Source organism: Chryseobacterium sp. c4a, assembly GCF_009900745.1.
Taxonomy (GTDB): domain Bacteria; phylum Bacteroidota; class Bacteroidia; order Flavobacteriales; family Weeksellaceae; genus Chryseobacterium.
Genome location: NZ_WXVU01000013.1, coordinates 1 through 57671 on the forward strand (window position 1 = coordinate 1; position 57671 = coordinate 57671).

55 protein-coding genes and 1 rRNA gene (1 of these 56 running past the window's edge) are annotated in these 57671 nt (G+C 35.2%); 27 read left to right on the top strand and 29 right to left on the bottom strand.

Annotation, left to right across the window (positions count from 1 at the left end; translation table 11 throughout):
- The first annotated feature begins 17 nt into the window (after positions 1–17).
- From rrf to GTR01_RS16145, 4 genes are all read left to right on the top strand, one after another.
- Positions 18–125, top strand: a 5S ribosomal RNA gene (gene rrf, locus GTR01_RS16130).
- 1141 nt (positions 126–1266) lie between these two features.
- Positions 1267–2385, top strand: a complete 1119-nt coding sequence (locus GTR01_RS16135) for a vWA domain-containing protein (RefSeq protein WP_160138833.1) — start codon at positions 1267–1269, stop codon at positions 2383–2385.
- 57 nt (positions 2386–2442) lie between these two features.
- Positions 2443–3882, top strand: a complete 1440-nt coding sequence (locus tag GTR01_RS16140) for an AAA family ATPase (RefSeq protein ID WP_160138834.1) — start codon at positions 2443–2445, stop codon at positions 3880–3882.
- Between the two features lie 91 nt (positions 3883–3973).
- Complete coding sequence (locus GTR01_RS16145) at positions 3974–4168, top strand: hypothetical protein (RefSeq protein ID WP_160138835.1); 195 nt, start codon at positions 3974–3976, stop codon at positions 4166–4168.
- 61 nt (positions 4169–4229) lie between these two features.
- Here GTR01_RS16145 and GTR01_RS16150 read toward each other — a convergent pair whose 3' ends face one another.
- A complete protein-coding gene (locus GTR01_RS16150) occupies positions 4230–5858 on the bottom strand; it encodes an acyl-CoA carboxylase subunit beta (protein ID WP_160138836.1) in 1629 nt (542 codons plus the stop codon).
- Positions 5859–6142: 284 nt separating this feature from the next.
- On the bottom strand, positions 6143–6664 hold the full coding sequence (locus GTR01_RS16155) for a GNAT family N-acetyltransferase (RefSeq protein ID WP_160138837.1): 522 nt from the start codon (positions 6662–6664) through the stop codon (positions 6143–6145).
- Positions 6665–6847: 183 nt separating this feature from the next.
- Between GTR01_RS16155 and GTR01_RS16160 the strand changes: the two genes are divergently transcribed.
- Genes GTR01_RS16160 through GTR01_RS16170 form a run of 3 tightly spaced genes read left to right on the top strand, consistent with a single transcriptional unit; the run spans position 6848 to position 9544 of the window.
- On the top strand, positions 6848–7726 hold the full coding sequence (locus tag GTR01_RS16160; protein WP_160138838.1) for a DMT family transporter: 879 nt from the start codon (positions 6848–6850) through the stop codon (positions 7724–7726).
- A gap of 12 nt (positions 7727–7738) precedes the next feature.
- A complete protein-coding gene (locus GTR01_RS16165; RefSeq protein ID WP_160138839.1) occupies positions 7739–8821 on the top strand; it encodes a PorV/PorQ family protein in 1083 nt (360 codons plus the stop codon).
- Between the two features lie 9 nt (positions 8822–8830).
- Positions 8831–9544 carry a hypothetical protein gene (locus GTR01_RS16170; RefSeq protein ID WP_160138840.1) on the top strand — a complete coding sequence of 238 codons (714 nt, stop codon included), beginning with the start codon at positions 8831–8833 and terminating at the stop codon, positions 9542–9544.
- Between the two features lie 459 nt (positions 9545–10003).
- On the opposite strand, the gene uvrC is transcribed toward GTR01_RS16170, so the two are convergent.
- On the bottom strand, positions 10004–11800 hold the full coding sequence (gene uvrC, locus GTR01_RS16175; RefSeq protein WP_160138841.1) for an excinuclease ABC subunit UvrC: 1797 nt from the start codon (positions 11798–11800) through the stop codon (positions 10004–10006).
- A 228-nt stretch (positions 11801–12028) separates the two neighbouring features.
- On the opposite strand from uvrC, the gene hutH reads away from it, so the two are divergent.
- The 3 genes from hutH to GTR01_RS16190 all read left to right on the top strand — a co-directional run bounded on the left by hutH (position 12029) and on the right by GTR01_RS16190 (position 15643).
- On the top strand, positions 12029–13516 hold the full coding sequence (gene hutH / locus GTR01_RS16180; RefSeq protein ID WP_160138842.1) for a histidine ammonia-lyase: 1488 nt from the start codon (positions 12029–12031) through the stop codon (positions 13514–13516).
- A gap of 62 nt (positions 13517–13578) precedes the next feature.
- On the top strand, positions 13579–14031 hold the full coding sequence (locus tag GTR01_RS16185; RefSeq protein WP_160138843.1) for a GNAT family N-acetyltransferase: 453 nt from the start codon (positions 13579–13581) through the stop codon (positions 14029–14031).
- A 130-nt stretch (positions 14032–14161) separates the two neighbouring features.
- On the top strand, positions 14162–15643 hold the full coding sequence (locus tag GTR01_RS16190; protein ID WP_160138844.1) for a S8 family peptidase: 1482 nt from the start codon (positions 14162–14164) through the stop codon (positions 15641–15643).
- 66 nt (positions 15644–15709) lie between these two features.
- On the opposite strand, the gene ygiD is transcribed toward GTR01_RS16190, so the two are convergent.
- Both ygiD and GTR01_RS16200 read right to left on the bottom strand, forming a co-directional pair.
- Complete coding sequence (gene ygiD / locus GTR01_RS16195; protein ID WP_160138845.1) at positions 15710–16537, bottom strand: 4,5-DOPA dioxygenase extradiol; 828 nt, start codon at positions 16535–16537, stop codon at positions 15710–15712.
- An 81-nt stretch (positions 16538–16618) separates the two neighbouring features.
- A complete protein-coding gene (locus tag GTR01_RS16200) occupies positions 16619–17131 on the bottom strand; it encodes a YceI family protein (protein WP_160138846.1) in 513 nt (170 codons plus the stop codon).
- A gap of 352 nt (positions 17132–17483) precedes the next feature.
- Between GTR01_RS16200 and GTR01_RS16205 the strand changes: the two genes are divergently transcribed.
- Positions 17484–19622, top strand: coding sequence for a S9 family peptidase (locus tag GTR01_RS16205; protein WP_160138847.1), 2139 nt, complete (start codon positions 17484–17486; stop codon positions 19620–19622).
- 468 nt (positions 19623–20090) lie between these two features.
- Entirely contained in the window at positions 20091–21116 is a 1026-nt protein-coding gene (locus GTR01_RS16210) for an LLM class flavin-dependent oxidoreductase (protein ID WP_160138848.1), read from the top strand.
- Positions 21117–21193: 77 nt separating this feature from the next.
- On the opposite strand, the gene GTR01_RS16215 is transcribed toward GTR01_RS16210, so the two are convergent.
- The 3 genes from GTR01_RS16215 to GTR01_RS24520 form a co-directional block, all read right to left on the bottom strand.
- Positions 21194–24229, bottom strand: a complete 3036-nt coding sequence (locus tag GTR01_RS16215) for an AAA family ATPase (protein ID WP_160138849.1) — start codon at positions 24227–24229, stop codon at positions 21194–21196.
- 3 nt (positions 24230–24232) lie between these two features.
- Complete coding sequence (locus tag GTR01_RS16220) at positions 24233–25438, bottom strand: exonuclease SbcCD subunit D (protein ID WP_160138850.1); 1206 nt, start codon at positions 25436–25438, stop codon at positions 24233–24235.
- 126 nt (positions 25439–25564) lie between these two features.
- Positions 25565–25717: a hypothetical protein gene (locus GTR01_RS24520; protein WP_185155139.1), complete on the bottom strand. Its 153-nt coding sequence runs from the start codon at positions 25715–25717 to the stop codon at positions 25565–25567.
- Positions 25718–25836: 119 nt separating this feature from the next.
- Here GTR01_RS24520 and GTR01_RS16225 point away from each other — a divergent pair, with 119 nt between their 5' ends.
- Both GTR01_RS16225 and GTR01_RS16230 read left to right on the top strand, forming a co-directional pair.
- On the top strand, positions 25837–26088 hold the full coding sequence (locus GTR01_RS16225) for a VF530 family DNA-binding protein (RefSeq protein ID WP_160138851.1): 252 nt from the start codon (positions 25837–25839) through the stop codon (positions 26086–26088).
- A 235-nt stretch (positions 26089–26323) separates the two neighbouring features.
- Positions 26324–26824 carry a peptidylprolyl isomerase gene (locus tag GTR01_RS16230; protein ID WP_160138852.1) on the top strand — a complete coding sequence of 167 codons (501 nt, stop codon included), beginning with the start codon at positions 26324–26326 and terminating at the stop codon, positions 26822–26824.
- A gap of 196 nt (positions 26825–27020) precedes the next feature.
- Here the strand turns inward: GTR01_RS16230 and GTR01_RS16235 are convergent, their stop codons facing one another.
- From GTR01_RS16235 to GTR01_RS16255, 5 genes are all read right to left on the bottom strand, one after another.
- Positions 27021–27614: a hypothetical protein gene (locus GTR01_RS16235; protein ID WP_160138853.1), complete on the bottom strand. Its 594-nt coding sequence runs from the start codon at positions 27612–27614 to the stop codon at positions 27021–27023.
- Positions 27615–27618: 4 nt separating this feature from the next.
- Positions 27619–27996 carry a YchJ family protein gene (locus tag GTR01_RS16240; protein ID WP_160138854.1) on the bottom strand — a complete coding sequence of 126 codons (378 nt, stop codon included), beginning with the start codon at positions 27994–27996 and terminating at the stop codon, positions 27619–27621.
- Between the two features lie 506 nt (positions 27997–28502).
- The gene (locus tag GTR01_RS16245) at positions 28503–28934 is read right to left on the bottom strand and encodes a hypothetical protein (RefSeq protein WP_160138855.1); all 432 of its coding nucleotides are present in this window, start codon (positions 28932–28934) and stop codon (positions 28503–28505) included.
- 2 nt (positions 28935–28936) lie between these two features.
- On the bottom strand, positions 28937–29710 hold the full coding sequence (locus tag GTR01_RS16250; protein WP_160138856.1) for a hypothetical protein: 774 nt from the start codon (positions 29708–29710) through the stop codon (positions 28937–28939).
- 66 nt (positions 29711–29776) lie between these two features.
- A complete protein-coding gene (locus tag GTR01_RS16255) occupies positions 29777–31918 on the bottom strand; it encodes a M3 family metallopeptidase (protein WP_160138857.1) in 2142 nt (713 codons plus the stop codon).
- Between the two features lie 253 nt (positions 31919–32171).
- Between GTR01_RS16255 and GTR01_RS16260 the strand changes: the two genes are divergently transcribed.
- On the top strand, positions 32172–32987 hold the full coding sequence (locus GTR01_RS16260; RefSeq protein ID WP_160138858.1) for a GIN domain-containing protein: 816 nt from the start codon (positions 32172–32174) through the stop codon (positions 32985–32987).
- 1 nt (position 32988) lies between these two features.
- On the opposite strand, the gene GTR01_RS16265 is transcribed toward GTR01_RS16260, so the two are convergent.
- From GTR01_RS16265 to GTR01_RS16285, 5 genes are all read right to left on the bottom strand, one after another.
- Positions 32989–34875, bottom strand: a complete 1887-nt coding sequence (locus GTR01_RS16265; protein ID WP_160138859.1) for a monovalent cation:proton antiporter-2 (CPA2) family protein — start codon at positions 34873–34875, stop codon at positions 32989–32991.
- Between the two features lie 3 nt (positions 34876–34878).
- A complete protein-coding gene (locus GTR01_RS16270) occupies positions 34879–35400 on the bottom strand; it encodes an NAD(P)H-dependent oxidoreductase (RefSeq protein ID WP_160138860.1) in 522 nt (173 codons plus the stop codon).
- A 197-nt stretch (positions 35401–35597) separates the two neighbouring features.
- A complete protein-coding gene (locus GTR01_RS16275; protein WP_160138861.1) occupies positions 35598–36416 on the bottom strand; it encodes a TPM domain-containing protein in 819 nt (272 codons plus the stop codon).
- On the bottom strand, positions 36397–36825 hold the full coding sequence (locus tag GTR01_RS16280) for a TPM domain-containing protein (protein ID WP_185155140.1): 429 nt from the start codon (positions 36823–36825) through the stop codon (positions 36397–36399). The genes GTR01_RS16275 and GTR01_RS16280 overlap by 20 nt, the downstream gene beginning before the upstream one ends.
- A gap of 2 nt (positions 36826–36827) precedes the next feature.
- Positions 36828–37433 (bottom strand): LemA family protein, encoded by a 606-nt coding sequence (locus tag GTR01_RS16285; protein ID WP_160138862.1) that lies wholly within the window; start codon positions 37431–37433, stop codon positions 36828–36830.
- A 75-nt stretch (positions 37434–37508) separates the two neighbouring features.
- On the opposite strand from GTR01_RS16285, the gene GTR01_RS16290 reads away from it, so the two are divergent.
- Together GTR01_RS16290 and GTR01_RS16295 are read left to right on the top strand one after the other, a co-directional pair.
- A complete protein-coding gene (locus tag GTR01_RS16290) occupies positions 37509–38006 on the top strand; it encodes a dihydrofolate reductase (protein ID WP_160138863.1) in 498 nt (165 codons plus the stop codon).
- 120 nt (positions 38007–38126) lie between these two features.
- On the top strand, positions 38127–38693 hold the full coding sequence (locus tag GTR01_RS16295) for a DUF2892 domain-containing protein (protein WP_160138864.1): 567 nt from the start codon (positions 38127–38129) through the stop codon (positions 38691–38693).
- A gap of 39 nt (positions 38694–38732) precedes the next feature.
- Here the strand turns inward: GTR01_RS16295 and GTR01_RS16300 are convergent, their stop codons facing one another.
- From GTR01_RS16300 to GTR01_RS16315, 4 genes are all read right to left on the bottom strand, one after another.
- Positions 38733–39269, bottom strand: a complete 537-nt coding sequence (locus GTR01_RS16300; protein WP_160138865.1) for a hypothetical protein — start codon at positions 39267–39269, stop codon at positions 38733–38735.
- A 4-nt stretch (positions 39270–39273) separates the two neighbouring features.
- Positions 39274–39906 carry a trimeric intracellular cation channel family protein gene (locus GTR01_RS16305; protein ID WP_160138866.1) on the bottom strand — a complete coding sequence of 211 codons (633 nt, stop codon included), beginning with the start codon at positions 39904–39906 and terminating at the stop codon, positions 39274–39276.
- A gap of 114 nt (positions 39907–40020) precedes the next feature.
- On the bottom strand, positions 40021–40485 hold the full coding sequence (gene coaD, locus GTR01_RS16310; RefSeq protein ID WP_045492768.1) for a pantetheine-phosphate adenylyltransferase: 465 nt from the start codon (positions 40483–40485) through the stop codon (positions 40021–40023).
- 74 nt (positions 40486–40559) lie between these two features.
- Positions 40560–41549 (bottom strand): D-alanine--D-alanine ligase, encoded by a 990-nt coding sequence (locus tag GTR01_RS16315; RefSeq protein WP_160138867.1) that lies wholly within the window; start codon positions 41547–41549, stop codon positions 40560–40562.
- Positions 41550–41705: 156 nt separating this feature from the next.
- Between GTR01_RS16315 and GTR01_RS16320 the strand changes: the two genes are divergently transcribed.
- From GTR01_RS16320 to murI, 5 genes are all read left to right on the top strand, one after another.
- Positions 41706–42797, top strand: a complete 1092-nt coding sequence (locus tag GTR01_RS16320) for a PASTA domain-containing protein (RefSeq protein WP_160138868.1) — start codon at positions 41706–41708, stop codon at positions 42795–42797.
- 73 nt (positions 42798–42870) lie between these two features.
- Positions 42871–43944, top strand: a complete 1074-nt coding sequence (locus tag GTR01_RS16325) for an RluA family pseudouridine synthase (RefSeq protein WP_185155141.1) — start codon at positions 42871–42873, stop codon at positions 43942–43944.
- Between the two features lie 51 nt (positions 43945–43995).
- Positions 43996–44946 (top strand): type IX secretion system membrane protein PorP/SprF, encoded by a 951-nt coding sequence (locus GTR01_RS16330; RefSeq protein WP_160138869.1) that lies wholly within the window; start codon positions 43996–43998, stop codon positions 44944–44946.
- A 51-nt stretch (positions 44947–44997) separates the two neighbouring features.
- Positions 44998–46122 (top strand): radical SAM family heme chaperone HemW, encoded by a 1125-nt coding sequence (gene hemW / locus GTR01_RS16335; protein WP_160138870.1) that lies wholly within the window; start codon positions 44998–45000, stop codon positions 46120–46122.
- Between the two features lie 118 nt (positions 46123–46240).
- Positions 46241–47071, top strand: a complete 831-nt coding sequence (gene murI, locus GTR01_RS16340; protein WP_160138871.1) for a glutamate racemase — start codon at positions 46241–46243, stop codon at positions 47069–47071.
- Between the two features lie 257 nt (positions 47072–47328).
- Here murI and GTR01_RS16345 read toward each other — a convergent pair whose 3' ends face one another.
- Entirely contained in the window at positions 47329–47928 is a 600-nt protein-coding gene (locus GTR01_RS16345) for a nitroreductase family protein (RefSeq protein ID WP_160138872.1), read from the bottom strand.
- Positions 47929–48012: 84 nt separating this feature from the next.
- Here GTR01_RS16345 and GTR01_RS16350 point away from each other — a divergent pair, with 84 nt between their 5' ends.
- Positions 48013–48360, top strand: coding sequence for a winged helix-turn-helix transcriptional regulator (locus GTR01_RS16350; RefSeq protein WP_160138873.1), 348 nt, complete (start codon positions 48013–48015; stop codon positions 48358–48360).
- On the opposite strand, the gene GTR01_RS16355 is transcribed toward GTR01_RS16350, so the two are convergent.
- The 6 genes from GTR01_RS16355 to GTR01_RS16380 form a co-directional block, all read right to left on the bottom strand.
- Positions 48357–48929, bottom strand: coding sequence for an RsmD family RNA methyltransferase (locus GTR01_RS16355; protein ID WP_160138874.1), 573 nt, complete (start codon positions 48927–48929; stop codon positions 48357–48359). The two genes, GTR01_RS16350 and GTR01_RS16355, sit on opposite strands and share 4 nt — an antisense overlap.
- An 88-nt stretch (positions 48930–49017) precedes the next feature.
- Positions 49018–49734: a DUF3822 family protein gene (locus tag GTR01_RS16360; RefSeq protein ID WP_160138875.1), complete on the bottom strand. Its 717-nt coding sequence runs from the start codon at positions 49732–49734 to the stop codon at positions 49018–49020.
- Positions 49735–49752: 18 nt separating this feature from the next.
- Positions 49753–50247 carry a Smr/MutS family protein gene (locus GTR01_RS16365; RefSeq protein WP_160138876.1) on the bottom strand — a complete coding sequence of 165 codons (495 nt, stop codon included), beginning with the start codon at positions 50245–50247 and terminating at the stop codon, positions 49753–49755.
- A gap of 48 nt (positions 50248–50295) precedes the next feature.
- Complete coding sequence (locus GTR01_RS16370) at positions 50296–50793, bottom strand: metallophosphoesterase family protein (protein ID WP_160138877.1); 498 nt, start codon at positions 50791–50793, stop codon at positions 50296–50298.
- Positions 50793–51242, bottom strand: a complete 450-nt coding sequence (locus GTR01_RS16375) for a hypothetical protein (RefSeq protein WP_160138878.1) — start codon at positions 51240–51242, stop codon at positions 50793–50795. Before GTR01_RS16375 ends, GTR01_RS16370 begins: the two co-directional genes overlap by 1 nt.
- An 87-nt stretch (positions 51243–51329) precedes the next feature.
- A complete protein-coding gene (locus GTR01_RS16380) occupies positions 51330–51794 on the bottom strand; it encodes a hypothetical protein (RefSeq protein ID WP_160138879.1) in 465 nt (154 codons plus the stop codon).
- Positions 51795–52178: 384 nt separating this feature from the next.
- Here GTR01_RS16380 and GTR01_RS16385 point away from each other — a divergent pair, with 384 nt between their 5' ends.
- The 4 genes in view from GTR01_RS16385 to GTR01_RS16400 are tightly spaced (at most 25 nt apart) and all read left to right on the top strand, a layout consistent with a single transcriptional unit that may run on beyond the window.
- A complete protein-coding gene (locus tag GTR01_RS16385; RefSeq protein WP_160138880.1) occupies positions 52179–53783 on the top strand; it encodes a GNAT family N-acetyltransferase in 1605 nt (534 codons plus the stop codon).
- Positions 53784–53808: 25 nt separating this feature from the next.
- Positions 53809–55098 (top strand): lysine N(6)-hydroxylase/L-ornithine N(5)-oxygenase family protein, encoded by a 1290-nt coding sequence (locus GTR01_RS16390; RefSeq protein ID WP_160138881.1) that lies wholly within the window; start codon positions 53809–53811, stop codon positions 55096–55098.
- A gap of 3 nt (positions 55099–55101) precedes the next feature.
- Positions 55102–57468 (top strand): TonB-dependent receptor, encoded by a 2367-nt coding sequence (locus tag GTR01_RS16395; RefSeq protein ID WP_160138882.1) that lies wholly within the window; start codon positions 55102–55104, stop codon positions 57466–57468.
- Between the two features lie 10 nt (positions 57469–57478).
- Positions 57479–57671: the 5' end (the start) of a hypothetical protein gene (locus GTR01_RS16400; RefSeq protein ID WP_160138883.1), read on the top strand. 1088 nt of this gene lie beyond the right edge of the window; 193 of the gene's 1281 nt are visible here — the first part of the coding sequence; the start codon lies at positions 57479–57481; its stop codon lies beyond the right edge, outside the window.

Genomic DNA, 57671 nt, shown 5'->3' on the forward strand with positions numbered 1-57671 from the left:
ATGCTATATACAACCTTTAGGGTGGTTTTAGCGGTGGGGCTCACCTGTTCCCATTCCGAACACAGAAGTTAAGCCCACCAGCGCCGATGGTACTGCTAACGCGGGAGAGTAGGCCGCCGCCAGTTTTTATTTTATTTTTAAAAATCCTTTATCGAAAGATAGAGGATTTTTTTTTGCTTTATACTTTAGGGAGAGTACACCACCAACCACCATCTATTCCTTATCATTATTCTATTATCGTTATTCCCTGTATCTTGTTATCCTGTAAGGATCTCAACAGGAGTATGGAAATCAGTGAATAGTGTTTACTAAGCTCTATTCATTCATTCTTTGTATTATAGATTTTGGCTAAAGCCATTGGATTGTTTGTAAATAATAAAGCGGGCTAAAGCCCACTTCTATTGAATGGAGTGAACACTGTAGAAATATACCAGCCAGGGCTAACGTTGTCGAGATTCCTGCGGGATAATAAAGAGAGTAGATAAGCAGGAATACTTTTTATTTTAGACAGTTCTTTTTTATATCATCAGTGAATGATGCTTACTAAGCTCTATTCTTTTCTTTCTTTCTTTCTATTATAGGTTTGGGCTAAAGCCATTGGATTGGTTGTAAATGATAAAGCGGGCTAAAGCCCACTTCTATTGAATGGAGAGAACACTGTAGAAATATACCAGCCAGGGTTAATGTTGCCGAGATTCCTGCGGGATGACAAAGAGAGTATGGAAATCTGCTAATGATGTTTATTAAGCTCTATTCTTTCTTTGTATTATAGGTTTTGGCTAAAGCCATTGGATTGTTTGTAAATGATAAAGCGGGCTAAAGCCCACTTCTATTGAATCGAGTGAACACTGTAGAAATATACCAGCCAGGGCTGACATTTATATTTTTCTAGATTATCTACGAGATGACAAATCGTGAGCAGTACTGACATTCTATAGTATCATGCAAATATTCATCATCAACTATAGACTACTTTTTGCTTATTATTAATTAATAATTTTATAATCAATTTCATAGGCCTCTATTTATTCTCATGATCTATTGTTCTTCCTAGCCCTGATAGGAACGGTTACCCCACAGCAAGAGGTGGAGAGGGGAAGGATTGAGCGTTGGAATAGAAAGGTGCGAGGAGTATGAGTGGATAGCAGGATTAAGCTCCTGAAAATTATTTTTGAATAAGTTTGAAACCAACGTTATTTCTATTCATAAAAATTGCAATAGACTAAATCTCTTAAAGTCTTTTTATTTATGTTGTAACTTTATTTTATGAAAGAGCATATTGTGAGAGGGTTCAGGTTTGAAACTTACAAAGCACCGGAACTGTCTGTATTTGATCGGTTATTGGAAATTTTTACAGATTTGTTGACCCATACCTCAGGAGATTTTGATGAAGCCATTGACTGGCTTAGAATGCTTGATGAAGAATATCAGCTTACAACTCCGGAATACACTATTGACGATTTTATTGAAGACCTTAAAAAGAAAGGATATATCCGCGAAGAAGTTGATCCTAATGGAAGAAATGGAATTCGCCTAAGCGCCAAAATGGAGCAGAATATCCGTAAACAAGCACTCAATCAAATATTCGGAAATCTTGGTAAAAGTGGTAACGGAAATCATAAAACCAATAAAAGCGGAACAGGAGAGGATACAACTGGAGAGTTCCGTAATTATAACTTTGGTGATTCGGTAGAGAAAATTTCCATTACGGAAAGTCTGAAGAATGCTCAAATTAATAACGGAATTGGAGATTTCCATCTTACTGAAAATGATTTAATTGTAGAAGACAGTATTCATCAATCACAGATGAGTACCGTTTTGATGATTGATATTAGCCACAGTATGATATTGTACGGAGAAGATCGTATCACTCCGGCCAAAAAAGTAGCAATGGCACTTGCTGAGCTGATTACCACACGTTATCCAAAAGATACTCTGGATATTATTGTTTTTGGAAATGATGCATGGCCTGTTAAAATTCAGGATCTGCCTTATCTGCAGGTTGGCCCTTATCATACAAACACCGTTGCAGGCCTTCAATTGGCAATGGATATTTTACGTAGAAAAAGAAATACTAATAAGCAGATTTTCATGATTACCGACGGAAAACCAAGTTGTATTCGTCAGGCTGATGGTACTTATTATATGAATTCTTATGGATTGGATGAATACGTAGTTCAGAAATGTTATAATATGGCATCTCAGGCACGAAGGCTGCATATTCCGATCACTACTTTTATGATTGCTCAGGATCCTTATTTACAGCGTTTCGTGAGTGAATTTACAGAAGCTAATCAAGGAAAGGCTTTTTATACGGGACTCAATGGATTAGGACATATGATTTTTGAGGATTATGAGACTAATCGTAAGAAAAGAATCCGCTAGAAAATAATTATTTATTAAAAATATATTTCAAATTTTATAAATCAGATTGTAAATAAAATGACTGAAAAGCCAAACATAAAAACACTGGGTTCATTAAGAGCGTCAGGATATATATCAAAAAATATAAAAGACGAATTAAGAGATAATTTAAAAGTTAAAATTCGTAATAAAGAATCTGTATTTGAAGGAATTTTCGGATATGAAAATACGGTCATTCCTCAATTGGAGCATGCAATTCTAAGCCGACATAATATTAATTTATTAGGATTGAGAGGTCAGGCAAAGACCAGACTGGCAAGAATGATGACCTCTTTACTGGATGAATGGATTCCTTTTATTGAAGGAAGTGAAATTAATGATGATCCATTCAATCCGATATCCCGTTATGCTAAAGAATTAATTGAGGAGGAAGGGGATAATACTCCAATAGAATGGCTTCACCGTGATGAAAGATTTTTTGAAAAATTGGCTACGCCGGATGTGACTGTTGCGGATCTGATTGGTGATGTAGATCCTATTAAAGCAGCCAATCTTAAACTTTCTTATGCAGATGACCGTGTGATTCATTTTGGGATGATTCCGCGTGCGAACCGTTGTATTTTTGTAATTAATGAATTGCCGGATCTTCAGGCGAGAATTCAGGTTTCTCTGTTTAATATTTTGCAGGAAGGTGATGTGCAGATTCGCGGATTTAAGGTGAGAATGCCTTTGGATATACAATTTGTTTTCACGGCGAATCCTGAAGATTATACAAATAGAGGAAGTATTGTAACTCCACTGAAAGATCGTATAGGATCTCAGATTTTGACCCATTATCCTGAAAATATCAATATTGCAAGAGAAATTACCAATTATGAATCCAGTTTAGACAGTCGTCAGAAAAATGGAGTATATGTACCTTCGTTAGCGAAGGATCTTTTAGAACAGATTGGTTTTGAAGCTCGTGATAGTGAATATGTAGATTCAAAAAGTGGAGTGAGTGCCCGTATGAGTATTACAGCTTTTGAAAATTTATTGAGTACGGCTGAACGTAGATCTCTATTGACTGGTGACGACGCAACTTCTGTAAGATTAAGCGATTTTGTGGGGATTATTCCTGCGATTACGGGAAAAGTGGAATTGGTGTATGAAGGTGAACAGGAAGGCGCTGAAGCGGTGGCTCAGTTATTAATTGATAATGCGATCAGAACTTTATTCACTTCCTATTTCCCGAAAGTGGAAAAACTAGAGAAAAAGAATATTGATGGGCCGTTTAGTCAGATTACGGAATGGTTCTTGGAAGACGATGGCTTTTTGGAAATTACAGATGAGTCTTCGGATGAAGCCTATGCAAAATCTCTTAACAGAATTTATCCTCTTGATCAGATTATTGAAAAATATCAGCCGGATACTCAACCGGAAGATGTTTTATTCTTAAAGGAATTTATTCTTTGGGGATTGGCAGTTAACAAAAAGCTGAATAGAGAAAGATTCAGAACGGGAGTATTCTTTTCTTAAGAAAATTCATAAATAATCTAAAAAGCCAAAAGCTACAGCTTTTGGCTTTTTAGATTATAAAGAATCATTAAATTATATTAAATTTAAGAATATGACATATAAGCAAATTCAAGATGAATATAAAAATAAGTACAATTCATCAATAAAAACTTGTTGGATCGCTGATACAAAAAGAAAAATGGGATTACCTGTTAAGATTGCCTACAACAGAATTGGCGAAACCCCCAAATATCCATGTCCAAAAGAAAAATTTGAAGAGATAAAAAAAATTATCCAAGGTGAATGAATCAGATTTACGTGAAAAAAGGCTTTAATCAATAAAGATTAAAGCCTCATTTAGTATATTATCAAACCTGGATAACCCCCAGATTAAATTTCTCTGTAATAGGAGAGTGGTTAGCTGCTTCTATTCCCATAGAAATCCATTTTCTGGTATCTGCTGGGTTGATGATAGCATCTGTCCATAATCTAGCTGCTGCGTAAGTAGATTCCGTTTGTTTTTGGTATTTCTTTGAAATGGTATCCAAGATTTCGTTGTGTTCTTCTTCGGTAATTTCCTTGCCTTGTTTTTTCAATGTTGATTCTTGAATCTGTGCCAATACTTTTGCGGCTTGTGCTCCTCCCATTACAGCAAGATCTGCCCAAGGCCATGCTACAATAAGTCGTGGGTCATAAGCTTTTCCACACATAGCATAATTTCCTGCTCCATAAGAATTTCCTGTAATGATGGTAAATTTAGGAACTACTGAGTTGGAAACAGCATTTACCATCTTAGCTCCATCTTTGATAATTCCACCATGTTCTGACTTGGATCCTACCATAAATCCGGTTACATCTTGTAAGAAGATTAAAGGGATCTTTCTTTGGTTACAGTTGGCGATGAATCGGGTTGCTTTATCTGCAGAATCAGAGTAGATGACTCCGCCAAACTGCATTTCTCCTTTTCCACTCTTTACTAATTTTCTCTGATTGGCTACAATTCCTACAGACCAGCCATCTACTCTGGCAGTAGCACAGATGATACTTTTACCATAATCTGGCTTATATTCTTCATATTCGGAGTTATCCACAATACACTTGATAATTTCATAGGTATCATATTGCTCTGCTCTGGAGACAGGCATAATTCCGAAGATATTGTCTGGACTTTCTTTTGGTGGGAAGCTTTCTATTCTGTCGAAGCCTGCTTTTTCAGTACTTCCGATAGATTTCATAATATTTTTAATCCTGTTTAGAGCGTCTTTATCATCTTTTGCTTTATAATCAGTAACTCCTGAAATAGTACAGTGTGTTGTAGCTCCTCCTAGTGTTTCATTATCGATGCTTTCTCCAATAGCTGCTTTTACAAGATAACTTCCTGCAAGGAAAATAGAGCCTGTTTTATCCACAATCATGGCCTCATCACTCATAATAGGAAGATAAGCTCCTCCTGCAACACAGCTTCCCATAACAGCCGAAATCTGGATGATTCCTGAAGCACTCATTTTAGCATTATTTCTGAATATTCTACCGAACATTTCTTTATCCGGGAAAATTTCGTCCTGCATAGGTAAGTATACGCCTGCAGAATCCACAAGGTAAATAATTGGAAGTCTGTTTTCCATTGCTATTTCCTGTGCTCTCAGGTTTTTCTTTCCAGTGATAGGGAACCAGGCTCCCGCTTTTACAGAGGCATCATTGGCTACAATAAGACATTGTCTTCCGGAAACATAGCCCATTACTACTACAACTCCTCCGCTAGGGCAGCCACCATGTTCTTCATACATTTCGTAGCCTGCAAATGCTCCAATTTCTATGGAATCAGAATCTTTATCAAGAAGATAGTCTATCCTTTCTCTTGCGGTCATTTTTCCTTCCTCACGAAGCTTTTGAAGCCTCTTTTCGCCGCCTCCTTTTTTGATCTCGGCAAGCAAGCGATTTATCTCTGATAATTTTAATCTGTTCTGATCTTCTCGTTTGTTGAATTCGATGTCCATAGAATTTTCAATTTTTTACGCTTAAAGATACTATTTTTATGAGGAATACGAATAGAAAGTAAAACAGTTGTTTAATACTTTGGTTATTAGGAAATTGTGAAATTTTTAACTAAAAAATATTTTTAAATAATTGAGATTTTTTCTAACTTTACATCAGAGTAACAGGGGGTGATATCCTCTGCAAAATACTCTGTTCCTAGTTTATTTTTTTAATAGTTTATTATTTGAAGGCCCTGAAAGTTTAACCAATTTTCAGGGTTTTTTGTGAGTGTGATCAGAATTTGTTAGTAGTATTTTCTATATTCTACTATATTAAGATCAGTGAATGTATTTTTAAATTTCTTGTATTTTTTAGCTGGAGTGAATCCTAGTTTTTCTGGAATTTTTTTGCTGGCTATATTATTTTCATCTACAGGGTATAAAATATATTTGAAAGTAAAATTCTTTTCCAGAAATTTAATAAGTGCTGTAATGATCTCAGTTCCGAATCCTTTCCCTTGAGAACTTTCTTTAAGCCATAGCCCAAGTTCAATAGACTCTTCCGTTATATCATGAATCCCACAGCATCCGATAAAAGTCTCGGTTGAATCTAGAACAACCATTACCAGGTCTGTATTTTGTGATAAGCCTCTTTCTGATTCACTAACAAAGTTGACAATATCTTTTCTATCTCCTTCTGGATTAAAAGGCATATATTGAGTAACATCTTTTGTAAAATGCTCCAGAATATCATCTATGTATAACTCTTTAACAGGTTGTAAGGTGAGATATTCTGTTTTGATCTTAATATTTGTATGGAGTATCATCTAATTATGAATTTGTTTTTTATAATCTTTTTATAAAATTAATAGAATAGATCATGTATTAGCTACAAAAACTATTAAAAACTTTATTTGTCATTTTTTTATTAATTTAAATTTAGATTTTTTGTAAGATTTGTAAAAGCCTATTTGTAAATTTGCCTGTTAAAATTTTAAAGAGGAGAGGATATGCATAAAGTAGCGCTTTTTAGATTGCACTTAATAGTATTTTTATGGGGATTCACTGCAATTTTAGGAAAACTGATTCATGCGAATGCTCAGATTCTTGTCTTTTACAGAATGCTGTTTGCTGCGATCTTTCTTTTTGCATTTATCAGAATATATAAAAAGGAAAGTATAAAAGTTTCAAAAAAAATATTTTTCCAGCTGGCAGCCATAGGTTTTGCCATGGCTCTTCACTGGTATTGCTTCTTTTTTTCGATTAAAGTTTCCAATGTATCCATTGCGTTAAGTTGTTTATCGTTATCAACACTTTTTGCATCAATTCTGGAGCCCATTATTTTTAAAAGGAAGATCGATATTTCAGAAGTAGTGATGGGAGTAGTGATTGTAGCCTGTATTCTACTGATTTTCAAAACAGAATTTCAATATAAGGAAGGGATCATATATGGGGTGCTGTGTGCTATTTTTGGGACAATATTCTCTGTCTTTAATGGCAAAATGTTTGGTAAAACGAGCTCCGGCAACATTATATTTTATGAAATATTTTGTGGCTGGTTTATTTTAATGTTATTTTATTTGTTTTCAGGCCAAATTTTTCAAATGAATGAAATAAACTATCGCGATATCGCGTTAATATGCTTGTTAGCAAGTGTTTTTACGGCTTTCCCAATGCTGGAATCAGTGAAATTAATGAAGTATATCTCACCTTTTACTCTAATTTTAACAGTTAATTTGGAACCTGTTTACGGAATTATACTAGCTTTTTTTATCTTTGGGGAATCAGAACATATGAGCCCTATATTTTATATTGCCTCAGGAGTTATGATACTGGCAATCATAGTGAATGGATTAATTAAAGCCAGAAAAACTAAAAACTTTAACTAGCATCAATTTTATATGATGAAAAAATATTTTTTACTCACATTTTCACTGCTCTATGGGCTGTCTCAATCTCAGATTATCAGGAAGTATTCCAATGAATTCTTAAATATCGGAGCAGGTGCCCGAGGACTGGCAATGGGAGGTGCTGTAATATCCAATCAGGATGACGTATATGCTCCTATGTGGAACCCGGCAGGTTTGATGTCTATAGACAAAGACTGGCAGGGAGCAGCAATGCACGCTGAATACTTTGAATCTATTGCAAAATATGACTATTTAGCATACGCCAGAGTAATGGAGGAAGGTGTGTTTGGAGTATCGGTAGTGAGACTTGGAGTAGACAATATTTTAAATACAACCCAGATGATTGATGCTGAAGGGAATATTGATTATGATAAAATCACGAAATTCTCTCAGTCTGATTATGCAGCTATTCTTTCTTATGCATTCCGTCCTGGTGGAAATCCAAACTTGGATGTAGGGGTGAATGCCAAGATCGTTTATAGAAATGTGGGTAAATTCGCCAATGGCTATGGTTTTGGTTTTGATGTAGGTGCTATTTATAAAGGTGAAAACGGATGGAAATTCGGGGGAATGGTAAGAGATATTACCACTACCGTCAACTTTTGGAGTATCAATCAGAAAGAATTATCTACTGTTGTTAACGGAGAGGAATTCAACCCGGCACCAAAAGATAAAATGGAACTTACAATGCCTAAACTTAATGTAGGGGCGAGTAAACTATTTGAAATCAATAGCAGTGTATATGTATTGCCGGAAGCAGGGATCAATGTGGATTTTGCGAAGACAGCTTCTCTTATTTCAACTGATTTTGCAAGTATCAGCCCTTATGCAGGAGCTGAGCTAGGGTATCAGAAAATGATTTTTGTAAGATTAGGGATTAACAGATTCCAATCTATTACCGATATAGAAGATTTAAAAAGAAAAGTTTCTTTCCAGCCGAGTGCAGGGATTGGAATTAGATATAGAGGACTTACTCTGGATTATGCAATTACAAATTCAGGGATTGGCGGATCTAATTTCTATTCCAACTTCTTCTCACTTAAACTGGATATGGGAGCCTTCAGAAATGATTAAAACGAGGATATGAAAAAGTTATCAATGTTGATGTTGGCTATTTGCTCAACGGCTGTTTTCGGACAGAAAGTTTCAGATTACAAATATGTATCTATTCCTGATAGGTTTACAACCTTCAAAGGAGATTACGGTTTAGAGGATGTTTTAATAAAAGCATTAAAAAGCAAGAAGTATACGGTATTGCCTACAAGTAAAGATCAATGGCCATGGGAAGCTAAAGATAACAATTGTAATGTTTTGAATGCTAATGTAGTAAGTGTTTCAAGCTTTTTTACAAATAAATTGGTTCTTGAGTTTAAAGATTGTAACAATAAAACAGTTCTTGAGTCAAAAGGAAGCTCAGACATAAAAGACTTTGAAGAAGGTTTGACAGATGCTTTAAAGATTGCCTTAAAGCCTGTTGGTATCTCTAATCCTGTTCAGAGTTCTGCACCACAAGCTCCATCAACATCAACAAATTCAGAAGGAAGTGCTAATTATTCTAATGGAAAAATAGAAGTACAAAAGATACAGATTGATGCGAATCAGTTTATTTTAGCAAAATCAGGGAGCTCTGTACCGTTTGCTATTTTTAAAACAACTTCAAAAAAGGATGTCTTTATGGTGAAACTTTCAGATAATACGAGTACAATGACAACCGGTTATTTTGAAAATGGAAATATCGTTATTGATATTCCACAAGCTGATGGAACCTATTCGAAGGAGGTCTTTACCCAAAAATAAATGATTAGATTTTATCTAGATATCAAAATAAGCTCTTGAAAAGAGCTTATTTTTTTTATTGAATATGTTGATGTGTTTTTTATGGTTTATAGAAAACATCCCGTTTTGTAACCATTTTAATTCAATGGAGAGCAGGATCATTTACATGAATACAATAAGGAAAAATAAATAATGTAGAGTGCTATTGAATGTAAATGATAAAGCCTTATCATTTACAAAATGAGAATTTTTTTCATGGTATTATTGGTTTTGATTAATAATACTAATTTATGAAAAAAATGCAAATAATGATATTATTTATTTTATATTTTAAATATATTTAATTTTTGTTGATTTTCACTTATGTTTATGGGTGTTTTTGTGTTTTTTATGTCTCTCTTTGGGAGAATAGAGGAATAGTGAAGCTTTTATAAAAAACTTCATTTATTTGTGGAAAATAAACTTATGTGGTAGATGGAATTACCCATTGTTATTGAAAAACTCCCAAATCACTTTTGCTTTGCTTTTGCCTAAAATTTCTTCAAGGGTTTCCTGATTGGCTTCTTTGATTCTTTTTACAGACTTCAGTTTAGACAATAATAATTCGATTGTTTTTTCTCCCACTCCTGGAATTTCCTCCAATTCTGATTTAATAGTGGAATTTTTTCTCCGTGTTCTGTGATGTTTAACCCCAAATCGGTGAGCTTCATCTCTTACTCTTTGCAGAATCTTTAACGTTTCAGATTTTTTGTCAAGATACAATGGAATAGGATCTTCGGGGAAGAAAATCTCCTCAAGTCTCTTGGCGATCCCTACAATAGTAATTTTTCCATACAGACCCAATAATCTAAGGCTTTTAACGGCAGAAGATAATTGTCCTTTTCCACCATCAATAAGAATTAGTTGTGGAAGGCTTTCCCCTTCGTCTAACATTCTTTTATATCGGCGGTAAATGACTTCTTCCATTGTTGCAAAATCGTTGGGGCCTTCTACCGTTTTAGGATGGAAAATTCTATAGTCGGCTTTGCTGGGTTTACCATCTTTAAAAACTACACAGGCTGAAACTGGATTGGTTCCCTGGATGTTTGAGTTGTCAAATCCTTCAATATGTCTAGGCTCTACAGGCATTCTAAGAAGTTTCTGCATTTCAGCCATGATTCTGTTGGTATGTCTTTCCGGATCAACAATCTGAACCTGTTTCAATTTTTCCAGGCGATATTCTTTTGCATTTTTTTCAGAAAGTTCTACGATTCTTTTCTTATCCCCAACTTTAGGAACAATAAGCTTCACATTCGGAATCTCTACAGACAAATGAAAAGGAAGCAGGACTTCTTTAGAATCGGAACCAAACTTCTGTCGGATTTCAATGAGTGCCTCTTCCATAATGTCTTCATCCGTTTCTTCAAGAATCTTTTTAATCTCTGTAGTGAAACTCTGAATGATATTCCCGTTTCTTATTTTAAAGAAATTGATATAAGCAGCCGTTTCATCACTGGTCATACCAAAAACATCTACATCATCGATATTCGGATTTACTACGGTATTTTTAGCCTGATAATCTTCCAGAATATCTAATCTTTCTTTAATGATTTGAGCTTCTTCAAACTGAAGATCAGCAGCTAATTTCATCATCTGATTCACAAGATATTCTTTGGCTTTTCGGAAATCTCCTTTGATGATTCCACGGATGGCATCTATCTTTTCATCATATTCTTCTTTGCTTTCAAGGTCTTCACAAGGCCCTTCACAGTTTTTAATATGATACTCCAGGCAGACTTTATACTTGCCATCTGCAATTTTAGCGGGAGCAAGATTCAGATTACAGGTTCTGAGTTTATAAATATGTTTGATGGTATCCAGTAATATCTTTGCCGGGCGTACCTTAGCGTAAGGGCCATAATATTCCGAACCATCTTTAATCACATTTCTGGTTAAAAAAATGCGAGGGAAATCTTCATTTTTAATACAGATCCAAGGATAAGTCTTGTCATCTTTCAGCATGACATTGTAAAACGGCTGATGTTCTTTGATTAAGTTATTTTCTAACAAAAGAGCATCATATTCACTGTTTACAATGGTGGTTTCAAGACGCTGGATCTTGCTGACCATAATTTTGATCCTGTATCCTGAAAGGTTTTTATTGAAGTAGGAGAGAACCCTCTTCTTTAAGTTTTTAGCTTTCCCCACATACAATAGCTGTTCGTTTTTATCATAATAACGATAAACGCCCGGTTCAGAAGGTAAAGTTTTGAGTTGTAATTCTAAAGAAGGATTCATATAACAAAATTAAGCAATCTTTCTATTTAAAAAGAAAAAACCTTCAGAATGCTCTATGAGTTTTAAAATTTATGTTTTTAATACTATTCAGTTTTATGGATGGTAATTTCTACTTTCGGGAGGTAGAAGTCATAAATTAATTCAGTTGTTTAGATAAAAAGATAGAACAGTGAAATTTAGTTTCTTCAATTATTGCTAAATGCGTAATTTTAAGAAAATTTTTTAGAAATGATATACGGAGTAGATGTTTTTACTTTCCATGATGTTCTGGAAATATGTAAAAAACCTAATAAAGCCAAGCTGAATAAAGCAGCAAAAGACCAAATTTTAAAATCTCAGAAAAACGTACAGCAAATTGTAGAGTCCGATAGATGTGTGTATGGAATTAATACAGGTTTCGGGCCATTATGCGACACCAAAATATCTGCGGATGAAACCGCTCAGTTACAGTATAACTTGATTATTTCTCATGCAGTAGGAGTAGGAAAGCCAATTGAAAAGGAACTTTCAAAGATCATGATGATTGCTAAAGTTCATGCTTTGTCAAAAGGATTTTCCGGCGTTTCTTTAGACGTTATTGAGCGAATGATTCTGATGCTTGAAAAAGATATAATTCCTGTAGTTCCTGAGCAGGGTTCTGTAGGAGCATCAGGAGATTTAGCACCTTTAGCTCACCTGGTTTTACCTTTATTGGGTCTTGGGCAGGTTTGGGATGGTGACCAAGTTTCTGAAACTATGGCAGTTTTAGAAAAACATAATCTTGAACCATTGACTTTAGGGCCAAAAGAAGGATTAGGATTAATTAATGGAACTCAGTTTATCCTGGCACACTCCATCAAAGGATTGGAAAAATTTGAGTATTTGTTGGATCTTGCTGATATGACTGCTGCAATGAGTATTGAAGCGTACAGAGGATCTGCAAGTCCATTCAAAAAGGAGCTTCACGAGATCAGACCCTTTGAAGGAAGTAAAAAAGTAGCAGCGAGAATGCTTAAATTCCTGAAAGGATCTGAGAATATGAAAGCTCATGAAGACTGTGAAAGAGTTCAGGATCCTTATTCTATGAGATGTGTACCACAGGTTCACGGGGCGAGCAGAAATGCTTTTGAACACCTTAAAAGTATGGCAGAAACAGAGTTGAATTCTGTAACAGATAACCCAATCGTATTAAGTGCTGAAGAATCTATTTCAGGAGGAAATTTCCATGGGCAGCTGATGGCTCTACCTTTAGATTATGCAACTCTTGCAGCAGCTGAGCTAGGAAATATTTCAGACAGAAGAAGCTATTTACTATTGGAAGGAAAATACGGGCTTCCAAGATTACTAACAGAGAGCTCAGGATTGAATTCAGGGTTTATGATCCCTCAATATACTTCAGCAGCTTTGGTAACAGAAAATAAAACATTGTGTTTCCCGGCATCTGCCGACTCTATTCCTACAAGCTTAGGACAGGAAGATCATGTTTCTATGGGAAGTATTTCCGGAAGAAAATTCAATCAGGTTCTAGGAAACCTTGTTAATATTCTTTCTGTTGAATTGATGTTTGCTGCTCAGGGATTAGAGTTTAGAAGACCAGCAAAATGTTCCAAAATCATTGAAGAGAACTTTACTATTCTTCGTTCAAAAGTTACAAAACTTGAAGACGACAGATTGATTGGGCAGGATATGCTGGCCATTGCTGAGCTGATCAAAGAAAGAAAGTTTGTTGTAAACTAATAAAAATGAAAAGCTTCCGAAAGGGAGCTTTTTTATTTCCACCAATCTTTTAATATAAAAATATGACTATACATAGAACCGATTCTAGTTCTTTAGATTTCCAAACTTTAGTAAAATATCTTGATGCAAACCTTGCAGAACATAATGGTAACGAAAATGGATTCTTTGCCCAGTATAATAAAATCGATAGGATTAATAATTGTATTGTTGTTTACATTGATGAAGTTCCGGCAGCATGTGGAGCTTTTAAAGAATTTTCAGAAGGTACTGTTGAAATCAAAAGAATGTTTACCCATCCCGAATACAGAAAACGTGGATTAGCTTCTACCATTGTTAAAGAACTGGAAAGCTGGGCCAAAGATTTAGGGTATAACAAAGCAATTCTTGAAACTTCCCAGGATTTAACGAATGCAATTTCCGTTTATGAAAAAAGCGGATTTCAAAGGATACCTAATTATGGACAGTACATAGGGGTTGAGAGTAGTGTATGCTATGAAAAAGATTTAATATTTTAAAATGCATTTATTTGATTATATTATGATGTAATCCGTAAAATTAATATTCATATAATGCTAAATTCATTTTTTTTAAGCTTTTAATTCTCGTTAAAGTGTTATATTGTGATTCCAATCAAAATTATAATATATGAAAAAAAGTGTATTCTTCTTAGCATTATTTTTTGCTTTAAATTCCTGTACGCAGGAAGAGCTTCGTAATGAAAATCCAACCATTGGAACGGTTCAGAAAGATCCTCTGACAGCCAAACAGGTTAATGAAAGAATCAATGAAGCTATTAAAAAAGATGGTACTTTCAATTGGAAGAATGAATCTGATCACTTCCTTTGGAGTGCTATTTTTCGTGGAAACAGAATGGTATCTATTGGATTTGGATCATCCAAAGATGATTTTGACAGAAGTAAATCTCCGGATAACAAAGAAATGGAGAATGAGATTTTAAATGTCATTGAAAAATCTGAAGGAAAAGGTTCAGCAAGATTTCTTCTGAATTCGGATAAATATCTTAATCAGATGGATGTTACCATCGAAAAAGAAGAAACACTTGTAGCTCTTCGTCAAATGAAATCTATCCGATATGTAGAACCTGCAGACTATCATTATTTTGAAAATGAAGCAAACTACAATACTACCGCGAAATCTTCAGGAAGTGGTTCGTCAGGATGTGGCTTTTCTACTGCTACTTTAAGTGCTGTAGATTATACGTCTACTACACCTAGTGCAAAAATTCCATGGGCATTTGCCAAACATAATATCCCTGATGCCTGGAATTATAGTACAGGAGCAGGCGTAACGATCGGCCTTATTGATACAGGAGTTTCTCCGGATCAGTCATTATTGGGATCTAGTTTTAATAATGGAGCTTCATCTGGAAGAACAATTACTAAGTTTGGCGTTTACAACTCAGATGGTTCAGCAGATCAGTGTGGACACGGAACTAAAATGGCTTCTGTAATGACCGCACCTAGAAATAATGCAGGACTTCCTGTAGGAGTCGCTTATAATGCTAATCTTATAGCTTATCGTGCTGCTGAAAACGTTGTATTGGAAACTTCAAGTGAGCAAAATGGAGTAAAAACTGCATTTACAGAATTAGGAAACAATACCAATGTAAAGATCATATCGATGTCTATGGGACATATTTTTTCAGTAGGAAAAATTGAGGATGGAGTAAAGTATGCCTATGCCAGAGGAAAACTGATTTTCTGTGCAGGAGGAACCTCTACCAGCTTCACCAATTTTGTAGGTGTTATTTTCCCTGCTTCAATGTCGGAAACTCAGGCTATAACAGGAGTGAAGGAAGGAACTTCTGACCAAAAATGTAATGTTTGCCATTCAGGAAGTCAGATTGATTTTACTTTCCAGATGGAAAGAGCATCAGGAAATACAGTTCCGGTTTTAAGCTATTATAATGGGCAGGCCGATTATGTAGGAGGTTCTTCAGTGGCAACGGCAGCTACTGCAGGAATCGCAGCTTTGGTTTGGGCTAAAAATCCATCATGGACAAGAGATCAAGTGCTTAATAAAATGAGACAATCGGCAACTTACTATCCGAATGTTAATTCAAGCTATGGCTACGGAAACATCAATGTTTTAAAAGCTGTACAATAAATAATACGATGATAAAAAGAAAAGGAAGCATCTCATTTGAGGTGTTTCCTTTTTTGTTATATTATGTTATCCGATTCTTACACTCGTCATACTTAATGAACCGCCAATCAGCTCGTCATTAAATAGTTTTAGCTCTTCAGACTGATCTTTCAAACCTAAGGTATAGAGTAAAGGCAGGTAATGATCAGGAGTAGGAACAGCATACTGTAAAGAAGTTCCCTGTTTATGATAATCAATAATATTCTGGAAGTTGCCATCCAGAAGCCAATTATTGGTTTTCTCCCGAGCTTCTATTGCCCAATCCCAGCCGGCACCTACGGTATTGATGTTTTTCCAGTCAATCATGCGCAAGTTATGAACAATATTTCCGCTGCCTATGATCAGAATTCCTTTTTCACGAAGTTTATTCAGCCTTTTGGCAAGGTCATAATGATATTGTGGAGGTTTTGTATAATCAATACTTAATTGAATCACGGGAATATCTGCATCAGGATATAAATGTCTGATAACTGACCATGTTCCATGATCAAGCCCCCAGTTGTGATCTTCTTCCACTTCTACAGGAAGTAAAAGTTCAGCGGTTTCTTTAGCCAGTTCAGGACTTCCTGGAGCAGGATATTGTACATCAAACAATTCTTTAGGAAACCCGGAAAAGTCATGGATGGTTTTAGGCATTTCCATCGCGGTAACAAAAGTTCCCGGAGTGTACCAATGCGCAGAAATACATAAAATAGCATTAGGCCTTGGAATCTCCGTGGCTATTTTTCGGAATCCTTGTACAAATTGGTTTTCTTCAATAGCATTCATAGGAGAACCGTGTCCAAGGAATAAAACAGGCATTCTTTGTGTATTCTTGAAATTTTCGCTTATATTTTGAAGATCGTTGAGGTTCATAATTCTTGAATATTAATAAAAAAGAAAAGGTTCAAGGTTTTTTAGTAAAATCCCTGAACCCTTTATAAAGTATGTTTTCAATTAAGCTTGTTTTACAAACTGTAATTCTCCAGCGATTTTTACATCATCACTTACCATTACACCTCCTGCTTCAAGAGCTGCATTCCAGTTCAATCCGAAATCTTTTCTGCTGATTTTTCCTTCAAAAGAGAAACCTGCTTTTGTATTTCCCCATGGGTCAACATTGATTCCACCAAAGTCTACATCCAATGTTACTGGTTTTGTAATTCCGTTGATCGTAAGATTCCCCACAACTTCATTGTTTAGGTTCTGAGATTCAAAAGTAATGGTTGGATGAGCTCCAGCATTGAAGAACTCTTCAGACTTTAAGTGATTGTCTCTGTCAGTATTATTAGTGAATACAGAATCAGTCTGAATAGTAGCTGTAGTTTTAGCATTTGCAAAGAATTCATCTTCAGATTCAATTTCAGCTGTGAAAGTTCTGAAGCTTCCTTTTACGTTAGAAATCATCATGTGTTTTACTTTGAAAGTAATTTCACTATGTGTTGGGTCTAATGTCCATTTTGTTGCCATTGTAATGTTGTATTTTTTGTTATTATTAATGATGCAAATTTAGAACAGAGGACATATACGAGTCATTGATATAGGATAAGAAATGAAATGAGCTCATTTGAATAACGGATTTATTTTTCATTTTAAAATTCCCAATTCATATTCTCGCAAATACAATCCTTACGTTTAAAAATGTATTCTTTTAAACAAACTTTGTGTCTTTACGTTTCCCCAACCAACACCACAAAATTCTACTATTAAGATAAGAAATAATTTCTATCAATTGATTAATTCCATTTTATGAATGTTTTATTTTAACATTTCTTAACGGATGGTTTTTATTTCTTATTTTTGATGGATTCAATTTTATACAATGAAATTACATAAATTTTCTTTATTGATGCTTGTTTTGGGTAGCTCAGCATTTGCCCAGACACAGAAGTTTACGATGGCGGAGGCTGTAAATGGAATGAGAACCAACCTGGCAGTGAAAAATATTTCACAATTTTCATGGTCTGCAGATGGAAAATCCTATATCCAATCTGTAAAAGGTGGGTATTTGACTACAGATTTAAAAACAAATAAGCAAGATACGCTGGTATCTCTTACAAAGCTGAACAAACAGTTTACGGATGGTAAACTTACGGCTGTTCCTGCTATTAAGTTTACAGGAATATCAAACGGGTATTTCAATACAAATGGTAAAATGTTCTGGATTGAAAAGTCAGGAAACGATTGGAAAGTAAAGAACTCAGCAAAAATAGATCTTGATGCTGCCAACGTAAAAATGTTTGGTGATGGACAGACTTTTGCTTTCACCGCAAAGAATAATTTATTTGTCAATAAAAATGGGAAAACCATCGCTGTAACCAATGAAGCTAATGAGAATATCATCAGTGGCCAGACAGTTCACAGAAATGAATTCGGAATTGATACCGGAATTTTCCCGGCACCCAACTCTGAAAGCGTTGCATTCTACAAAATGGATCAGAGTATGGTAGCAGATTACCCGATTATTGATTGGTCGGTAACGCCAGCTGTTAACCATAACATCAAATATCCAATGGCTGGACAAACGTCTCACCAGGTAACATTAGGTGTTTTCAATATTAAAACTCAGACAACAACCTTCCTGAAAGTTGATGGTGAAAAAGATCAGTATTTGACTGCTGTTACATGGAGCCCGGATTCAAAATATATTTTTGTAGCTGTATTGAATAGAGGACAGAATCATATGAAGATGAACCAATATGATGCTGCTACAGGAACATTAGTGAAAACTTTATTTGAAGAAACAGACAGTAAATATGTTGAACCACAACATCCGCTTACTTTTTTCCCAAATTCAAATACAGATTTTATCTGGCAAAGCCAGAGAACAGGATACAATCACTTGTTCCATTACAATCTTGAAAAAGGATTGGTGGCACAGATTACAAAAGGAGACTGGTTGGTTACCGATATTTTAGGATTTAATGAGAAGAAAAAAGAAATTTTCTTTACTTCTACTAAAGAAACTCCTTTAGAAAGACATTTATATAAAATCAATTGGATGAATTTCAAAATGGAGAGACTAGACTCTGAAGCAGGAATGCACTTTGGACTTCTGAGCAATGACGGGAATCACTTATATGATGCTTACAGTAATGCGAACACTCCAAGAGTAGGAAATATTATCAATACATCCAGTTTAAAATCTACCAATATTTTTACTTCTGAAAATACATTAAAGAATTATCAGAGACCTGAAATTAAAAATGTAGAATTAAAAGCTGATGATGGAACACCGTTATATGGTAAAATTATCTTGCCAACAAATTTTGATCCTAACAAAAAATATCCAACGATTGTTTATTTATACAATGGGCCGCATCTGCAGCTGATTACAAATAGCTTCCCGGCTTCCGGAAATCTTTGGTACGAATACATGGCTCAGAACGGATATATTATCTTCACTATGGATGGAAGAGGTTCTTCCAATCGTGGAATGAAATTCGAACAGGCTGTTTTCAGAAACCTGGGGACAACAGAAATGAACGACCAGATGAAAGGCGTTGAATATCTAAAATCACTTCCATACGTAGATGGTGATAAAATGGGTATCCATGGATGGAGCTTTGGAGGATTTATGACAACAAGTTTTATGCTTCGTAAGCCAGATGTTTTCAAAGTAGGAGTAGCTGGAGGACCAGTAATTGATTGGAGTATGTATGAGATCATGTATGGAGAAAGATATATGGATACACCTCAGGAAAACCCACAAGGATATGCCACAGCTAATCTTCTGGATAAAGTTCAGAATCTGAAAGGAAAACTATTAATGATCCATGGAGCGCAAGATGATGTAGTGGTATGGCAACATTCTATTAAGTTCATCAAATCAGCAGTAGATAATGGAGTTCAATTGGATTACTTTGCTTATCCGGGACATCCACATAATGTGATCGGAAAAGACAGGGTTCACCTGATGCAGAAAATCACAGATTATTTTGATCTGTATCTGAAGAAATAATAACAAAATCCAGCCGTTCGGTTGGATTTTTTTTGTAGTTGTTGGAAAACGCAAGAGCGCAAAGGCAATAAAAGGCATGCTATTTTAAGGCACAAGAAAATCAAAGATTTTCAGTAGAAGTTACGCTGATTTTTTGCCACGAATGCACGAATTTATTTTAATAATGTTAATATCAGATACTGTATTCTATACCTCATGTGGCTTTAAAATTTTCAACTATATTAGGAACATACGCTTTTTTATATGCTAAAAAATCCGTGCATTCGTGGCAATTATTCAGCAGTAAACAATTTTATCGCAGATAAAATCCTCACGCCTTAAAAATAGGATCATATTAAATTTTCTTTGCGCCCTTGCATTCTCCAACATCAAAGATTTATCAGTCTTTAAAGTATAGTGTCGATCTTATCAAACATCAATGCAAATGACATTGTATAGCTCTATTTTTGTGTAACTAAAATCAACAATATGGAATTAGGAATAGGAATGTTCGGAGATTTAGCTTTCGATCAGTCAACAGGGAAATATAGAGATGCAGGAATCAAGCTTCATGAAATTCTGGAGCAGGTAAAATTCATGGATGAGGTAGGAATAGATGTCTTTGCCATGGGAGAGCATCACCGTCCGGATTATGCTGTTTCTTCACCGGAAATTGTATTGGCAGCAGCGGCAAGCATTACCAAAAATATAAAATTAGCAAGTGGAGTAACTGTTTTGAGTTCATCAGAACCGGTAAAAGTGTATGAAGACTTTTCAACATTGGATTTGATCTCCAACGGGAGAGCCGAAATATTTGTGGGACGTGGCAGCTTCATTGAATCATTTCCATTATATGGCTATTCATTAAATGACTATGAGGAACTTTTTGATGAAAAACTGGATTTGTTATTGAAAATCAATTCTGAAGAAAATGTAACCTGGTCAGGAAAGCTTCGTGCTCCAATGAATAATCAGACCGTATATCCAAGAGCAAAAAATGATGGTAAAATATCTATTTGGAGAGCTGTAGGAGGAACACCACAATCTGTTTTAAGTGCTGCTCAATTAGGAATGCCATTAGTGGTTGCAATTATTGGCGGAATGCCAATCCAATTTAAAAACCTGATTGAATTTTACAAGCAGGAATATCAAAAAGCAGGGCATGATATGTCCAAAATGCAGATTGCGATCCATTCGCATACTTTTGTAAGTGATGATCAGAATGTGGTAGACGGATATTTCCACAATTATAAATCTCAAATGGATAGGATAGGCTCTTCCAGAGGTTGGGCTCCTTATACCAAAATGCAGTATGACGGGGGAAGAAGCAAAGACGGAGCCTTATTCATCGGAAGTCCGGCTGAGGTAGCAGACAAAATTGCTTATATGAAGGAAATCTTTGGAATCACAAGATTTATCGGGCACATGGATATTGGTGATCCAGCTCATGATATCATGATGAAGTCTATTGAACTATTTGGGAAAGAAGTAAAACCATTGGTAAAAAACCTGTAATTACGGGTTTAATTTAATAATAAAAGTCACAAAAGTTTTTTAACTCTTTGTGACTTTTATGTTTTTAAAACCTAAGATTAAACAATCTCAATCAAGCTTCCTCTTTCCTCATCTTTGATAATATTGAGTGCTGTAGGAATTTTTTCTTTAAGCTCTTCCACGTGAGAGATAATCCCCACAATTCTGTTTTCCTTCATCAGATTGGTCAGCGTTTCAAATACAATATTTACCGATTCGGTATCCTGAGTTCCAAAACCTTCATCAATAAAGAAAAAGTTTTTATCAGCCTGAGCGTTGGACTGAACACTTTCTGCTAATGCTAAAGCAAGACTTAAAGATACCTGAAAAGCCTGTCCTCCGGAAAGAGTTTTTACACTTCTGCTTCTGCCTTCGTTGAGGTAATCGATGATCTCAAAATCATTATTCTCGTTAAGCTGTAAGCTCAGTTGATTTCTTGTCATCCTGTGGAACCGGATATTGGCATGATCGCACAGTTGTCTCAGATAGATAGAAGAAACATATTGTACAAAACCGGCACCTTTGAATAGATTCATCATCAGTTTCAGATTTTCAGAACGTTTCTGAAGTTTTGTCAACTCTTTCAGAAGTTCTTCTTTTTTCTTGTATTCCTTCTCCAGTCTGTCTTTTTCAGCAATCATGGTCACCACGGCATCATTGATTTGTTTCAGTTCAGCCTGAGCCTCTCCAAACTGTCTTTCAGTCAGTGAAAACTGGTCGCTATCAAAAGAAAGTCCTTTCAATTTCAGTTCCAATCCTTCAATCACTTTCTTCAGGGTTTCAAAATCAATTTTAAATTGCTGAATTTTAGCTCTTCCTTCCTGAATATTGATCTCCTGCTGCAGGATATTTTCAACCTCATTAAATATTGTGAAATTGTTTTCACTTAAAGCTTTATCAATCGTTTGCTGATTCTCTGAAATTTCTTTTTCAAAGTTTGCAATCTGCTTTTCAGTTTGGCTGACAATAGTTTTTTGTTCTGCTAATTTGGGTGCAAGGTCTTTTTCCTGTTGAGACGCTTTTTGATGTAGTTGTTCCGTTTCAGTATTGGATTGTTTCAATTTCTGATAAACTTCCTCCACTTCAGTTACTGTTTTTTGCTCATAAGATTCCCATTCCAGGATTTTAAGATGGGAAAGGCTGATGTTGATCTCTTTCTGCTTGGTAGCTTCTTCCAGTTTAAAGGTTTCCAAAGCATTTTTATATTTTTCCAGAACTTTATTTTCCTTTTCCAAGGTTTCACGCTCCAGTGTAATGGTTTTCTCTATTTCTTCAATCTTCTTTTCCAAAGCAAAAGAATCCGATCTTTTTTTCTCAAAATCATCCTCCTGATCCGGGCTGAACTGTTTCCATGTAAATTGCTGAAGATGGTTTTCCAAATCTTTCTGGATCTGTTGAAGAACTTTTTGTTCAGAGATCAGTTGTTCTTCAAAGATTTTCTTTCTATCCAATATTTTTTCGACAGCTGTTTCCTGCTGTTGAAGTTGATGAACTTCCTGTTCAATTACTTTAATCTTCTCCTGAATATCCTGTAGCTCGGTATTGACATCATGAAATTCCACAATATGCGGATGCTCCTGAGCGCCGCAAAGCGGACAAGCCTCACCATCATGAAGTTCATTGGCAAAACGGGTGAGCTCTTTTTGAATTTTCAGGTGATCCAGTTTTTGAGAAAGTTCTTTTTTCTTTGCTTCCAGAACCTCTTTCTTTTGATTGAAATCGGCTTTAAAATTATCCTGAAGAGCAAAGGGTTTCAGTTCCTCAGTAATCAGTTCAATGTGTTTCTGATGTGTTTCTGTTTTTTCAATCTGTTCCTGCTGGGATTTTTTGAAATTTTTCTGCTGAATAAACCAGTTTCCCACCTTGGAAAGTAGGGCAGGATCAATTTTTTGCTGTTTTAAAATATCAATATTTTTAGAAAGCTCAGTGATCTTTTTCTGAATAATCTCTTTTTGAGCTTCTACTTCTGCTACCTTTTCCGATCCTTTCTGAGTTCTCTCATTAAGTGTTTCAATCTCCTTATAAAACTTCAGGATCTGTACAATAAGATTCAGATCATTTTCCTGTATTCTGGATTGTTCCAAAGCTTTAAATTTAGGCTCCAAAGTTAGGAGTTGTTCCTTTACAGCATTAAAAGTAACTTCTGTTGTCTGTAAAGTTTTGATCTGATTTTCTTTCTCATTTCTTTTTTCAGTAATTCCTTTTGAAAGCCTGTTTTTTTCGATAATCAATGGATTAAAAACTCTGAAAGTACGATCATACAGTTCTATTTGAGTTTCCAGTGCATCCATTTGCGGCTTTTGCTCAGAAAGGTTGTTGAAGTTTTCCCGGTTTTGTAGTAAGCTGTCAAAATCCGTTTTTAAGTTTTTCAGTTGTTGATAAGTCTGGGAAATCTTTTCAAATGTTTCATTAGCCTGAGTCAATTTTTTTTGTTCTTCCCCTAAAAGATCTTTCTGAAGCTGAATTTTTTCCTCACTGATTTCCTCAAAACCCTTCAGTTGGCCTTCAAGTTGATCCAATTCGGATCTGTTTCTGGTATTTAAAGCTGAAACATTATTCTGCAGATCATAACGCTGAAGACTGAAAATCTCCTTCATCATATTGGTTCTGTCAGCAGCACCTAGCTCAAGAAACTCCTTGAACTGCCCTTGAGGAATAATGATCGTTCTTTTGAAATTGGCATAGCTTAAACCTATAATCGCTTCTGCGTTGGAATGTTCTAAAGGGATCCACTTTCCATCAATATTTTCATAGAAAGCTACAGAATTAGGCTTTACATCCTCAAACTTTTTAGAATTTCGTCTGAAATCCCTGGTCGCACGGAAAACTTTATTTTCATAATTAATAAAATCAAACTCAATATAAGAACTGTTGGATTTTAAGTTCATCATATTGTATGCTCTTTTATCACGCATATTCAGACGTTCCGTTTCACCATATAAGGCAAACGAAATTGCTTCAAGAACTGATGATTTCCCGGAACCCACAGCTCCGAAAATACCAAATAAACCAGCTTCTGTAAGGTTTTTGAAATCTATAGTCTGGCGCTCCTGGTAAGAATATAAACCTTCAACTGTTAATTGTATAGGAATCATAGCTTAGGCATTTAAAATTTCGTTAAACAATTTCATCAGTTCTTCATTGACCTCCTGGCCACCATTTTTTGATTTAAAATAATCCTTAAACAATGTTTCTATGTCCTGATTTAGATTAATTTCATGAGCAGTTTCCTCTCCGGACTCTTTGTTTTTAACTTTAGGAATAAGATGAACAATTCCATCATGAGCCTGGTAGATCAGCCTGCGTTCATCTGCTGTTAAAAAAGTTTCACTTTCTAAAGTCAATTCAATAAACGTATACGGATTTTCTCTTAGCCACAGAACCGCTTCATCAACGGAGGTAAAGGTTTTTCTTACCAACCTTCTTCCGCTTTTCAGTGCCTTTTTTTCATAAGAAACAGGTTTCCCCGGCTCAGCATCGATGATAGAAATATATTTTGTCTGCCCGGCTTCATTAAAGCTGTAGCATAGGGGAGAAGATGAATAGATTACTGGTTTCTCCTTTGTTCCGATATTCTGAAAGCCATGCAGATGTCCTAAAGCTGTATATTGGATCTGTTCAGGAATACTGTCTGAGAAAATAAGATCGGCATTTCCGATTTTGATTGGTTTTTCTCCTTCCGGTTCTTCCAAAATATCAGCTCCTTTTTTATTCATGTACAAGTGGGCTGTTAAAAGATTGATCCCATGTTCATCACAGAACTGATCTGCAAGATCTTTCCAAGTTTTTGAAAGAACATTGTTGATCTCTTCCTCTTTATTTTCTCCCAAATATTCTTTCAGACGGATTTCGTTGGCATAAGGAGTATGCAATAATCTAATAGGAAAATCAATAGTGTTGATTTTCATTTCTATAAACCCTTCTTTTGAATGAATGATCTTGAAATACTCCGTTCCAAAAGGGATAATTTCTGCTTTGGGATGGCCGATTAAAATAATTCCGCATTCTCGGGCCAAGGGATCGGGAGCATTGATGAGGTTCGGAGAGTCATGATTTCCTGAAATAGCAATAACAGGACGTTTCCCGTTTTGAGATAAACGCTTCAGTGTTTTATAAAAAAGCTCAACGGCTTCAACAGCGGGGTTAAAATTATCAAAAAGATCACCGGCGACAAGAATAAGGTCTGCCTGTTCTTCATCAGCAATCGCAATGATTTCCTCCATCACTGAAACCTGCTCTTCCAGTCGGGAAAAGCGATCCAGTTTTTTTCCTAAATGCCAGTCGGCGGTGTGTAAAATTTTCATAAAAAGTTGATCATAGTTTAAAGGAACTGCCTAAAGATAAAAGAAGTTGTGTTTTTAAAAATACGGTTTACCTTAATGTATCAATAAGCATATTTAGATAAAAAGAAACTTGTTTCTACCCCAAACTTATAGATTGTTGTCGTTTTCCTTTCCTTTGAAATCTTGATAAATTTGTTTTAAACGTGCTTTTCTTTCTGCTTCTGCATTTTGTGTTTTCCGTTTTTTCTGATCAATTTGCTTTTTATTTTTTTTCCTGTTAGCGTCGTTATTTTTGCTCATAATGGTTTGCAGCGAATAATTTTTAGGGGTAAAAATTGCTTCATCAAAAATACTAAAGATTAAGAGGGGAAACAATTTTAGTGGGTAAGTCTGATAAAATGTTTTAATTTTACTGCGTTATGGAAGAAAAATCAAAAGATCCGTTACACGGAAAAAGACTCGATGCCATCCTTGAAGAACTGGTAGAATATTACCAGGGATTTGAGAAACTGGGTGAGCAGATCAATATAAAATGCTTTACAGATAATCCAAGCATAAGCTCTTCTTTAAAGTTTTTAAGGAAAACACCTTGGGCAAGAGCAAAAGTAGAAAGCTTGTATCTTTTTGTATTGAGACAGAAGAAAAGAGACGAAGGGAAGAAAAATAGATAAAGACTGGATGCTGGAAGCATGAGGCTGGAGGTTATTGTTAGCCGTATGACTTCTGCCCGTTTTTTTATTAATAAAAATAATTTCTAGAGGATGAAAAAGAGTTTCAAAAGCTTTTTATGCCTTTCATAACTTCCTTCTTCCATCTCTCATCTTCCAAACTTACCGAATCATTTCAAAAATAGTATATTTGTATTATCGTTAATCGTAAAAAAAATTACGACAAAAAAAGAAAAATATGACAATTGAAAACAATCACGTTGTAGCTGTAAAGTATATCCTTCACACTCTCGAAGCAGATGGAAGTAAAGTTCTTGTAGAAGAAACAACAGCAGAAAATCCACTTACATTTTTGTATGGTGTTGGAATGATGATTCCAAAATTTGAAGAGAATATCCTTGGCTTAAAAGCTGGTGATAAATCTGCTTTTGTAATTCAGCCTGAAGAAGCTTACGGAGAAAGACAGCCTGATGCTATTGCACAATTGCCACTTGAAATGTTCAAAGAATCAGGAACTCCTCCAATTGGAGCGATCTTACCTTTATCAGACAATCAAGGGAATAACTTCCAGGCTTTTGTAGTAGAAGTAACTCCTGAGGCTGTAGTAGCAGATCTTAACCACCCAATGGCTGGTAAAGTGTTAGATTTCCAAGTGGAAGTTTTAAACACTCGTCCTGCAACTGAGGAGGAGCTATCTCACGGTCACGCTCACGGAATTGACGGAACAGACGCTCACTAAGAAATAATATAAATGTCCGATTTTTTCGGACATTTTTTTGTACTACAAATAGATTGTAAGACAATATAAAAATAACCAGTAGAACGCTCTGCTGGTTATTTTGTTTTATATGCTAAGATCAATAGAATACTTGTTATTCCCTCCGCTGGAGGGTTATAAAATCAACGGATTTGACGAGATAGTTTTTCTCTCACTCTTATTCCGCATCATACTCCGTCACATCAATAAACGTAAGAAACCATTTTCCTTCAAGTTTAGTCATCACAAAGCTAAATCCGTTAATAGGAGCCTTTTCTTTACTGTTCTCAGCAAGTGTTACAAAAACAACATTTTTAGGATTGGAATTGATCTTAAAAATAGTCTGATCCTTTACAGCGTATAGTTCTGAAAACTTGTCAGCATAATCATTGACTACATTAGAATTGAACTGAACAAATAATCCTTCTTTCGACCATTTCTTATTTTTTAAATCATATCCGGAATGCTGGTCGAATTGTATTGGAAACTGATTTCTGATATTCCATGCTTTTTTGACATGTCCTAGCGGCATACTGAAATCAACATCTTCATTTAAAACAAACCCCAAGTCACCACCATTTTTAAAAAGGACACCAACCCCATAGGTTTCATTCACATATTTATTCATGAGATCACCATTTTTGGTCTGAAATCCTTTTAATATATCAGTTACAGCCGTGGAAATTTCTTTTTTATCCTCAGTTGTTTGGGCATTGAAAAAACTGAAACTGCAAAACAGGATCAGCAATGTGTAAATAATGTTCTTCTTCATATTATTAATCTAAAAATTCACCTGAAACATAATACCAACTTTCATGCATTTTCTGGAATACAGAAAACTCGTGATGAACTTGCAGATGCCCATCCTGATCTGTATAATAAGCCTTAAATTCTACATGATTTAAAGCTGGAGTCTGAACGATTTCCAATTTTGTCCATTCATTGATCTCTCCCCATTCCTGCAGATCCCGTTTGTTGTGATATTTTCGTTTTCCCGGAAGTGTGGTTTCCATTAAATATTCACCATTCGGGATGGCGAAAGCAGAAAATCGGGAACGCATTAATGCTTCAGCAGTAGGAGCATATTTTTCTCCGGTATGATAAGGCTTACAGCATTCTTCGTAGGATTTTCCTGAACAGCAGGGACAATTCATCTTTTAAATTTAAAATTTTATGCCACAAAAATAAGGAATATCAATAGAAACGGATCGGGTTTTTTACTTCTGTTTGAATGTTGTTGCTGGAAGATCGCGATGGCGTAAATTATTTATCTCCTAAACTGTTTTTAAGGCGCAGGGATTTTATCTGTGATAAAATTTAATGCTACTAAGAGTGTATTTATTAAAAAGCATTTAATCTATGTCTTAAATTTTTTTATGCCTTTATCATTCCATAGGAATCTAAATTAAAATTTTTGAATTGCTATGTCGGGATTCTTCCTGCGTCATAAAGCCAAACACGATATTCATTTTCTTATTTTAATTGAATATAGGGTAGAATATATTCAATAGAAACGGGCTTTAGCCCGTTCTAAATGATTAAACAATCCATTGGCTTTAGCCAAAACTTATAATATCTTTTACACATCTTTGTATCAGATCTAACGGTGAGTATATCATCAAAAAACGAAGCACTCTTTTTAAGAGTGCTTCGTTATATTTTACTGGTTATCTTCGTCGATCTTTGTATCCACAAAGCTATAAACATCGGTTGCCATTGCCATAGTTTGCTGTTTTGAATTGAATTTCACATGCTCTGGATCCAGCACCTTGTAAGTATAAGTATCTGTTTGTCCGGAATTGAAATGAAGTTCATGAAATTCTCCGTTTTCAATCCACCATTGTCCTTTTTCAATGTGTTGATTGACTTCACAATCATGAATAGTAGTAAAAATCAGGATAAAAGTTCCGTCTTCCTTTCTATCCATTACCCAGCGTTTTTCCATCCCGGCGATCTGCTGATCTTTTTCACCGCCTTTCCATATACCTACGAGCTGTTTATCTATCTTGTTGGTTTGAGGTTTTGTTTTCGCCTTTTGAGCATACATAGAGCCAAAAGCTAGTAATAATGTGCTTAGAATAATTTTTTTCATGGTTATTTAAAGAAAAATGTTAAAGGAACTCTGCTGTTTACTGTTATTCCCAGGGTAGTCGCAGGAACCCATTTTGTTTTTTTTATAAAATTTTTAGTTTCGTTGATAAAGTAAGAAGAATACTTATAGTTATTTTTATTTTGGAATCGGAGATTGATATTGATATCTGAGATAGAGCCATTTTTATTGAGAATAAAATCTGCAGATATAGAAGAATAAAGATCTTTGTCTTTACGGTATTCAAAACCTTCAGGATATTGAACATTTTTCCAGAAGTTTATCTTATAATCTTCAAAAAAGGCTGTATATGATTTGCTTCGTGGATATCTCGAAATGGTATCACATTCTTCAAAATCATAGATCTTATCAAGATTTTTGTTTACATATTCTATTTCTGCGATATGCCTCAATGAGTCAATAAATTTGGATCCGAATTTTCGATCGATCTCTTTAGACATTACATGCCCGTAGCAATTTTGGAGATTTCCGGGAACTGTACAGTATGTAAGGGCAGAATCTACCTCAATATTGTATTTCTTCAGCAATTCATTCATTTCTACATTACTTCTGTAATGATCTACCATTCCAAAATAATGGAAATAAACAAGTTTGTTCTTTTTTATATCAGACTCAGCTCTTGCTGTTTCAGCAGTGCAGGTAGAATCCCAATATTTTCTTTCTTCCTTAATGAGTTCAGCCCATTCTTTATTGGGAATCGTATCAGAATTTTTTTGAAAAAAAGAATCTGACTTGCCTTCAAATCTTTTGTTTTTCATTGAGAAGCAAGTCAGAATAATTAATGAGGACAATACTTTTATACCTGTATTGAATATCATAGAGTATTATTTAATAAATCCTCTGTTTCTTAATAAAGGCTTGATATCCGGATCATGCCCTGTGAAATCTCTGAATGCCTGGTTAAGATCTACAGAATTTCCTACAGAAAGAATGTATTTTCTGAAACGGTCACCATTTTCTCTGGTTAATCCACCATTCTTGCTGATCCATTCCCATGCGTCGTTATCCAATGTTTCAGACCATAGGTAAGCATAATATCCTGCTGAATATCCACCACCCCAAATGTGTGCAAAATAAGGAGTATGGTATCTTGGCGGAACAGTAGCTAAAGTAAATCCGTGGTTTGCTAAAGATTGTTTTTCAAAATCCAAAACAGGAATAAACTGGTTTTCATTGGTTACAGAATGCCAGTCCATATCTAAAGCTGCTGCAGAAATTAGTTCTGTAGTCATATACCCTTGATTGAAGGTAGCAGCTTTTTTAATTTTATCTACTAGAGCCTGCGGAATCGGTTGTTTGGTTTCATAATGAACTGCATAGTTCTTGATTACGATTGGATCCAGTGCCCAGTGTTCGTTAATCTGAGAAGGGAATTCCACAAAATCTCTTGGTACATTCGTTCCGGAAAGAGATGGATATTTCTGGCTTGCAAACATTCCGTGGATAGAGTGTCCAAACTCATGGAAGATGGTTGAAACATCATCAAAGCTGATTAATGATGGTTTTCCAGGAGCAGGCTTTTGATAATTGTAGCAGTTTACAATTACAGGTTTTGTTCCCATAAGATAAGACTGTTCTACAAAGTTGCTCATCCAGGCTCCTCCATTTTTAGAATCTCTCGTATAGAAATCCAGATAATAGATGGCAATAGATTTTCCATCGTGATCGAAGACTTCATAAGTCACTACATCCGGGTGATACACCGGAAGGTCAGTTCTCTTTTTGAAAGTCAATCCATAGAATTTTTCAGCAGCGAAGAAAACTCCTTTTTCTAAAACAGTTGTGATTTCAAAATAAGGTTTGATTTCACTCTCATCAAGATCAAATTTAGCTTTTCTTACTTGCTCAGCATAGAAATTCCAGTCCCAAGGTTCTACTTTGAAACCTCCTTTTTGCTGATCAATAAGATCCTGGATGTCTTTAGCTTCACGTCTTGCTGTTTCTACAGCAGGTGTAGCCACTTGGTTCATCAATTTAGTAGCCGCTTCAGGGGTTTTCGCCATCTGATCCTGAAGTTTCCATTCAGCGAAATTCTTTTTGCCAAGAATCTGAGCTTTCTTCAATCTGATTTTAGCCAGTTTTTCAATTGTTTCTCTGGTATCATTAGCATCTCCTTTTTCAGCTCTTGTCCAGGAAGCTTTGAATAGTTTTTCTCTGGTAGCTCTGTTTTTCAGGTTTTGTAGAAGAGGCTGTTGAGTCGTATTTTGTAGAGCAAGAAGATATTTACCTGGTTGTCCTGCAGTTTTAGCATCAGCCGCTGCCGCTGCAATTTCGTCTGCAGAAAGTCCGTCCAATTCCTTTGCATCAGCAAAGAATACACCACCTTGTTTTCTTGCTTCCAATAATTTGTTAGCGTATTGGGTAGAAAGAGAAGCCAGTTCCTGATTGATCTGCTTTAATGTTTCTTTATCTGCTGCAGAAAGGTTCGCTCCTGCAATTTCAAAGTTTTGTTTATAGTACTGAACCAATCTCTTGCTTTCAGAATCAAGACCGTCTTCTTTGATGGATTTAATTCTTTTATAAAGATTTTCATTCAGGTACATTTTATCAGAATGTGCGGCAAAAATAGGAGCATATTCTTCATCCAAAGCCTGTAGAATAGGGTTGGTATTGGCACTTGTCAGATTCGAAAATACAATTTGTGCTCTTCTCAGCACCTCACCACTTTTTTCCAGGGCAACGATGGTGTTTTCAAACGTTGGAGCGGCTGGGTTATTGGCTATCTTTTCAATTTCGGCAGCATGTTGCTTTAATCCGAAATCAAAAGCCGGTTTAAAATGTTCGTTTTTAATTTTGTCAAACTCTGGAGCTTCATACTGAAGCTTGCTCTTCTTCATAAAAGGATTTGAAGATAAAGATGGATCAGGAGCCGGAAGTTCCTGTTGTGTATCGGTCTGTTTCATTGTAGTACAAGATTGATTGAACGCCAAGGCAGAAATTAATAATACCGATGAAATATTCTTCATAAATATAGTTGTTATTAAACCCTAAAGATATTAAAAACTTGCTTTACAGAGGATATTTTGACTAATGTATTTAATAAAACGGTTGTTTTAACATTTTTATGTAAACCGTAATGAAATCTTTGTGGTTGCTAACGTTTTTCAACCCTTGAATTACAGAGACTAAAAGGATAATGAGAAGAAGATGTAATATTTTTTATATTTTAGTTGTTATTAAATTATATTATCAAAAAAATAATCTATAAAAGAAATAAACATGAAAAAAAGAACTCTTTTTATTTTTTCGGCCTTAGTGGTTTTAGCCTCATGTAATGAAAGACATGAGAAAAAAAACAAGGAAAAAAGTGGCTGGGTAGAGAAAGTTATCAATAAGGAAACAGGGCCTATTCAGCAGAGAGAATTCAATGGAGATTTTGATGAAATTCAGGTTTCCCAGGCTATTGAAGCAGAGGTGATCAAATCAGATGTTGAAAAAGTAATCATTTCAGCTCCACAAAGCATCATCGATGAGGTTCTTGTAGAAAACAGTGGCGGAAAGCTTCATATTCATTATAAGAAAGGAATCAGAGTGATGAATATCAGTAAGGTTACAGCAAAAATTTATACTAAAGATTTTACAAAACTGGTGGCCGAATCAGCAGCAAGTATCAGTGTGAAAGACAAGTTTACTCAGGAAAAAACAAGTATTGAAGCATCAAGTGCTGGAAGTGTTTCAGGAGATCTGGAGGCTAATGAGTTTAATATTAATACAGACAGCAGCAGTAGTTTCAGCGGTAAAATATGGGCTGTAAATCTTGATATAGACTCTTCATCAGGATCGAGTATCGATATTTCAGGAAAAGCTAAAAAAGCGGATATCAGTTCTTCTTCAGGCAGTAGTATTTCAGCTAAGGGAGTTATTGCAGATCATGTAGAAGCTGAGGCATCCAGTGGAGCCAGCATCCAGATCAGCGCCGTTTCTTCCGTTAAAGCAGAAGCCTCTTCAGGCGGAAGTGTAGATATTGCCAGAAAAGGAGAACTTAAAAATGTTATTAAGGACGAAAGCAGTGGCGGAAGTATAAATATTCAATAAATTAATCCTGGGATTCTTCATCATCATCTTCCTCTGTGGATAAAGAAGAATCCCAATTTTTATGATCAAAATTAAGATTATCATAAGCCAAAAGTTCCTCCTCACGCTGGAGGATTTCTTTTGTCGTAAATAAAGCAATATCACTATCTTCTGATGCTTTCGCCAGCTTTCTGATAGAGGCTTTATCAATCGCCATAAATCGTTGTCCCAGTCGTCTTGCTGCATATTTTCTCATTCCTGTTTCATGCAGGACATCCACAGCCATATCCACAGCAGTTCCCAAAGTTTCCCGGTAAATGTTATTTACTCCATTATTCAGATACTCATAAGCGTCAATTCTGTTTTTTGCTCTTACAAATATTTTAACCTCCGGATAATGTTCGCGAACAAGCTCTGCTATAAACATATTATCATCCGAATCATCAAGACATAATACCAGAATCTCAGCATCTTCAATTCCTGCAGCTCTTAGGATAGGAATCCTTGTAGCATCTCCATAATATACTTTAAAACCATAACTTCTCAACAATTTCACACGATCCGAATCTCTGTCTAAAACGGTTGCCGCTATTTTATTGGCTTTTAAAAGACGGCCTACGGTGCTTCCAAAATGTCCGAAACCTACAATGATGATCTTCTTCTGGGTTACATCACTGTCCAGAATATTGAAATCATGATCTTCTTCAGGAACTTCGCGAATGAATTTTGGAGTAATAAATTTATCATTCAGAATAAGAAGAATAGGAGTAATGCACATCGTAATTGCTGTAACGGCCATCATCTGAGCATTGAGTTCTGGGCTCAGGAGATAAAGATCTGATGCATAGTTAATCAGTACAAAGGCAAATTCTCCTACCTGCGAAAGGGCAAAAGCATAGAAAAGACTTTGTGGGGTATCTATTTTATAGAATTTTCCAATGGTATACAATACCAAAAACTTCACAGCCAATACTGCAAATACAGTACTGAAAATGAATAATGGATCTTTCTGAATAATATTAAAATTAATTGTTGACCCTACACTGACAAAAAATACGGCCAATAACAATCCTTTAAACGGATTAATCTGAGCTTCAAGTTCGTGGCGGAACTCACTGTTTGCCAGCATTACTCCGGCAAGGAATGCACCTAATGCAGGAGAAAGTCCAATAACTATCATCAGTTCGGATACGCCGATAACAAGAAATAGGGAAGAAGCCGTTAATAATTCCGTCATTCCGGATTTTGAGACATAGCGTAAAAAAGGAACAAATACATATCTGCCTAATAGAATCAATAGAGCGACCCCAAGAATAACGGTGCTTGCCTGAAGCCATTCCGGAAGCTTTTGTATCAGGATTTGAATTTCATTATCGTGATGTTTTGCCTTATAATTGGCAATAATGGGAAGAATAGCCAAAATAGGGATCACAGAAATATCCTGAAATAAAAGGGTAGAAAATGAAGCTTCTCCAGCGGTGGTTTTAAAATTATTCTTTTCCTGCAGTGTCTGTAATACAATGGCTGTAGAGGATAAAGCAAAACACATAGCCACTGCAATAGCCTTATCGACTCTCCAGCCTACACTGATGAATACCACGAATAACAATAAAATGGTAAGAAGCATCTGAGTGAGTCCCAATCCCATTATTTTCTTTCGCATTTCCCAGAATTTCCTAGGTTCCAATTCAAGACCAACGATAAATAAAAGCATGATAACCCCAAATTCACTGGCGTGCATAATGTCATTTACATTATTACCAGTGAGGCTGAGGACATAGGGGCCAATGATGATTCCCCCTAAAATATAACCGATTACTGAACTCAATCCCAATTTTCTGGCTAGTGGAACCATGATAATAGCTACACCCAGAAAAAGTAATGTGTTCATCGCTAAGCTGGACTCCATATGTTATTGATTGAGCAGTTCTGTAAACTCTTTTTTATGCAGAATAATTTCTTTTTTAGACAATTTATTGGCTTCGTAAACAATTTTGATGTGTTTGATATCAGCCTTGAAGACCTTTAATGAAACAATCAGTCCGCTGATGAGTTCATCAATGGTGTACTGATAAGTTCCATCTTTACTGAAAGATCTTTCCTTTCCTCCGGTCGTTACCAGTATATAAACTTCTTTATTTTCCAGAGGGTTGTGTTTACCGGGCTGTAGCCAGTCTCTGTCGAAAACTTCATCAATCCATAATCTTAATAGAGGAGGCATTCCGAACCAGATCAATGGAAATTGGAACACAAATCGGTCATAATTGGCCAAACGTTTCCTTTCCCTGAAGGCGGCAATATGGAAGTCAGGATATTCTTCATAAAGATCTCTTAGGGTATAATGCTGGTGGCGAACGTAGAAATTAATGAGCTCTACATTCGAATTAGAGTGCTCCAGATAAGGGTGTGCAAATACTACCAGCGTCTTCTTCATAATCCTGTTTTCAGTAAATATAGTGAAAAAATATTGAATAAAAGCTAGGTTTTATGTTGATTTATTAATTTTTTAATATGTGAAAGTGTATTTAATGTTAATTAAAGTCAAAGAAATACTGTTATTTTAGTTTTTTAAATAAAAAATCAGGTCTTAAAGACCTGATCTGTTTATAAATGATTGTAATTATTGTAAGATTACCATCCTCCGGATGCACCGCCGCCGCCGAAACTTCCGCCACCGCCGAAGCCTCCAAAGCCACCGCCACCACCGCCGGAACTTCCACCACCGAAGCCTCCGCCTCCAAAACCACCTGGGAATGGGAAGAACCCACCAGGATAATTTCTGCGTCCTCTTCGGGTAATGATGACATCATCATCGTCATTATTACCATGGCCGCCGCCACCACCGCCTCGATTGCCAAAGAGGATAGCAATGATGATAAAAATAACAAATGCGATAATCAAAACCTTTAGGGCACTTCCGTCACCGGAAGGTGCCGTCGTTGGAACCGGTTTGAATTTGCCCTCAACGGCCTCCATAATGGCTGAGGTACCACGATTGATACCCTCATACCAAAGTCCTTTTTTAAAATTGGGAGTAACGATATAATCAAGAATCTGTCCTGCAACAGATGCAGTAAGGTATTGTTCTACAGCTCTTCCCTGCTGAATAGACATGGTATGGTCTTCAGTAGCAATAAGGAAAACAACACCGTTATCTACGCCTTTTTTTCCGATCTTCCATTGCTCACCAAACATGGTGGCCAGAAAGTTAACATCTTCGCCTTTGGTTGATTTGATGATCACAACTTCAATTTCAGTAGAAGTGGAATCAGCAAATTTGATAAGCTTATTATTAAGTTCACTCTTTTCCTGTTCGGAAAGAATTCCGGCTTCATCAAAAACAGGGTATAAAACAGCTGGTTTTTGAGGAATAGTGTATTGTGCTGATACAAATGTGTAAAAGCAGATCAGTAAAAATGAAAATACTATTTTAAGAGAACGTAATTTCATTTGGAAGTTGGTTTGGGTTTTCTCCTTCTACAGGAAAATGTTTTTTAAGTTCAAGGCCTGTTTCCAGAATAGCACTTTTCAACGCTTTATAATAATTTCCTTTGGCAAATTCAGAAGTGATATAGTCATGCAGATGATCCCAATACGATTGACTTACTTTTGCATGAATTCCTACATCTCCGATTATGGTGAGGTATTTTTGTTCAAAATTTACATGAAAAAGCACAGCATTCCTATCAGTAGTCTTATCCATACACAGTTCTTTGAAAACCTCGAATGCTGTTTTAGCATCCCGTTTTTCTGTATTAGAGTCAATATGTACTCTAATCTCTCCCGTAGAATGGTCTTCTGCTGACTGAATCGCTTCCACAAGGGAAGCGATCTGTTGATTTGTAAGGAAATTACCCATTATTATTTGAATACTTCAGGGGCTTTCTGAGCTCCTGCATCAGCTTTGAAATAAGGTTTTTCTTTAAAGTTGGTGAAATTCGCCAAAATATTATTTGGGAAAGTCTTGATAGAGGTGTTGTAATCCTTTGCAGCATCGTTATAATAAACAGTTTCTGTTCTGATACTGTTTTCAATAGCGGTATACTCTCTTTGGAAGTTAATATACTGCTGATCTGCCTTTAAATTAGGATAAGACTCTACCACAGCCATTAATCTGCTTAACGCCCCGGATAATTCTCCTTGTGCAGCCTGGAATTTAGCAATATCAGCATCAGTCATATTGGTAGGATCAATATTGACAGAAGTCGCTTTAGAACGTGCTTCTACAACTTGTGTTAAAGTTTCCTGTTCAAATTTTGAATACGATTTTACAGTTCTCTCCAGGTTAGGGATAAGATTAGCTCTTTTCTGATACACAGTCTCTACATTAGACCATTTTGCGTTAACAGTCTGTTCTTTGTTAACAAAATTGTTATATCCGCTTTTTCCCCAAAAGAATAAAACAGCAACAATAACAAGGAGGGCAATACCAATAGTTCCTGCGCCCAGACATCCTTTATTTTTCATAGTTTATTTTTTTTAATTTTTTGTGCTAATCAAATATACAAATTATGTGCTAATTTTGTAAAAAATTATATTTGAATGACAACAATAGTGGTAGCTATGGGAGAGAAGAATGAGATTGGTTTTGAAAACCAGTTGCTTTGGCATCTTCCGAAAGATTTAAAACATTTTAAAGACCTTACCTCGGGACATCCGATCATTATGGGAAGAAAAACATATGAAAGTATAGGAAAGCCACTTCCTAATCGTACAAATATTGTTGTTTCAAGAAAAAAAGATTGGTTTGAGGAAGGAATTCTGATTGTAGGAAGCCTTAAAGAAGCTCTCAAGTTTGCTAAAAAGATCGATGAAGAAGTTTTCGTTATCGGCGGAGGTAATATCTATGAACAGACCATGGAGCTTGTGGATAAGCTTGAGGTTACTTTAGTGAAAGCAGATCTGAAAGCGGATACCTTTTTCCCGAAGATCAATGAGAAAATCTGGAAAAAGACCAATGAAGTCTGCCATGAAAAAGACGAAAAGAATGGCTATGATTTCTGTTTCCAGACGTTTGAAAGAATAAAGAGTGAAGCTTAACAGAATTCTGTATAATAAGTGAGTTTAAAAATCGATTAGGATAGGATAATTACCATTCACCATTGACTTTTTGAACTTTAACCTTTAAATTTATTATCTTTGCACTTCTAAAATTTAATAATGAATAAATACATAAAAATTGCGGTAGCAGCAATCCTTATTCTTCTAGGACTTTATATGATGTTTTACACAAGAAGTCTTGGTTGGGGAATTGTTGTATTTCTTTTGGCAGCCATTCCAATTGCTCTTTTCTTTAAAAATGAATATATTCTTTTGGCATTCTGGCAATTGAGAAAACAAAATATGGAAAAAGCAGCTGAATGGTTATCTAAAGTAACAGACTACCAAGGGCAATTACATAAAACTCAATATGGATATTTCCATTATCTATTAGGGTTAACACAAGCTCAGGATCACCCGACAAAAGTGGAGCCGCTAATGAAAAAAGCTTTAGAATATGGTTTGAATATGAAGCACGACAGAGCAATGGCTACTTTAAATCTTGCAGCAGCAGCTCTTTCTAAAGGGAGAAGACAGGAAGGACAAAAACTATTGGAAGAAGCTAAAAGATTAGACAGTGCAGGAATGATGACTGATCAGATCAAAATGATGAAAGATCAGCTGAAAATGCCAACTATGCAGAAGCACATGCACAATCCTAACATGAGACAAAGAGGTAGATTCTAATAAGAAATCCTCAGATTCATATAAAAAAGTCCTGAATTTTCAGGACTTTTTGTTTTTCTTATTAGGAGGAGGAGGTGGAGCTTCCTGATGGAAAAAGGTATCTTTGGGATAAATGTTTTCTTTTACACGGAGTAAGCTATCCAGTTTTATAAATCTATCACGAAGGCCATCATCATAAAAATTATGTTTCTGATTTTTGTAATTCACGGAAACTAGGGGGAAATTAGTATTCTGTTCTATCCTGTTCTCTTTGTTAAGGTATTTAAGATAATTTTCAAAAGAAAGAGGATCTCTTGCTTTAATTTTATAAATGATCTTAGGTAATGTTTGAGTTTTTTTTCCACCCGTATCTATCTGAGAATATTTTTCTAAGAAGAGAGTGTCATTTTGCTTGATAAAAGTATATGTTTCAAATGCGAAAAAAGTACACGCTGAAAGATTAGTATTGATTGTCACTGTATCTCCATTCTCCATTTTTTCTGAAAACTGATAAAGATCCTTATCAAGATCAAATTTGTGTTCCTTTTTACAGGATAATAAAGAAAATGCCAGAATAATGAAGTAATGTTTTTTCATATCACTACATTTCCGAGGTTTGATCATAACCATAAAATTTGGGCATTTGCCATTGATATTTCACGGCAAGTGTTCGAATGGCAACAATCAATAAAATGGTAAAAATCTGCACAAAAGTATAAGAAAGGGGTGTATACTTTGTCATTAATAAAAACGCCGCTCCACCTACAATACATGCAGTAGCATAGATCTCTTTTCTGAAGATCAAAGGAATTCTGTTGAGTAATATATCCCGGATAATTCCTCCAAAGCACCCTGTGATGGTTCCCAGACCAATACAGATTAAAGGATGGATACCTACGTTCAGCCCTTTTTGAATACCAATAATGGTAAATAATCCCAGTCCGAAACTGTCGAAAATAAATAAGGTTACCTTAAAGTTTTTTTCAAGGGACTTGAATACCATTGAAAAGATACTGGTAATGAGAATCAGGGCACACATCAAAAGATCATGCATCCAGAATACAGGAATATCCAATAGGAGATCCCTTACAGTTCCTCCACCTACGGAAGTAACAAAGGCAATAATAAGAACGCCAAAAGGATCAAGCCGTTTCTGCATGGCTGCAAAACTTCCTGACATGGAAAACGCAATGGTTCCAAGTACTTCTATGGCAAAATTGAACTGTTCGTGCATATATAATTATAAATGATCGTTGATAAATGATAATTGATGAGTGATTTTTCTGCTTAAGCAAATTCTTGGCCATTGTATCAATTATCATTTATCGCTTATCAATTATAATACTGTTTATCGTTCAACCCTTACAGAATCTGGAACCATCAGTTCGTATTCGCCACCGTGGGTGATGATTTCTCTTACGATGCTGCTGCTGATAAAAGATTTCCCGGATGAAGTTAATAAGAATACGGTTTCCAGTTTTTTGTGGGCTAAAGTTCTGTTGGTATGAGCAATGGCCTTTTCGAATTCAAAATCTGCAGGGTTTCTAAGGCCTCTGATGATATATTGAGCATTCTTTTCAAAACAGTAATCCACTGTTAAGCCTTCAAATGAGTCTACTTCTACATTGGGAAATTCTGCTACGGAATTTTGAATGAACTCCTTTCTTTTTTCAAGAGGAAACATATATTTCTTCTGGGAATTCTGCCCAATAGCAATTATTAATTTATCAAATAGCGGTGCCGCTCTTTCTATAATATCGTAATGTCCTAAAGTGATAGGGTCGAATGACCCTGGGAAAACAGCAATTTTCATGTTGTATGAGTTATGATTTTGAGTTATCCATATATTGGTTTAAATTCTAACCTTTAATGTCTCGCTTCTACTATCTATTTTCTTTTATTTAAAGCTTTTTCAACTTCGTTTCCACAAAGATCCATAATGGAAATTCCATAGTGTTTTGCTTGCTGAGGAAGAATGCTTGCAGGAGAGAATCCCGGGTTGGTATTCATTTCAAGCATATAAGGAATGCCATCCATTAAAATAAATTCGCTTCGCGAAAAACCGCTCATGCCAAGGGAATTATAAGCTCTTTTAGCTATTTCTTCTACTCTTTTTGTAGTTTCTTCGTCAATTCTTGCAGGGGTGATTTCTTCAGAAGCACCTTCATATTTAGCTTCATAATCGAAGAACTCTTTTGTAGGAACAATTTCCGTAATTCCTAAAACAATGGTTTCACCTTTAAAATCAATAACACCTACTGAAACTTCCATTCCGTTTAGGAAACTTTCAATCAAGATTTCGTGGTCTTCTTTGAAAGCAAATTCTGTAGCAGCAATCAGTTCAGATTTTTCTTTTACTTTAGAAATTCCAAGAGAAGATCCGGATTGGTTTGGTTTTACAAAAAGTGGAAGTTTTAATTCTTCTACAATTTTATCCACATTGATTTCTTCACCTTTTCTTAGATAGATGCTTTTTGCCGATGGAATTCCATATTTTGACAATACGGCAAGCGTATCTTTTTTATTGAAAGTAAGGGCACTCTGATAAAAATCACAACCTGTATATTTTTGACCTATGGCATCCCAATAAGCCTGTAAAATACCATTCTCACCTGGTGTTCCGTGAATGATATTGAAACATACATCAAATTTTAATGTTTCTCCATTATCTAAGGTAACAGAGAAATCTCCTCTGTTGATAGGGAGTTTTTTATCATCTTCTCTTAAAAAATACCACTCATCTTTAAGAACTACTACTTTATATACGTCATACAGATTTCTGTCTAAAGAATCATAGATCAACTGCCCGCTTTTTAAGGATACAACATATTCATCGGAATAGCCTCCCATTACTACGGCAACACTTTTTTTGTTCATAACCATATAGTATCAATTGAGGCAAATTTAAACATTTTATGCAATGCAATACGGGAAATCGGGAAATTTTAAAATCAAAAATGAATTGTGTTAAATAAAAAGTCCATTCTAAAATTATTAGCTATATTTGCGGTTATAATTAAAGTATTTTTAAGTATGCTTAAATCACTTTTCAATTGGAAAGTTTTAGTGAATTTAGTAGTGGCAATCGGTGTTTTCGTAGGGCTAGTATGGCTTACGTTCCGCTGGTTAGAGTACCATACTAATCATGGCCAGGAAATTCCTGTCCCCAATGTTGTAAATAAATCCGTGCATGATGCCGTTAAAATATTAGATGACACAGGCTTGGAATATGATGTGGACAGTGCTAATTATGATCCTAAATACAGACCGTTTCAAGTGCTGCAGATTTATCCTGCGCCAGGTTCTCGTGTAAAGGATGGAAGAACAGTACGTCTTAAAGTAAATCCAAGAACATGGGCTCCTATTGTAGTTCCGGATGTGATCAATAAATATTCAGGATTGGCATTCCAGAGATTGGATCAGGTAGGTCTTAAAATTGGTGATACTATCTATGAACCAAGTATTCAGAAAGATGCTCTTTTAAGAATTTTATATAAAGGAAATGCCGTAAATCCAGGTACCAAAATTCCTAGATTCTCTATTATTGACGTTGTGGTAGGATCTGGGCCAATGAGAAATATCTCTATCCCGAATGTAGTAGGACTTTCTGTAAAAGAAGCAAGAGCAGTCATTACCAAGAGTATGTTTGAAGTAGGATTGGTAGAATATGAAGATGGTGGTAAGGATGAGTCTGATATTATCTACTATCAGGATCCTGCATCAGGAGATGTTCGTGATCAGGGCATGCAGATTGACCTTTGGGCAAGTAAAAAAACTCCGGCAGAGCTTAGAGCAAAAGTGGAACAGTTGAATTCTATTTACCGAATGAAGGTAGATACTTCTCTGCCACCGGTGCGATATGAAGAAGTTCATAATGAACCTCGTTATGATGCGCCAGTAGTACCTGCTCCAGCACCTAAAAGAGAAACACCGAAGGCCGAAGCTCCAAAAACAGAGACTCCAAAGCCTCAGTCTACAACTCCGAAACCTGTAACTACAGGAACAGAGAAGCCTAAAGCTTCTACCAGTACTCCGGCTACAGGAAACACTGCGAAACCTGCAGCTTCAAACCCTGCACAGCAACCTGCTCAAAAGCCAAAGGCTAAGAAAGTAGTCGTAGAATAAATATAGATTAATAGTAAAAATATAGGCTTCAACTGCAAAATGTTGAAGCCTTTTGTGTAAAAAAATAAATACAATGTCAGAAGATAACGAAGATTTTTTAGACGAAGAATTATTGGATTCAAACAGTATTGATAATATCGATATTGATGAGGAAAATAAAGGGTTATACGAACATCTTAATATCATTGTTGATCCCAAACAAGAACCGTTAAGAATTGATAAGTTTCTTTTAATACACCGCCAGAATTCTTCAAGGAACAAAATTTCACAGACCTGCAGGGCTGGAAACGTTATAGTCAACGGAACTGCAGTAAAACAAAATTACAGGGTGAAACCCGGAGATCAGGTTTCTGTATTGCTAACGCGTCCCCCAAGAGAAAATGTAATTATTCCACAGGATATTCCTGTGAATATTGTTTATGAAGATGATGATCTGGTCGTAGTAGATAAAGAAGCGGGTATGGTAGTGCATCCGGGACATGGAAACTGGGATGGCACACTGGTAAATGCCTTGGCCTTTCATTTTGAAAAAAATGGGGAAAAGTCTGACCTTGACAGAGTAGGACTTGTTCATAGGATTGATAAGGATACTTCCGGACTTCTGGTAGTCGCTAAAAATGAATATGCATTAAGCTTCTTAGCTAAACAATTCTTCAACAGAACAACAAAAAGGTTATACTGGGCTTTTGTGTGGGGGAATCCTAAAGATGAAGAAGGAACGATAAGAGGACATATTGGAAGACACCCTAAAAACAGGATGCAGATGTCTGTTTATGAAGATGGAAGTCAGGGGAAACATGCCGTTACCCATTATAAAGTCTTAGAGAGATTTAAATATATGACATGGGTGGAATGTAAGCTTGAAACCGGAAGAACCCATCAGATCAGAGCACACTTCAAACATATTGGGCATACTTTATTCAATGATGAGCGCTATGAAGGACATACTCCTTTAAGAGGGGTGAATCTCCCAAAGTATAAACAATTTATTAAAAATGTTTTCGAAATTCTTCCAAGACATGCTTTGCATGCGCATACCCTAGGATTTATACACCCAACAACAAAAAAGGAATTATATTTTGAAAGCCCAATGCCCAAAGATATGGCGGATGCTGTAAAAAAATGGAGAAATTATTTGGAAAACTAAAAATATATTGAGATTTTTTTTATATTTGTTGAATTGAAATCAAGATTTGTTATGAGAAAACTATATGCTATCGTATGTTTAGCTCTTTTGTCAAATGCATACAAAGCACAAGAATCACTACCATATTATCAACAGTATCTTTTGGATGGTGACTTCCTGTTCAACCCAGCTCAGTACGGTAAAACAGACTACGTACAGCTCAATGCCATTTATCAAAAACAATTTTCAAAATTCAGCGAATCCCCAAATGTACAATCAGTGGGAATCAATGCAAACATTTTCGATAGAGTAGGTGCCGGTATTACCGTATTCAGAGACAGCAATGGTGCAGAATCTGCAGGTGGTGTTACAGCAGGTGCTTCATATTTTATTCCTCTAAGTAGTGAAGGAGACAGAAAAGATCAGTTCTCATTTGGTACCAGTGTTAGTTTGTATAATAGAAATTTTGATTATTCTAAAATTAATGTTGAAGAACAGAATGACCCATTAATTAAAGGCAACGGCGAGAACATTTTCATGGCTTATGCTAATTTCGGTTTGGCTGCAACTTATAGAAACCTTTTCGGGGGTGTTTCGGTAAATGATATCGCTTTAGGGAATGATAAGCCTATTGTAAACGGGTTTGAACCTTCACCAATTAAGTTTTTCTTAAATTTAGGATATAACTGGAATATTGCTGATAATATCATGTTAACTCCTGCTATGATGATCAACCTGAACACGAATTCAACAAGAGTAATGGATTATAACCTAATGGCAACCTTCTCTAATGAAGTCAATGCATTTTCTGTTGGGGTAAGTTATAGAGCAGCTCAGAATAGATTTGACAGCCAGCAGTTGGAAATTGCTCCGATTGTTAAAGTAAGATTCAACAAATTTATGATTGGGGCTACTTACAACCTTGGATTGTCTGATATTCAGAAATACGGAGGAAACAGTTTCATGATCGGACTTGGTTATAATTTCGATAACTTTATTAATGTTCGAGGATATAGATATTAATCAATTTAATTTAAATAAATTTGAGCTCTGAATTTTTTCAGGGCTTTTTTTATGATATATATTCACATCCCTTTCTGTAAGCAAAAGTGCAGCTACTGTAATTTCCATTTTTCAACATCCTTAAATTTTAAAGATGAAATGCTTCGCGCTATGAAAACTGAAATACAGCTTAGAAAGGATGAACTGCAGAATCGCAGTTTACAATCACTCTATTTTGGAGGCGGAACACCTTCTATTCTTTCTGTGGATGAGATCAATTCTTTAATTGATGAAGTACTGCGTTATTTTAGCTTTGAAAAAGATATTGAGATTACATTGGAAGCCAATCCTGACGATCTGGATAAGAATTTTTTAAAGCAGTTGTCAGGAACTCCTGTTAACCGTTTATCAATTGGGACACAAAGCTTCTTTGAAGAAGATCTTAAACTGATGAATCGTGCACATACCGCTTCGGAAGCAGAAGGATCCATCAAACGGGCTCAGGATTTCGGATTTGAAAATCTGAGTATAGATCTGATTTATGGTTCACCTACCTCCAACCTTGAGATCTGGAAAGAAAACTTACACAAAACAATTGCATTGGAAGTTCCTCATATTTCTTCTTATGCTTTAACTGTTGAGCCGAAGACAGCTCTGGATAACTGGATTGCTAAAGGAAAAGTTAAAAGCCCTAAAGAAGAAGAACAAAACAGAGAATTCTATTACCTTTCAGACTTTTTAAAAGATCATGGTTTTGAACATTATGAAGTCTCTAATTTTGCAAAACCTGGCTTTTACTCAAGACATAATTCTTCATATTGGAAATATCAGGAATACCTAGGCATAGGGCCTTCTGCACATTCTTATAACGGATTTGACGTACGAAGCTGGAATATAGCCAACAACCAGCAGTATATTAAGAGTCTCAATACAAAACTTTTAGCGAAAGAAGAAGAGATTCTGTCTAAGGAAGATCAATTTAATGAGATGATTATGATTGGTTTACGAACTACATGGGGAGTAAATCTGAAGAGCCTGAAAGAAAAGTTTGATGATCGTTTTATGGAGCATTTTCAAAATGAGATCAAACAGAAAATAGAAGAAGGTATTTTAATCATCGAAAATGAACATTTGAAAATTCCGGAAAAACACTGGTTTATGGCAGATGGAATTGCTTCAGATTTATTTATGGTTTAAAATGGAAAAATGCTTTGATGACGTGTTTAAAATATAACTGAACAACATTGAAGCTTCTTAATTATATAGTATATTATACGATATAAATTCATTAATTTTGTATAAAATTTCAGTTCATTTGAAAACGAAGAAACAAGATTATTCGCATCTTTCACCTAGCCAGCCTATCGGTATTTTTGATAGTGGAGTAGGAGGTCTTACTGTTGCTAAGGAAATCAAAAGGCTTTTACCTAATGAAGACCTTATCTATTTTGGAGATACCAAGCACCTTCCCTATGGCGAAAAGTCCAAAGAAGCGATTATAGAATATTCAACAAAGATTACTAACTTTTTGCTTCAACAAAATTGTAAAGCAATTGTAATTGCCTGTAATACGGCTACAGCTAATGCTTTGAATGAAGTAATGCAGTCGGTTGCTGGAAAAGTTCCTGTTATAGATGTTATTAATCCTGTAGCGGAAAAAGTATCCTATGAAATCCACAACAATGTGGGAGTCATTGCTACTAAAGCTACTGTGAATTCAGGATTGTATAAAAAGAGCATCCGAAAACATAATAAATGGATTAAAGTAGATGAACTGGCAACTCCTTTACTGGTTCCGGCTATTGAAGAAGGTTTTAAAAACCATCCGATCACTCATGCTATTATTTACAATTATTTGAGCAATAATAAACTGAAGAATATTGAAACTCTGATTCTTGGCTGTACGCACTACCCATTGTTAATCGATGAGATTAAACAATATTATGGGAACAGGGTTCGTGTGATTGATTCACCTAATATTGTGGCTAATCACCTGAAGATTATCCTTGATAAATATAATCTTCTGAATGAAAATAACCCTAAACCGAACTATCATTTTTACCTTTCGGATCTTACCAAAAATTTTGAAAAGATCTCCAAGAAATTTTTCGGTAAAACCATCGATTTAGAATTAAAAGTATTATAAATAAAAAAGTCTGCCTCATAGAGAAGCAGACTTTTTTATTTGTGTTGGATAATACAAAGACACAAATAAAGTAACAGGTTACATTTTTAAGGCGCAAGGATCTTATCTTAGATAAAATTATATGCGGTAGATTATTGTCTCGCGGATTATGCAGATTATTGTGCGGTATTGTTTGCTCAATCTGCATAATCTGTGAAAGCATTAATCAATATCTTTTGTATTTCTTGTGAAGGTATTTGTGAATTTGTATACCAAAATTAGGCTTCCAGAATTACTTTCTCCGCCTTTAATCTTGATTTTGGATTGAATTTCGGTTGATTTGCATCAGTATCCAGTTTCTCACCTATTGCAACTGCGAAAAGCGTTTCATATTTATCATTTTTTAGAATTTCGTCATACAGTTCAGGCTCTATTCCTTCCATAGGGGTAGAATCAATTCCCATATCTGCACAGGCGGAAAGAAGAATGCCTAGTGATAAATAGACCTGATGTGCTAGCCATGACTTTACAAATGCATCTCCTTTTGGTTTTACTCTTGTTCTGTAATAGTTTACTGCACCTTCAGGAAGGTTTTCCTCAATTTGTTTTTCAAAATCTTCAGGGTTTTTAAGAACCTGAAAAATAATCAGGTGGCTGCAATCGATAACTTTCTCCTTATTGATGAAGGAAACTTCTGCCAGTTGCGATTTTAATTCACCACGATTTACAAAGGTAAAATTCCATGGCTGGCTGTTGATCGATGAAGGACTTAGATTTAGAATTTCTTTCAATTGGGCAATTTTCTCTTCGTTGATGTTGCCTTGCGGGTTATACTTCTTTACAGTATACCTTGTTTTCATTTTGTCTAAAAAGTTCATAATTTTATACTATCATTTTTATAGTTGCAAAATTAATTTAAGTTTATTAGCTTTGCAATAACGGTTAAAAAGGATAGTATAAAAATGTATACAATTGATAACAAATCTTACCCTTGTTGTACAAGCGTAACCATGAGGTTTATAGGCGGAAAATGGAAGGCTGTAATTTTACATCACCTTATTAGTAGGCCCAAAAGATATAATGAATTGAGGAAAGAGATCCCAACGATTACAGAAAGAACATTGAGTCTTCAGCTTAAACAGTTGGAGGAAGATCATATTATTGATCGAAAAGTATATACGGAAAAACCTCCTTTAATGGTAGAGTATACTTTAACTGATTTTGGAAAAACGTTGCTGCCAGTTCTGGAAGCCATTACGCAATGGGGAATACAAGCTCCGATTAATTCAAAAAAAATAATCAAGAACTAAAGTTCCTGATTATCTTCTTTATTAGGTTCAAAAAAACTGAAACTTACGTTTCCGTATTTTCTGGTGTCTATCAAATTAGGATGATCAAATTTCATGCGGCTTTGGTGCTCTACAATAAGAACTCCGTTTTCCTTGAGGTATTTATTGTTTAAAACCAGGGAGATCAATTCTTGGTATTTTTTCTCTTCCATTTCAAATGGAGCATCGGAAAAAACAATTTCAAAGGATTTATTATTTCTGAATTTTTTCAGCCAGTCGAATACGTCACCTCTTTGTACATTGATCTGAAGAGCCATATCTAATTCGGATGCTGTAGAATTGATAAATGCAGTGTGCTTTGGATTCATTTCTACAGACGTGATGTTCTGGCATCCTCTGGAAGCAAATTCCAAAGTAATGGAACCGATCCCGGCAAAAAGATCCAATACGGAAATCGACTGCATATCGTATTTGTTTTCCAAAATACTGAATAAAGCCTCTTTGGCAAAATCCGTTGTCGGTCTTACTTCAAAGTTTTTAGGAGCGGCAATTTTTTTGGCTTTCCATTTGCCTGATATTATTCTGAACATATTTTTGTTAGGGTTTAGGTAATAGATTACAGGGGACAGATGATTATAATATTGGGGATTTATTCCCTATTTCCTGTGGCCTTATAATCTAATTAAGTATAAAATTCTTGTTAGGAATATTGTCAAAAACGATTTTCAGGTTTTTTACAAACTTCTGAAGCTCGGAAATAAATGTTTCATTCTCTGTAGTTTCTCCGTAAGCATAAAAAGTAGTTTCGTTGATTCCGAAACCTATTTTGCTTAACGTAAACATGACGAAGTAAAGGAAGTCTACCTCAGAATTTACATCCAGATTGTTGTAAAGTATGATTTTTTTATTATCAATGGCGAAAAATTCACACTGGTTATGATAAAGGTTAATATGGATCTCTTTACTATTCTTATTGTTGATAGAGCTTAAAAACTTTTCCCCGGAAAAATTAAAATGTACCGGTATCGCCAGTTCTTTTATTTTCTTATAGTAATTCTTGGGGAAAGTATAATAAAACTGAATGTTGAATTTTTTGTTGATGGAAAGCATCAGCTCTTCTTTATCTCTATCTGCCGGTGCATTGAATGAGATGAGGTCAAATCCTGCATCATGATCGGAGAAACCTTCCGGCATCAATGTAAAATGATTTAGAGCAGAAATCACCTGGATCTCATCATAACGTTGTTTGATAAGAACTTCATCCAGTTTTTCCTCAATAAGGTTGGCTGGAGTTTCTTCAGTAACAAAATAAGACTTTTCCTCCAGAATGCTTTTGTTTTTAACAATCTGATAGATTAATCCGTCTTTGGTAAAAAGTAAATTAAGTACGTTCATATTTCAATTCCTGCAAATTTAGTGAAATTCTACCATTACCGCACCCGATTGATGGTGAAGTATTTCCTTATTATAAAAATCAATATTAATCTGGCTTTCCAAAACATCCCGAACCATTCTCTGCAACGTCCCATCTCCAATTCCGTGAACGATCTCCAGCCTCTTCAGGTTATTTTTCCTGCAAAACTCTATCACTTCAATCAGTTTTTCCTTTTGGATAAACAATCTTTCAAAACTGTCATAGTCATTAGGATTCTTTACCAAATTATGAAAATGCAGATCTAAAACCAAATGATTTTTCTGGTGTTTTTTAGAAATATTTTTTTTAGGCTCCGCTTTTTTTACAACTCGGATGTTTTCATAGAGATCAGCATTTTTGGGAACCAGTTTTTCTTTTGGGTATTGATGGATGAAACCAAATTCATCTTTAAAAAATACAATATTTCCCTTCACGGAAGTTACCACTCCGCTTAAATCTTCATCCACTACAGAAACTGTATCACCAATTTTCATCTTGTTACTTTATTTAACCTTGACAGGTTTTCTTTCTTTCTTTACATCTTAAACTCTTGGGCCTAGTTCAATCACTTCAAGATCCTTTATCTCTTCACCATCTACTACAAAACGCATCATTGTTCTCACTTTGTGCCAGCCTTGTTTTCCACAAGCTCCCGGATTCAGATGTAAAAGACTGTTCTTTTCGTCATACATAGCTTTTAAAATATGAGAATGTCCTGAGATAAATAATTTAGGAGCCTTTTTAGCAATCTCAGTTTTGGTCAGTGGGGTATATTTTCCGGGATAGCCACCAATGTGAATCATTAAAACCTCCAGTTTTTCACAGAAAAAACGATTGACCTCAGGAAATTCGGATTGAATTTTTGAGTTATCTATATTCCCATAAACTCCTCTTAAAGGTTTTATTTTTTCCAGCTGTTCAATAACATCCATGCTTCCGAAGTCCCCACAATGCCAGATTTCATCAGCCTGAGATGCATATTCAAGGATCCGGTCATCTATATAAGAATGAGAGTCCGAAAGAAGAAGGATTTTGGTCATTATCTAACTGTTCTTTGGGTAATATTTTCGTCGTATTTTTCTTTAAATACAGCAACACGATCAGGGTTGAGTTCTCCGTCCTGATTGATTACTCTTTCTTTTAAGAGCCATCTTATCAATTTCTCCATTCCTTTCTTGGAATTCATAAAATTGGCGATTTTGGCTAAATCAGTGGATTCTACCTTAGTTTTTTCCGATAAAAAGTTGAGAATAAAGTAATCGTCGTTTACATATCTCGGTGTTTCATTATCCATGTATCTGTACATCAATATTTCTTCATCATCTTTCAGGGAAAAGAATGAATATTGTGTAAGATTGATCTTTTCTGCTTTTAGAATTTGTTTTCCATCCAAGAGAACTTTATCGTCTTTAATGGTCACATCCTGAGAGAAATATAAATTACAACTCACTGTCAATAAGACGAAAGTGATGAGTTTCTTTATTGTCATTTTTAATGTTTTAAATTGCAAATATAAAGAAGCTTTAATAAAGCTATTTTTAGCGAAGCTTATGACTTTGATGGAGTCCTTTGATTATTAATACGAAATATTTTTTGTTCTTCGTATAGAATCCAGTTTCTTTTCAATATCCGCGCTGAAGAGTTTTCTGAGTTTTAATCCGCTTTCTGTAAGCCTTGAAATGACAAACGTTCCATCCATACTGTTATTTGAAGAAAACATAATGGCAATGGTGGTGTCTGATACTTTTTTCCAATTCCCCATATATCGTTCCATCTTTGAGGCTTTACCTGGAAAATCGTCTTTTGTATCGTAGCCATTGGCAGACTTGCTTAAATTCCCAATGATCTTACCATTTTTACTGAATTTTAAACCTGGTGTTTTAGCATCGAAAATATTCTGCTTTTCGTAATTGTAAATATAATTGTCAAGTTTGGTTAGTTTCCATGTCTGTAAAAGAAAAGGATCTGAAGTTCTGTCCTGGCTTTTCATAAATCCCGTTGCAAAAAATACTATTAGAAGGATGGGAATCAACTTTTTCATACTGTAAACTTTAATGCAAGCAAAATTAAGCTTTTCAATAGAAGACTGAAAGTTTTCGGTTAATATAAAAGATCATGATAACAACTTAACCTCACTACAAAGTCTCAAATTGAGACATTTTGTGTTTTTTAGATATTTTTTTGTTTAATTCTCAATGTGTTTTTTTTAGAAAGCTGGAAATTGTCTCTTACTGTAAAAAATGGGGATCCAAAAAGTAGATATATTCACTTTTTGGTGTATTAATTAAGTTGAGTTATTAAATTTAATTATTTGATATTCAGTATTTTAATATGTTCATTTTCGGTATTTTAAATAATTTATTGGCTGGTAATAAAATATGTATATATTTGTCTTAATTTTTATTTAATCTAAACAAAAATAATAATGAGTGTCGGTTTATACTTATTGGAGAGCAAAAATTGGTATTATTTTGACCTTATACCAAAGTTTGATGAAGAGTTGTCGAAGTTCATGAACAGTTGTTCTGAAAGTAAATTCATCCGAATTAATATTACAGGTAAAGATTCTTATTTAATTGTTCCTGTAAAGCATTTTTCTACTACCGGAGTTCATCACATAGGCGAAGAGGTAGGGTATAGAGAAAAAAGAATGGGGGAAGTAGTTAAGATCAGTGCTGAAGAAGCTTATCAATTTCTTATCTCAACTGCTTATGGAGGAAATACAGCATTAGAAAATTCTGAAGAAGCTTATATTAAATATTTTTCTGAGGAATTTGATGAATATTTTGATCCCGGGCTTGCCATTGCGGAAGATTCAGATTCTTTCAATGGTTCTGTTAAAGTAGGGACAGTCTTTAATTTCTTTGGGTATGAGAATGATCACCTTCTGAAATTTATTTCGAAAAATATTGAGTTGGAGTCTGATTATGATAAAAAAGGAGCTATTATTCGCTGGTTTTCAGAATATACTCATTCATTGTTAAAAACAGCAGTTGGAAAGTATATTGAAGAAGGAATAATCTATAACAGTAATCTTGAACATACGTTTATTCATCAGAATGCTGATAAAGTAAATGTAAGCTTTGATCAATATATTCCAGAGGGATCTGCTATCAGAAATGAAAAGGCAGAGAGCTTTATCAGAACTCACGTGGTTTATTACAATCTTTATCCGGTTCTCAGACATCTTGCGTATTTGGGATCCATTGAAGAAGAAGTGCTTTATCAGATTGTAGATACAGAAATAGATTCTTTAAAGGAAATATATGGTGAGGCTATGAACTTCCTTTATGAAATGATAGAGGCCCGACTGTTCCTTAAACAGGCTCATAGTGTGAATGAAGATATTTGGAAAGAATATATCAGACAGCATAACTTCCTGATTAATCCTAAACATTATTCTAAAAAGCTTATAAAACCTGATTATGGAGAAATCCTGCATAAAAGATATTTTAATAACGGTACTTTAGAAATTACTCTTAGAGCATTTAACCCGGAAACGGATATGGAGTTCCTTCATGAATGGTCTAATATGGAGTACGCTAAAAAGTATTGGGAGATGGATGTAGATCAGCAGGAATTTGAGGAGGCTTACATCAAACACATGGGGGTTGATTATTCTCATCCTTATATTGGTCTCCTGAATGGTAATCCTATTTTTACATTAGAACTGTATTGGGCAGTAAAAGATGAAGTCGGTAAATATTATCGTTTCAATCCGGGAGACTACGGCTTTCACATGCTTATTGCTCCTGCTAAAGAAAAAATTCCCAACTTTTCAATGAATGCATTGGCCATGTGCATGGAATACTTCTTCTCTTTTCCGCAACTGACAAGAATGATTGGCGAGGCATCAGCATCTCATAAAGGAACCCATAATCTGATTACGAAAGTGGGATGTGAGTTCAACAGATCATTGGCACTTCCTTATAAAACGTCAAACCTGACTTTCCTGAGCCGTGAAAAATTCTATGAAACAACAGAAGATATTTTTAAAAACTCAGTGCTGAAAATAAACATTACAACATAATCCTTGAATACTGAAAAAATAATTTATGAAATATGATATCATTGGTATAGGAATAGGGCCATTCAATCTAAGTCTTGCGGCTCTTCTTGAAGAACATAACCTGAAAACCATATTTTTTGACAAAGCACCAAGATTTGAGTGGCATAGTGGTTTAATGATCGACAGAACAACCCTTCAGGTTCCTTTCCTGGCTGATTTGGTGACGATCGTAAACCCTAAGAGCCCTTTTACTTATATTAACTATTTAAGAGAAAAAGGTAAGATTTTCCGTTTCTGTTTTAAGGAAAGTTTTTATGTAACGAGGACGGAATATAATCTTTACTGTAAATGGGTTGCCTCACAAATTAAAAGTTTGAATTTCAGTCATACGGTTACAGAAATAGATTACAACGAAACCTATGAATGTTATGAAGTTTCAGTGATTGATCTTATTAATTGCGAAAAGAAAGTTTATCTCACTGATAAAATAGTATTAGGAGTAGGTTCAATTCCTAATGTTCCAAAAATAACGGAAAGCTTCTCTAAAGAACATATTTTCCATTCTTCCGAATATTTACACAGAAAACAATATTTAAAGAAAGGCAGTACAATTACCGTATTAGGTTCAGGGCAAAGTGGCGGTGAAGTATTTTATGATCTTCTTGCCGCCAGACCGGAGTTAGATTTAAAATTAAATTGGGTAACTGCTGCAGACCGATTTTTCCCAATGGAAAATTCAAAATTCACTTATGAATTTACTTCAATGGATTATATTTCTTACTTCAACAGGCTGCCTTTGCCGAAAAGAAGAGAAGTAATCAACAAACAAGATATTCTTTACAAAGGAATCAATGATGAGCTCATCAGTACAATTTATGATGAACTTTATCATCAGCAGATGAAAGAGGAGCAGCCTCTTCCTGTGAAAATTCTTACCAACAGCTTACTTGAAGAGATGTCGTATGATGAAGACTATACCTTAAATATGAGGCATCTGGAAGAAGAAAAATCTTTTTCACTTCATACTGATTATCTTATTCTGGCGACAGGCTATCGATATGAAGTTCCTCATTTCCTACAACCTATTGAAGGTCGTTTGAATAAAAGCCAGAATGATGGAACATTATTATCTTCAGAAAACTACACCGTTGATGTAAATGACAATGAAATATTCATGCAAAACGGTTGTGTAGATTCACAAGGGATCATTACTTCAGATCTTGGAATGGGGCCTTACCGAAATGCCACTATCATCAATAAAGTATTAGGACACGAATATTATCCATTAGAAAAAAATATTGCTTTTCAGCATTTTGGAGCATTAGAAACCATATAAACTATGAAGCGTATATTTTTTCTGATCTCTGTATTTTCTTCCTTAGCGTTGGCGGCTTGTCCGATTACTTTAGTAGTTAAGAATATCAAAAATTATCACCATGATGATATGTATGTGATCATTAATGGGGAAAAGAAAAAGATTTCAAAACAAGGAACTGTTGATTTTGCTGAACTTTCGGATGGTTTTGTAAAGGTGTCTGTATTTTATCAGGGTAAGGTTGTTTATAATGATACATTAAATATCAATTGCCAGTCGACCCAGAAATATGAAATAGAGATTTCAAAAGCAAACCATATTGATGAAGTTTATATCAGAGGTAAAAGGAAACTTGAAAAACTGAAGGAAACTCCATTGAGTGTCAAAATCGTTGATATGCAGGCTGTAAAAAGTCAGGCAAACAATATTGGAGAAATCCTGAATATGGCAACCGGAGTCAAGCTTCGTACAGAAGGAGGTGTTGGGTCTGGATTTCAGGTCAATCTTGGTGGGCTTCAGGGAAAAGCTGTTAGAATTTTCAGAGATGGAGTTCCCATTGAATTTTACGGACATAGCTTTAATCCTAATGTGTTATCACCCAATATGCTGGATAGGGTAGATGTATACAAAGGCGTAATGCCGATTGCTTTGGCATCGGATGCTTTAGGTGGCGGGATTAATTTTATCTCAAAGCCGGTACAGAAAGATAACCTTGAAATTTCAAGTGAAATTGGGTCGTTTAGTACTTATAAGTCTCATATTAATGGGGTATTTACAGGGAAAAAAGACAGCTTATTTTATATAGGAACACAAGCCAGTTATGTGTTTTCTAAGAATAATTATAAAATTCTTGGAGAAGTTATAGATCCTGAAACCGCTAATCTTAAAAAAGTTGAGGCCAAAAGATTCCATGATGATACCGAAGCATCTTATATGGAAGTATATTCTGGAGTAAGAAATAAAAGCTGGGCCAACGACTTTAGAGTGGGGTTCATCTATTCTCAATTTTATAAAGAGATTCAGAACGATCTTGAAATGAGAAAACCTTATGGAGAAGCTTTTGCAAAGGAAAAGAATGTGACCGGTTATCTTCAGTATAAAAAAATGTTCTTTGATAATCGCTTTAAATTAGATTTAATGGCTGCTTTTGCCAGATATAACAATTCTTTTGTGGATATCAGCAAACGAAGATACAATTGGTTGGGAGAATACACTTTCAGTAATGAAAACAGTGTAGGAGAAATCAATAAAGGGAATGACCTGAAGATGAATTACAATATGGTTCATACAAGGTTAAATGCCGCATTCAAGATCAATAATAATCATAGCCTTGAATTTGGAAATGTATATTTCTACCAGAGAAGAAAAGGAAGTGATCCTTATGGTGCGGTGAATGTATATGGTGATGATGTTTTGCAGACTCCGGCCATCTACAACAAAAATATAGCAGCTTTAGGATTAGTCTCTCATTGGCTTGACCGTAAAATAGAAACTGTATTTGGGGTGAAGAATTATTATTTCAGTTCTAAAGGTTATACCACAGATAAATATAACTTCAGCTGGGATTCTGATAATCATAAAAATGAATTCGGATACATGGCAGGAATAAGTTATAAACCTAAGAACTTTATCTTAAAATTATCCTATGAAAAAGCAGTTCGCCTTCCTGATGAAACTGAAATTTTCGGAGACGGAGTTCTTATTAAAGAAAATCTTGATCTGGAACCTGAAAAGAGTGACAATGTAAATATAGTTCTGGATTATACTTCCTCAAACTATAAACTGAATACAAGTTTAAACCTTTTCTACAGGAATGTAAAAAATACAATATTCATGATTCCGGATAATCCTTACGGAAGGTATCAGAATTATTATGACAACAGAATTCTTGGATTGGAGTATGAAATCAATTATCAGCCTATTAAAAATATTCAGACAGGATTCAATTTTACGTATCAGGATATAAGGCTTAAAAACCTTTCCGGTACTGAAAGCATTTGGGAAGATGCCAGACAGCCCAATATTCCTTACTTGTTTGGGAATCACTATCTGAGAGTGAATTTTTCAGATATCCTAAAAATGAAAGATAAAGTGGAACTGTATTATAACATCAATTACGTTCATCGTTTTATGCTATATCCGGTACCGAAAAATCTTGAACCAGGATTGTTTTCTAAAGCCAATATAGCTTCCAGTAATCTTTTGATTCCCAATGATGGAAGAACAGGAATGGTAGATGCAGGAGTAGGAATTACCTATTTCCTGGCAGATCCTAAACTCGCCATTAATTTTAGTGTTAATAATCTTCTGAATGAAAGACTTTATGATAATTATAATGCACAGAAACCTACAAGATCTTATCATCTGAAACTAACTTATACAATTTTTTAATATTATAATCATGAGAAAATCAAAACCGTTTTCGATAATTTTATCAGCGTTAAGTTTATTGTTGTTTACCCATTGTAGTAGCAATGATGACACTGTTGAAGAACAGAAACCACCAACAGCAGCTAAAGACAGCTGGATCATCTATAATAGTACAGCAGGATGGGGTGGGAATATATATTCATTTTCAGAACTTCCTCAAGGGG

Excerpts from the sequence above, each read along its gene's own strand:
- GTR01_RS16135 (WP_160138833.1), top strand. The coding sequence starts at position 1,267 with ATGAAAGAGCATATTGTGAGAGGGTTCAGGTTTGAAACTTACAAAGCA.
- GTR01_RS16140 (WP_160138834.1), top strand. The coding sequence starts at position 2,443 with ATGACTGAAAAGCCAAACATAAAAACACTGGGTTCATTAAGAGCGTCA.
- GTR01_RS16145 (WP_160138835.1), top strand. The coding sequence starts at position 3,974 with ATGACATATAAGCAAATTCAAGATGAATATAAAAATAAGTACAATTCA.
- GTR01_RS16150 (WP_160138836.1), bottom strand. The coding sequence starts at position 5,858 with ATGGACATCGAATTCAACAAACGAGAAGATCAGAACAGATTAAAATTA.
- GTR01_RS16155 (WP_160138837.1), bottom strand. The coding sequence starts at position 6,664 with ATGATACTCCATACAAATATTAAGATCAAAACAGAATATCTCACCTTA.
- GTR01_RS16160 (WP_160138838.1), top strand. The coding sequence starts at position 6,848 with ATGCATAAAGTAGCGCTTTTTAGATTGCACTTAATAGTATTTTTATGG.
- GTR01_RS16165 (WP_160138839.1), top strand. The coding sequence starts at position 7,739 with ATGATGAAAAAATATTTTTTACTCACATTTTCACTGCTCTATGGGCTG.
- GTR01_RS16170 (WP_160138840.1), top strand. The coding sequence starts at position 8,831 with ATGAAAAAGTTATCAATGTTGATGTTGGCTATTTGCTCAACGGCTGTT.
- uvrC (WP_160138841.1), bottom strand. The coding sequence starts at position 11,800 with ATGAATCCTTCTTTAGAATTACAACTCAAAACTTTACCTTCTGAACCG.
- hutH (WP_160138842.1), top strand. The coding sequence starts at position 12,029 with ATGATATACGGAGTAGATGTTTTTACTTTCCATGATGTTCTGGAAATA.
- GTR01_RS16185 (WP_160138843.1), top strand. The coding sequence starts at position 13,579 with ATGACTATACATAGAACCGATTCTAGTTCTTTAGATTTCCAAACTTTA.
- GTR01_RS16190 (WP_160138844.1), top strand. The coding sequence starts at position 14,162 with ATGAAAAAAAGTGTATTCTTCTTAGCATTATTTTTTGCTTTAAATTCC.
- ygiD (WP_160138845.1), bottom strand. The coding sequence starts at position 16,537 with ATGAACCTCAACGATCTTCAAAATATAAGCGAAAATTTCAAGAATACA.
- GTR01_RS16200 (WP_160138846.1), bottom strand. The coding sequence starts at position 17,131 with ATGGCAACAAAATGGACATTAGACCCAACACATAGTGAAATTACTTTC.
- GTR01_RS16205 (WP_160138847.1), top strand. The coding sequence starts at position 17,484 with ATGAAATTACATAAATTTTCTTTATTGATGCTTGTTTTGGGTAGCTCA.
- GTR01_RS16210 (WP_160138848.1), top strand. The coding sequence starts at position 20,091 with ATGGAATTAGGAATAGGAATGTTCGGAGATTTAGCTTTCGATCAGTCA.
- GTR01_RS16215 (WP_160138849.1), bottom strand. The coding sequence starts at position 24,229 with ATGATTCCTATACAATTAACAGTTGAAGGTTTATATTCTTACCAGGAG.
- GTR01_RS16220 (WP_160138850.1), bottom strand. The coding sequence starts at position 25,438 with ATGAAAATTTTACACACCGCCGACTGGCATTTAGGAAAAAAACTGGAT.
- GTR01_RS24520 (WP_185155139.1), bottom strand. The coding sequence starts at position 25,717 with ATGAGCAAAAATAACGACGCTAACAGGAAAAAAAATAAAAAGCAAATT.
- GTR01_RS16225 (WP_160138851.1), top strand. The coding sequence starts at position 25,837 with ATGGAAGAAAAATCAAAAGATCCGTTACACGGAAAAAGACTCGATGCC.
- GTR01_RS16230 (WP_160138852.1), top strand. The coding sequence starts at position 26,324 with ATGACAATTGAAAACAATCACGTTGTAGCTGTAAAGTATATCCTTCAC.
- GTR01_RS16235 (WP_160138853.1), bottom strand. The coding sequence starts at position 27,614 with ATGAAGAAGAACATTATTTACACATTGCTGATCCTGTTTTGCAGTTTC.
- GTR01_RS16240 (WP_160138854.1), bottom strand. The coding sequence starts at position 27,996 with ATGAATTGTCCCTGCTGTTCAGGAAAATCCTACGAAGAATGCTGTAAG.
- GTR01_RS16245 (WP_160138855.1), bottom strand. The coding sequence starts at position 28,934 with ATGAAAAAAATTATTCTAAGCACATTATTACTAGCTTTTGGCTCTATG.
- GTR01_RS16250 (WP_160138856.1), bottom strand. The coding sequence starts at position 29,710 with ATGAAAAACAAAAGATTTGAAGGCAAGTCAGATTCTTTTTTTCAAAAA.
- GTR01_RS16255 (WP_160138857.1), bottom strand. The coding sequence starts at position 31,918 with ATGAAGAATATTTCATCGGTATTATTAATTTCTGCCTTGGCGTTCAAT.
- GTR01_RS16260 (WP_160138858.1), top strand. The coding sequence starts at position 32,172 with ATGAAAAAAAGAACTCTTTTTATTTTTTCGGCCTTAGTGGTTTTAGCC.
- GTR01_RS16265 (WP_160138859.1), bottom strand. The coding sequence starts at position 34,875 with ATGGAGTCCAGCTTAGCGATGAACACATTACTTTTTCTGGGTGTAGCT.
- GTR01_RS16270 (WP_160138860.1), bottom strand. The coding sequence starts at position 35,400 with ATGAAGAAGACGCTGGTAGTATTTGCACACCCTTATCTGGAGCACTCT.
- GTR01_RS16275 (WP_160138861.1), bottom strand. The coding sequence starts at position 36,416 with ATGAAATTACGTTCTCTTAAAATAGTATTTTCATTTTTACTGATCTGC.
- GTR01_RS16280 (WP_185155140.1), bottom strand. The coding sequence starts at position 36,825 with ATGGGTAATTTCCTTACAAATCAACAGATCGCTTCCCTTGTGGAAGCG.
- GTR01_RS16285 (WP_160138862.1), bottom strand. The coding sequence starts at position 37,433 with ATGAAAAATAAAGGATGTCTGGGCGCAGGAACTATTGGTATTGCCCTC.
- GTR01_RS16290 (WP_160138863.1), top strand. The coding sequence starts at position 37,509 with ATGACAACAATAGTGGTAGCTATGGGAGAGAAGAATGAGATTGGTTTT.
- GTR01_RS16295 (WP_160138864.1), top strand. The coding sequence starts at position 38,127 with ATGAATAAATACATAAAAATTGCGGTAGCAGCAATCCTTATTCTTCTA.
- GTR01_RS16300 (WP_160138865.1), bottom strand. The coding sequence starts at position 39,269 with ATGAAAAAACATTACTTCATTATTCTGGCATTTTCTTTATTATCCTGT.
- GTR01_RS16305 (WP_160138866.1), bottom strand. The coding sequence starts at position 39,906 with ATGCACGAACAGTTCAATTTTGCCATAGAAGTACTTGGAACCATTGCG.
- coaD (WP_045492768.1), bottom strand. The coding sequence starts at position 40,485 with ATGAAAATTGCTGTTTTCCCAGGGTCATTCGACCCTATCACTTTAGGA.
- GTR01_RS16315 (WP_160138867.1), bottom strand. The coding sequence starts at position 41,549 with ATGAACAAAAAAAGTGTTGCCGTAGTAATGGGAGGCTATTCCGATGAA.
- GTR01_RS16320 (WP_160138868.1), top strand. The coding sequence starts at position 41,706 with ATGCTTAAATCACTTTTCAATTGGAAAGTTTTAGTGAATTTAGTAGTG.
- GTR01_RS16325 (WP_185155141.1), top strand. The coding sequence starts at position 42,871 with ATGTCAGAAGATAACGAAGATTTTTTAGACGAAGAATTATTGGATTCA.
- GTR01_RS16330 (WP_160138869.1), top strand. The coding sequence starts at position 43,996 with ATGAGAAAACTATATGCTATCGTATGTTTAGCTCTTTTGTCAAATGCA.
- hemW (WP_160138870.1), top strand. The coding sequence starts at position 44,998 with ATGATATATATTCACATCCCTTTCTGTAAGCAAAAGTGCAGCTACTGT.
- GTR01_RS16345 (WP_160138872.1), bottom strand. The coding sequence starts at position 47,928 with ATGAACTTTTTAGACAAAATGAAAACAAGGTATACTGTAAAGAAGTAT.
- GTR01_RS16350 (WP_160138873.1), top strand. The coding sequence starts at position 48,013 with ATGTATACAATTGATAACAAATCTTACCCTTGTTGTACAAGCGTAACC.
- GTR01_RS16355 (WP_160138874.1), bottom strand. The coding sequence starts at position 48,929 with ATGTTCAGAATAATATCAGGCAAATGGAAAGCCAAAAAAATTGCCGCT.
- GTR01_RS16360 (WP_160138875.1), bottom strand. The coding sequence starts at position 49,734 with ATGAACGTACTTAATTTACTTTTTACCAAAGACGGATTAATCTATCAG.
- GTR01_RS16365 (WP_160138876.1), bottom strand. The coding sequence starts at position 50,247 with ATGAAAATTGGTGATACAGTTTCTGTAGTGGATGAAGATTTAAGCGGA.
- GTR01_RS16370 (WP_160138877.1), bottom strand. The coding sequence starts at position 50,793 with ATGACCAAAATCCTTCTTCTTTCGGACTCTCATTCTTATATAGATGAC.
- GTR01_RS16375 (WP_160138878.1), bottom strand. The coding sequence starts at position 51,242 with ATGACAATAAAGAAACTCATCACTTTCGTCTTATTGACAGTGAGTTGT.
- GTR01_RS16380 (WP_160138879.1), bottom strand. The coding sequence starts at position 51,794 with ATGAAAAAGTTGATTCCCATCCTTCTAATAGTATTTTTTGCAACGGGA.
- GTR01_RS16385 (WP_160138880.1), top strand. The coding sequence starts at position 52,179 with ATGAGTGTCGGTTTATACTTATTGGAGAGCAAAAATTGGTATTATTTT.
- GTR01_RS16390 (WP_160138881.1), top strand. The coding sequence starts at position 53,809 with ATGAAATATGATATCATTGGTATAGGAATAGGGCCATTCAATCTAAGT.
- GTR01_RS16395 (WP_160138882.1), top strand. The coding sequence starts at position 55,102 with ATGAAGCGTATATTTTTTCTGATCTCTGTATTTTCTTCCTTAGCGTTG.